Below are 57,671 nucleotides of genomic sequence, written 5' to 3'. Positions count from 1 at the left end.
TGGTACATGATCTCGTCGCCGTCGAGGACGCACAGGGCCGTGTCGAGGTGGTAGAAGCGCGGGTCCACCAGGTCGAGGCCGATGACGGGGCGGCCGAAGAACTCCTGCGCCTCGTCGTGCGAGAGCGGACTGGAGCGGTAGCCCCGGCCCGCCAGGATGTAGGTGGCGGTGACGGCGAAGTCGCCCTCGCCCTCGTTGATGTGGGACGGCTCGTGGATGTCCCGGAAGCCGTGGGTGCGGAACCACTCCAGGTGGATCTCCGCCTCGGCGGAGCGTTCCGGGTAGGCGAAGCGGGCCCCGAGAACGCGGCCGTCGATGACCAGGGCGCCGTTGGCCGCGTACACCATGTCGGGCAGTGCGGGGTCGGGGACGAGGGTCTCGACGGTGTGCCCGAGGGAGCGGTAGCGGTCCCGCAGGTCTTCCCACTGGGTTTGTGCGAGCGGCAGGTCCACCGGTTTCGCGGGGTCCATCCAAGGGTTGATGGAGTACGTGACCTTGAAGTGCGCGGGTGGGCACATCAGGTAGCGCCGGGGTGTGGCGTCTCTGCGCAAAGAAGGCTCCTCACGACTGACTCGCGGTGCGTGTGCTGTGCGTGTGCAGAGAATCGTCTCTCCTCAACGGGGACCGCGCAGTGAACTGATTGGGTGGTTTATCGGAATGACCGGAACCGGAAGACGATCCGTCTCGCATTGATACGTTTGGACCATGAGCAGGACCACCCGGCACGAGACGCCCGCGACCACAGCGCCCCCGACCAGGTCGCCCGACCCGACCCGCCGCAACGACCGGTCCCGGCGGGCCATCCTGGACGCCGCGCTCGCCCTCGTCGGGGAGGTCGGCTACGACAAGCTGACCGTGGAGGCCATCGCCGCCCGCGCGGGCGTCGGCAAGCAGACCATCTACCGCTGGTGGCCTTCGAAGGCCGCGGTCCTGCTGGACGCCTCGCTCGCGCTCTTCGGCGAGGCGGAGGACGACGTCGACCGGCCCGGCTTCCCGGACACCGGAGACCTCGCGGCGGACCTCAAGCTGGTGCTGCGGGCGACGGTCGACCAGTTCAACGACGAGAAGTACGCCGCCCCCACGCGCGCGCTGACCGCCGCCGGGGCCACCGACCCCGAGCTGGGCGCCCGCTTCACCGAGCGGCTGCTTGAGCCGCAGCTGGCCCTGTACGAGGCGCGGTTGCGGGCGGCCCGGGAGGTCGGACAGCTCGCGCGGGACGTGGACCTGCGCCTGACGGTGGAGATGTTGGTCGGGCCGCTGACGTACCGCTGGCTGATGCGGACGGCGCCGCTGACGCACGCGTTCACGGACTCCCTGGTGGACGCCGTGTTGGGCGGAGCCGTACCGACCGGGGCCCCGGCCGCGACGTCCGCGTGACCGAGAACATATGGCCGAATTACGCGGTTTTGGGTAGGCCCGATCCGGGGGTGCGGTCACCCGGCGCCCCGGAGGGTGGGACCATGGGGAGGTCCGCCGGGGGCAACGGTGAGGTGAGGGGATAGATGGGGTCCGAGTCCGGCCGCGTCAAACGCGGCGAGCAGAGCAGGATTTCCCAGTGGCTGCGCCGCCGCTCGAAACCGGCTCCGGAAGACCCGGGCAGGGAACGCGAGGCACTCCTCCTGGCCGTCGCCGCCGCCGGCCTCCCGATCGCCCCGGCCGCCCGCCCGGCCGGCTACCGGTGTTCGTGCGACCGCATCGGCTGTCCGACGCCCGCACGGCACCCCGTCTCCTTCGCCTGGCAGACCCAGGCGACCACCGACCGCGCGCAGATCGAACGATGGGTCCACGACCAGCCCCGGGCCAACTTCATCACCGCGACCGGCATGGTGCACGACGTCCTGGACGTCCCGCTGGAAGCCGGACGCGACGCCCTGACCCGCCTGCTGGCGGCCGGCGTGGACGTCGGCCCGGTGGCCGAGTCCGGCGGTACGGGGGACCAGGCCCGCATGCTGTTCTTCACGGCGACCCGGGGCACGCCGGAGGACGAGGACGAATGGTGGCCCTGTGAACTGGACTGCCACCCCGAGACGATGGACGAACACCCGGGCCTGCGCTGGCACTGCCGCGGCAGCTACGTCCTCGTGCCGCCGGCCGCCCTCCCGGGCGAGCAGGCCGTCGCCTGGCTGCGCGGCATCGACCACGCGCTCCCGGACCCCCTGACGCTGCTCGAAACCCTGACCGACGCCTGCGCCCGGTACGCGGGAACCTCGGAGCAGACCCCCGCCGCCGTCGCCTGGCCGCTGGGCCGCTGACGGATACGGCGACGGGCCGGACGACCGCTGTCGTCCGGCCCGTGCTCTTTTCCGGGCCGCGCTCTTTCCGCCCCGCGGGCGGCGGCCCTCAGCCCTGCGCGTCGGCGGCGGCGCTCGCCGGCCGCCGGTCCGCGGACTCGCCCTGGCCGCTCCGGCCCTTGGCGGCCGACGGCGCCAGGAACAGGGTCAGCACCGCGAGCAGGTACAGCACCCACACCACGAGCTGGACCACGGTCGGGTCGGGCTGGAAGTTGAGCGTCCCCTTCAGCAGGGTCCCGTACCAGCTGTCCGGCGGGATCGTGTCGCTGATGTCGAACGCCTTCGTCAGGATGCCGGGCAGGAAGCCGGCCTCCTGGAGGTCGTGGATCCCGTACGCCAGCACGCCCGCCGCGACTACGACCAGCATGCCGCCGGTCCAGGTGAAGAACTTGGCGAGGTTGATGCTCAGGGCCCCCCGGTAGAACAGCCAGCCCAGCAGCACCGAGGTGCCGATGCCCAGCAGCACACCGACCAGCGGACCCGCGCCGTCACCGGCCGCCTTCACCGAACGCCACACGAACAGGGACGTCTCCAGGCCCTCGCGACCCACGGCCAGGAACGCCGTCGTCACCAGCGCCCCGGTGCCCATCGCGAGCGCCGCGTCCAGCTTCCCGTGGAGCTCGGCCTTCAGGTGCCGCGCGGTGCGCTTCATCCAGAAGACCATCCAGGTGACCAGGCCCACCGCGATGACCGACAGGGACCCGCCGATCGCCTCCTGCGCCTCGAACGTCAGCTGCTCGGTGCCGAACTCCAGGGCCGCGCCGAAGCCGAGGCTGAGGGCGGCGGCCAGGCCGACGCCCAGCCACAGCGGCCCGAGCCTGTCCTTGTGACCGGTCTTCACCAGGTAGGCGATGAGGATGCAGACGACGAGGCTGGCCTCCAGCCCCTCGCGCAGACCGATCAGATAGTTGCTGAACACGTGGTTCCTCCTACGCGTCTACGGGTCTACGCGAACAGCGTCCGGCCCCACCAGTCGTCCTTGTCGCGGACGCCCGGCGGGACGGCGAAGACGGCCGAACCCACGTGCTGGATGTATTCGTTGAGCGCGTCGTTCTTCGACAGGTTGCGCTGGACCGGGATGAAGCCCTTGCGGACGTCCCGCTGGTAGGCGAGGAAGAACAGGCCCGCTTCGAGGCGGCCCAGCCCGTCCGTGCCGTCCGTGAAGGAGTAGCCGCGGCGCAGGATCGTCGCACCGCTGTTGCTGTCCGGGTGGGCGAGGCGCACGTGCGCCGACGGCTTCATCGCCTTGAGGAAGGGCTCGTCGCGCTCCTTGGCCTTGCCCACGGGCGCGCCCTCGCCCTTGTCGCGGCCGAAGACGTCCTCCTGCTCCTGTAGGGAGGTCCGGTCCCAGGTCTCGATGTGCATCCGGATGCGGCGGGCGACCAGGTACGAGCCTCCGGCCATCCACGCGCTGCCGTCGGACGCGGCCGCCCAGACGTGCTGGTCCAGGGCCGCCCGGTCGGTGCCCGAGATGTTCCGGGTGCCGTCCTTGAAGCCCATCATGTTGCGCGGGGTCTGCGCGTCCGGCGTGGTGGACGAGGTCTTGCCGAAGCCGAGCTGCGACCAGCGGACGGCCGTCTTGCCGAAGCCGATGCGGGCGAGCTGGCGGATGGCGTGCACCGCGACCTGCGGGTCGTCCGCGCACGCCTGGACGCAGAGGTCGCCACCGGAGCGGGCCGGGTCCAGGTTGTCGCCGGGGAACTGCTCCAGGTCCACCAGGGCCTCGGGGCGCTTGTCCTCCAGCCCGAAGCGGTCCTTGGCGAACAGGCCGGGGCCGAAACCGATCGTCAGGGTGAGCCGGGACGCCTTCAGCCCCAGCGCCTCGCCCGTGTCGTCCGGCGGGGCCTCCGGGAGGCCGCCGTAGCCGCCGTCGCCGACGGGGTGCCCGGCCGTCATCAGCCGGGCCGCCTCGGTCCAGTCCTTGAGGAGCCGGATCAGTTCCCCGCGGTCCTTGGTCTTCACGTCGAAGGCCGCGAAGTGCAGGCGGTCCTGGACGGCGCTCGCGATACCGGCCTGGTGCTCGCCGTGGAACGGCACGGCCGCCCCGGCCGACGCCGCGGGCACCACGTCCGAGCCGCCACCGAACGCCGCGACCGCGCCGCCGGCCGCCGCGGCGCCCAGCGCGAGCCCGGCCCCGCCCCAGCCGAGCACGGCACGCCGCGAGGGCGCCGTGGCCCCTTCCGGGGTGCCGTCGTGCTCTTCCACCATCACCGACTCCGAGTCAGCCATTCCGGTCCTCCCGCCTGCTCCGCTGTTCCCGACCGTTACTTCGCGACCGCCGCGGCCAGCTTGGAAAGCGGCTCGGCCAGTGCGTTCACGGCGTCCGAGAGCTCCTTGCGCTCCGCGTCGCCGACCTTGTCGTAAGAGGTGAAGTCGTAGCCGTTCTTGTCCGCGCGGTGCTTGTCGAGCAGCGTGTCCAACGCGGCGAACTGCGCGTCGAGCGTCTTGACGAGCTCCGCGTCGTTCTTCGCGGCGACCGGCTTGAGCAGCTCGTACGCCTTCTGCGCGCCCTCGACGTTGCCCTTGAAGTCGATCAGGTCGGTGTGGCTGTAGCGCTCTTCCTCACCCGTCACCTTGCGGGTGGCGACCTCGTCGAGGAGCTCCTTGGCGCCGTTGGCCATCGAGGTGGGGGTGATCTCCGCCGTGCCGATCCGCTTCTGCCAGTCGGTCACGTCGTTCATCAGGGTGTCGGCGAGCTTCTTGTCGTTGTCGTCGATCTTGTTCTCGGCCCAGAGCGACTTCTCCAGGCGGTGCCAGCCGGTCCAGTCCTTCGCCGGGTCCTGGCCCGCCTCCAGCCCGTCCTCGCGCACGTCGATCTTCGGGTCGATGTCGCCGAAGGACTCGGCGACCGGCTCGGTCCGCTCCCAGCCGATGCGGGAGACGGCGTACGCCTTCTTCGCGGCCTCGACGTCACCGGCCTTCACCGCGTCCACGAAGGCTTTGGTGGTGGGCAGAGAGTCGTCGGCCTGCGCCTGTACGTACTTGCGGTACTCGGCGACCGCAGTGTCCAACTCGGGGCTGCGCTTCGAAGCGGTGCCGCCGCCCGTGGCCTTGACCTTCTGGCGGATGCCGTCGCCCTTCATGCCGGGCTTGCAGTTGACCTCGTAGTCGCCCGCCTTGATCTCGGCGGTGATGGTGGCCTTGGTCCCGGGGCCGATGTTCTCGCGCTCGGCGACGATGCGGTCGTCCGGGAAGAGGACGTAGACCTCGGTGACCTTGGAGCCCTTGTTGTCGACCTCGATGGTGACCTTGCCCGCCGGGAACTCCTTCTTGGAGACGTCACAGGCGCTGTCCGAGGCCGCCACCTGGATCGCGCCCTCGGCGCCCACCGCGCTCTTCTCGGCGCAACCGGTGACGGCGGTGAGCGCGGCCACTGCGGCGGCCGCGGTGACGACGGTGAGGCGGGCGGGGCGCATGCGGGCTCCTGGCGGGTCTGGCGTTCGGCAGAAGGCCGCCCCGTCGGGTGGGGGCGGCCGAGTGAGGCGGACCTAACTTAACCGAGGCTTACCTGACCTCGGACCCCGCGTCCAGTGATTCGGCGCACACCGTTGCACGCTGGACACGAGGCCGTCACGGGCTTCCCACGGTCGCCCCAAGAAAAGTTAAAGCGGAGGCAAAGGAGAGTGCCCGTGCTTGAATGCCGGGGTGAATGATCTCGACGTGCTCTCCGTCTTCTGCGCGGGCGACGGCCGTCACGGCAACCTGCTCGGCGTCGTGCGCGACGGCCGCACCTGCCCCGACGACGCCTCCCGGCAGGCGCTGGCCGCGGAGCTCGGATACAGCGAGACGGTCTTCGTCGACGACCCCGAGCGCGGGATCGTCGACATCCGCACCCCCGGCACCCGGATGCGGTTCGCGGGCCACCCCTTGGTCGGGGTCGCCTGGCTGCTCGACATCGAGGAACTCCAGCCGCCGGCCGGCCCCGTGTGGGCCCGCGACGACGGCGAGTTCACCTGGATCACCGCCCGCCCCGAGTGGGTCGAGGGCAAGCGCACCGAGCAGTACGCGAGCGCCGCGGAGGTGGAGGCGCTGCCCGCGCCACCGCCCGGCGATGGCTGGCTCTACGCCTGGGCCTGGGAGGACGAGGCCGCCGGACGCATCCGGGCCCGCGGCTTCCCGCGCCGCCCGGACGGGGTTATCACCGAGGACGAGGCCACCGGCTCGGCGGCGATCCTGCTGACCGCCGAGCTGAACCGGGCCCTGAACATCACCCAGGGCGCGGGCTCCCAGATCCTCACCGCACCCGGCCCGGACGGCACGGTCGAAATCGGCGGCCGCGTCCGCTTCGCCCACCGCGAGCCCTGACCCCCGCCCCGGCAGCGGCACCCCGCCGGGGCTCGGGCCCGGGCCGGCCGCCTCGGACGCGGTGCGAGCGGTCACCTCCGGCCCGGCCCGGGGGCCCGCTCCGTACGGCGCCCCGGCGGGGCGCGGCCCGGGCAGCCCCCTCGGACCCGGTTCGGGCGGTGGCACCCCGATCCCCGTCCGGCGGTGAGAGGGCGGAGCCCGGCAGGGCGGTTTTCCTCGGCCCGGCCGCTGCGTTGACACGGCGAACCGGCCCGGGCGTTGACGTGGCGAACCCGCTCAGTTCGGCGCCCGGCGGTGCGACAAGGGCAGTCGCCTCGGCGGCGTCACGGGCGGTGGCACTGCGGGCCCTCCCGGGCAGCCCCTTCAGACCCGGTCCCGGCGGTGGTACGGCGAGCCCGACCCGGGCATCCCCTCGGGCGCGGTGCGGGCTCCGTCCCGGGGGCCAGAGGGCGTCCCGTGCGGGGGTCCGGGTGCTCCTCCGCTTGCCGGGCAGCGGACGGCGGTGCCTCCCCGCGGCTGCCGCGGGGAGGCACCGCCGGGCCCCGTCAACCGCCCGGCCAGGGCCTACGCGCTGAGGGGGAACTGCTCGCCCAGCTCCCGGAACACGGCACCGTTCAGCTCGAACGCGCGCTTGCACTCGTCGATGATCCGCTGCTTCTCCAGGTCGTCCGCGGCGATCGCATCGAGCAGCTCCCGGTAGGCCCGCTTGAAGGCGGCCGGGTTGGCGATGTCCGTGAACACGTAGAACCGCACCCCGTCGCCCTTGCGCGCGAAGCCCCACGTCCGCTCCGCCTTGTCCCGGATGATCTGCCCGCCCGACAGGTCGCCCAGGTAGCGGGTGTAGTGGTGGGCCACGTACCCGCCGGGCCAGGTGGCGGCGCAGTCCGCGACCCGGGCCGCGTACGCGCCCGTCGCCGGCAGGGCCGAGAGGCCCTCCCGCCACCGCGGCCCGCGCAGGTGCGCCAGGTCGCGTTCGATCTGCGCGACGCGCATCAGCTCCGGTCGGATGAACGGCCCGGCCACCGGGTCCCCCTTGAGGGCCTCGGCCGCGTCCTCCAGGGCCCGGTACACGAACCACAATTGTTCGGTGTAGCGGGCGTAGGCGGCCACGCCGAGCCGGCCGCCCAGCAGGTCGCTCATGAACGTCGAGGTCTCGGCCTCGGTGTGCTGCTGGTGCGAGGCGACACGGATGGCCGTGGAAAAGGCGTCCAAGGCGGACCTCCGAGGGTCATCGGCAGAGCGGCGGGCGCGCGACGGCGCCGCCGCCCCGACCGGTCTCCCAAAAGTCTTCCCGACGCCGTGTCGGCAAAAACCTCCGCCCGCGGCCGCCCTACGGGAGGGTGAGGATCTCCGCGCCGGTGTCGGTCACCACCAGGGTGTGCTCGAACTGCGCGGTGCGCTTGCGGTCCTTGGTGACGACCGTCCAGCCGTCGGCCCACATGTCGTACTCGTGCGTCCCCAGCGTCAGCATCGGCTCGATGGTGAAGGTCATGCCGGGCTCGATGACCGTGGTGGCGTGCGGGCTGTCGTAGTGCGGGATGATCAGGCCCGAGTGGAACGACGTGCTGATGCCGTGACCGGTGAAGTCCCGGACCACGCCGTAGCCGAAGCGCTTCGCGTACGACTCGATGACCCGGCCGATCACGTTGATCTGCCGGCCCGGCTTGACCGCCTTGATGGCCCGGTTCAGGGACTCGCGGGTGCGCTCTACCAGCAGCCGCGACTCCTCGTCCACCTCGCCGCACAGGTACGTGGCGTTGTTGTCGCCGTGCACCCCGCCGATGTACGCGGTCACGTCGAGGTTCACGATGTCCCCGTCGCGCAGGACGGTCGAGTCCGGGATGCCGTGGCAGATGACCTCGTTGACGGAGGCGCACAGGGACTTGGGGAAGCCGCGGTAGCCGAGCGTCGAGGGGTAGGCGCCGTGGTCGCACATGTACTCATGCGCGACGCGGTCCAGCTCGTCGGTGGTCACCCCCGGCGCGATGTGCTTGGCGGCCTCTTCCATCGCCCGGGCGGCGATCCGGCCCGCGACGCGCATCGCCTCGATGGTCTCGGGCGTCTGCACCTCCGGTCCGGTGTAGGGAGTGGGCGCGGGCTTGCCCACGTACTCGGGCCGGCGGATGTTGCCGGGAACGGAACGGGCGGGGGAGAGCTCGCCGGGTACGAGCAGCGACTGGCCAGACATGCAAGCGAGTGTAGCCGGCGGTGATGGGGCAGCATGGCGGCAGAGAGCGGCGAGAGCCGCGACGAGAGGAGCCGGCCGACGATGGCACTGTTCAAGAAGCGCCAAACGGGCAAACCGGGCGAGTGGTACTACTGCCTGGTCCACCACAAGGTCGAGGAAGGACCGGAGTGCCCGGCCAAGGACCGGTTCGGTCCGTACTCCAGCCCCGAGGAGGCGGCCCACGCCATGCAGACCGCCGAGGAGCGGAACCTGGAGTGGCAGAACGACCCCAAGTGGAACGACAAGAGCGGCGAGGCCGACGAGGCCGACGGGACCGACGGGACCGACGGACCGGACGGGACAGCACAGACGCCGTAGCCGCCGTCGCGTCGCGGTGCTACCAGCGGCTGGGTGGCGGTGCGGTCAGCTGATCGGCCAGCCGCGCCAGCCGGTCCCGCAGCCGACGGGGCCCGTCGCGCGGCGCGGGCAGGCTGTTCTCCCCGGCCGCCGCGCTCACCAGGTGCTGCACGGTGTCCAGGTCCAGCTCGGCGGTGGCGTCCGGCACCGACAGCGCCTCGTGGGCCAGCGTGCCCAGGTCGCGGTCCCCGCCGTCCAGCGACAGCACGGTCGCCCCCGCCCGGCGGGCGTCGTGGACCCGCTCCAGCAGCCCCTCGCCCGGCTGCTCCGGGGCCACGACCAAGAGTGTGTGTCCGCGCCGGGCCGCCTCCAACCGGCTCAGCCCCACCGACAGGTGCGGAGGCTCGCCCGGCCGCACCCGGTGGCGTACGAGGGTCGGCGCCAACTCGGGCAGCCCCGACCAGGCGGCCTCGTCCACCAGGTGCGCCGCCAGGTGCCAGGGCTCGTACCGCTCGGTGCCCACCAGCAGCAGGTTCCCGCCGGCGGGCACCACGGAACGGCGCAGCGAACCGGCGAACCGGCGCGCGGCCCCGGGCCACTGCGTACCGGCGAGCACCTCGCGCAACAACGCGACCCTCACGGCGTCCATGGCGGCAATCCTGCCGCACACCGGGGACGCGCGGCGGGCACTTCGCCGCGATACGTCCCGACGGGTATGGGCGCGGGTACTCGGCAGTACCTTTGCCCCCATGACTTCCTCAGACAGCACGCAGAAGCCGCCGGCCAAGGACCCGTGGGACCTCCCGGACGTCTCGGGCCTCGTCGTCGGCGTCCTGGGCGGCACCGGCGACCAGGGCCGGGGCCTGGCCTACCGCTTCGCCCGCGCCGGCCAGAAGGTGATCATCGGCTCCCGCGCCGCCGATCGCGCGCGGACCGCCGCCGGGGAACTGGGCCTGGGCGTGGAGGGCGCGGACAACGCCGAGTGCGCGCGGCGCAGCGACATCGTGATCGTCGCGGTGCCGTGGGAGGGCCACGCGAAGACCCTCGAAGCGCTGCGCGAGGACCTCGCGGGCAAACTCGTGGTGGACTGCGTCAACCCGCTCGGCTTCGACAAGCAGGGCGCCTACGCCCTCCAGGTCCCGGAAGGCAGCGCCGCCCAGCAGGCCGCGGCCCTGCTCCCGGACTCCCGGGTCACGGCGGCCTTCCACCACCTGTCGGCGGTGCTGCTCCAGGACGAGGCGGTCGAGGAGATCGACACCGACGTGATGGTCCTGGGCGAATCCCGCGCCGACACCGACCTCGTCCAGGCACTCACGGCCCGCGTCCCCGGCATGCGCGGCGTCTTCGCGGGCCGCCTGCGCAACGCCCACCAGGTCGAAGCCCTGGTCGCCAACCTCATCTCCACCAACCGCCGCTACAAGGCCCACGCGGGCCTGCGCGTCACCGACGTCTGACCGGTGCCCCGTCGCGACGGCCTCCGCCCCGTCGCGACGGTGGCCGTCCGGCCGGCGGGTGGGGATGGGGGACACTGGAGGGGCTCGACCCCTTCTGTGCCGCCGAGGAGCTCTGCCGCATGCCCCGCCTTGCCGTGTTCGCCGTTGTCGTCTGCGTCCTGTCCGTGGCCGCGGCCGTGGTCGCCTTCGTGGAGGGCAGCTTCCTGGGGATCATCTGGGTCCTGCTGGCCGGGCTGACCTCCAACATGGCCTGGTACTACCTGCGGAAGGCGAAGGCGGAGAAGCGGGCCTGACCGGCCCCCGGACACCCGCCCATCAGCCGCGTCAACAACGCTGCGGGTCAATGGAGCCAGCGCTTCCGGCGGGGCTGCTTGATCTTGATGTGGCCGGCGCGCGGGTGTCCGACGACCGTGAGCCTCGGCGCGCCCGGGTCCGCCGGCGCCGTGGCCCCGTTGGTGATGTGGGCGGTGTTGGTGCTCGATCCGTCGATCCGCACCGCCCAGCCCTGCGGGACGATCAGCTGGATGATGCCCGATCCGCAGCGTGCCTCGACGGTCACGTCACCGTGGACGCAGGTCGCCTCGGTGAAGTCGATGACGATGCCCAGCATCTTGCATTCGGCGACGATCTTCCGCGGCACCGTCCACAGGCCGCTCTGCCTGATGCTGCTCAGGCTGGTCTTGAGGACGAGCGTGTCGGCGTCGGTGCCGGGGCGCGGTACCGAAGGCCCCTCCTGCGGCAAGTCGGCCACCAGCACGGCGAGTTCGCCGTACGTCCTCGCGGCGAAGGCCCGGTCGAGCCGCTCCTCCAGCTCGGAAAGGCCGATCCGGCCCTCTCCCGCGGCGATCCGCAGCCGCTCGGCCACCGCCTCGCGGTCGGCATCTCCCGCCCGGAACTCCACCGCGTCCCGCGTCGTCAGCTCCGACCCCTGTTCCCCATTGATCATGATCCGACTGTAATGGCACCGCCGTGAACGCCGCCGGGCGAGGGACTAACGCGACGGGATCTGGCAGTAGCCGTCCGTCTCCTCCCAGAAGCGGTACAGGTCGTGGCCGCAGTACGTCTCCAGGTCGGACACGCCCAGAACGCGGAGGATGTCGCTGACCCGGTCGAAGAAGAACATGTTCACCTCGGGGATCCACAGCAGCGCGAACACACCGATCAGGGCGAACGGCGCCAGCGGCGCCACCTCGCGGCGCACCCGCCGGGACAGCCACGGCTCGATCACGCCGTAGCCGTCCAGGCCCGGCACCGGCAGGAAGTTCAAGATGGCCGCGGAGACCTGGAGCAGCGCGAGGAACGCGAGCGCGAAGCGGAAGGCGAGGGGGACGCCGTCGAGCGCGTGCAACCAGAACGGCGCCGTGCACACCGCCGCGAACAGCACGTTCGTCAGCGGCCCCGCCGCCGAGACCAGGCTGTGCCTCCAGCGGCCGCGGATCCGGTCGCGCTCGATGTAGACCGCGCCACCGGGCAGACCCAGACCGCCCAGGATCACGAAGACCACCGGCAGCACGATGCTCATCAGCGCGTGCGTGTACTTCAGCGGGTTCAGCGTCAGGTACCCCTTGGCGCCCACCGTGATGTCCCCGCCGTGCAGGGCGGTACGGGCGTGCGCGTACTCGTGCAGGCACAGCGAGACCACCCACGCGGAGGTGACGAAGAGGAACACGGCGAGCCCGGGGCTCGTCGCGAAGCCGGTCCACACGGCCCAGCCGGTGACCGCCATGACCGCGACGATGCCCAGAAACACGGAACTGATCTGCCGCTCGGCGCGGCTCCCCTGGTGACCCATGCGGCGAAACCTATCCCGGCCCGGAAATCGGTCGGGCCCGGGGGCCCGGGCAGCGACAATGGGCCGGTGCGTTACGCGATTCTCGGCACCGCCCAGGCCGTCCGCGACGACGGGAGCCCCGTCGCCGTCGGCGGAGCGCGCCTGCGCGCCCTGCTGACGGCGCTCGCGCTGCGGCCCGGCCGCACGGTGTCGACGGACCTGCTCGTCGACCAGGTGTGGGACGGTGACCCGCCCGCCGACGCGGTCGCCGCCCTCCAGGCCCTCGTGGCGCGGCTGCGGCGGGCGCTCGGGTACGAGGCAGTGCGGTCCGCCGAGGGCGGCTACCTGCTGGCCGCCGACCGGGACGACATCGACCTGTACCGCTTCGAGCGGCTGTCGGGCGCCGCGTCGGCGGAGCCGGACCCGGCCCGCGCCGCCGCCCTGTACGACGAGGCCCTCGCCCTGTGGCGCGGACCGGCGCTGGCGTGCCTGCCCGACCCGGCGGCCGAGGCCGCGCGCTGGGAAGCCGTACGGCTGGACGCGCGCCGGGGCCGGCTGGCCGCCGCCCTCGCGCTGGGGCAGGCGGAGCGCATCCTGCCCGAGCTGGGCGCACTGTGCGCCGAGCAGCCGCTGGACGAGCCGTCGCAGGCGCTGCGGATCCGCGCGCTGCGCGACGCGGGCCGGCCGGCGGAGGCGCTGGCCGCCTACGACGAAGTCCGACGGGACCTCGCCGATCGGCTCGGCACCGACCCGGGCCCCGCCCTACGGGCCCTGCACGCCGAGCTCCTGACCCCGGCGGCGGCCCCGCCCGCCCCCGCTCTCGCCCCCGCTCTCGCCCCCACCCCCGTTCCCGCCTCGACGACAGCTCCCGCCGCGACGCCTCTTCCCGGCCACGCTGTCGAGGCCGCCCCCGCCGTCGCGTCCGGGCCGCCGCCCGTCCGGGGCAACCTACGGTCGCGGCTCACCACCTTCGTCGGCCGCGAGGACGACATCCGGGCCATCGGCGACGACCTCGCCCGCGCCCGCCTCGTCACGCTCCTCGGCCCCGGCGGGGCGGGCAAGACCCGGCTGTCGCAGGAGGCCGCCGAGGCGCAGGGCGCCGACGCCCCGCCCGACGGGGTGTGGCTCGTCGAGCTGGCACCCGTGGACGACCCCGACGACGTACCCGAGGCGGTCCTCGCCGCGCTCGGCGCCCGCGAGACCAAGCTGCGCGGCGCCGCCGCCGAGGAACTGCGCGCGCTGACCGACCGGAACGGCGACGACCCCCTCGAACGGCTCGTCGACCACTGCGCGCGGCGGCGGCTCCTGCTGCTCCTGGACAACTGTGAGCACGTCGTCAAAGCCGCCGCCGGCCTCGCCGAGGAACTGCTCGCCCGTTGCCCCGGCGTACGCATCCTGGCCACGAGCCGCGAACCCCTCGGGGTGCCGGGGGAGAGGCTGCGCCCGGTGGAACCGCTGCCCGACCCGGTCGCACTGCACCTCCTCGCCGACCGGGGCGCAGCCGCCCGCCCGGGGTTCCGCGTCGAGGACGACCCGGAGGCCGCCGCCGAGATCTGCCGCCGCCTCGACGGGCTGCCGCTCGCCATCGAACTCGCCGCCGCCCGGCTGCGGTTGCTGACCGCCAGACAGATCGCCGAACGACTCGACGACCGGTTCCGGCTGCTCACGAGCGGCTCGCGTACCGTGCTGCCGCGCCAGCAGACCCTACGCGCCGTCGTCGACTGGTCCTGGGACCTCCTCGACGCCCCCGAACGGGCCGTGTTGCGACGGTTGTCCGTCTTCGCGGGCGGCTGCGACCTGGCCGCCGCCGAAGCCGTCTGCTCGGAGGCCGGCCGCCCCGGGACCGGACGAGGCGAGATGGGACGAGGCGAGACGGGACGAGGCGAGGCCGGCCGGGGCGAGAGCGGCCGCTCCGAGGGCGGACGGGGCCGGGAAACCGCGGCGCGGGACGGCGTGGACGTGCTCGTGACGCTCGGCTCGCTCGTCGACAAGTCCCTCGTCGTCGCCGCCCCGGGCCCCGACGGAGACATGCGCTACCGGCTGCTGGAGACCGTCGCCGAGTACGCGGCCGAGCGCCTCGCCGAACGCCCCGGCGACCGCGAGGCCACCGAGCGTCGCCACCTCACCCACTACCGCGAACTCGCCCGCACCACCGAGCCGCTGCTGCGCGGCCACGGCCAGCGCGCGGCCGGCGAGCGGCTGGCGCTGGAGTACGAGAACATCCGTACCGCCCTGCGCCGGGCCATCGCGGTCAAGGACACGGGCGAAGTGCTGTGCCTGGTGCACTCGCTCGGCTGGTACTGGCACATGCACGACCTGCGGGCCGAGAGCCGCCACTGGTCCGGTCTCGCCGCCGCCCTCGGACCCGATCCCTTCGCCCCGCCCGCGCTCCCCGCCGAGCCCGTGCGGGAACGGATCGTCGACTCCCCGCCGCCGTACAGTGGCGAACTGCTCACCGAAGCCTGGCGCGGTGTGCGGATGATGTGCCTGACCTCCCGCGACCAGAACAGCGCCGACTGGAGCACCCCCGAGGTGCGGGCCCAGATCGAGAGCATCGTCCGGGTCTACCGGCCGGGCCTTCCGCAGACCTGCCAGGTGCCGGGCGCCCTCTGGATCTACGCCGTCATGATCAACGGGGACCCGGACCTGCTCCGGCGCATCCTCGACGCGACCGTCGAGACCTCCCGGGAGCTCGGCTACCGCTGGGCGTACGCCACCGCCCTCCAACTGCGGGCCAACGTCCTCGCCAACCGGGCCGACTGGAGCGGCGACGCGGCCCGCGACGCGGAGGAGAGCCTGGCCGTCTTCCGAGAGCTCGGCGACGCCTGGGGCTGCGCCGAAGCCCTGTCGGCGCGCGCCGAATCCCTGGAGAAGCGCGGTGAGTACGCGCGGGCCGCGGAGGACTTCCGGGCCGCCATCGCCTACGCCGAACGCCTGGGCGCCCAGGCGCAGGTGGCCGTCCTACGGGTGCGACGGGCCGGGTCGCTGGTCGAGAACGGTCAGATCGAGGAGGCCGAAAGGATCCTCGACGATGTTCTCGGCCTCGTCCGGCAACTGAACAACGAGGCCATGCCGGCCGCCCGGATGTTCCTCGCCGGTATCTACGGCCGCACCGGCCGCATCCCCGAGGCCCGGGCCCAGCTCCAGTCGCTGCGCGAGGAGTTCGCCACCGGCGCGTACGCGATCTTCGACTGCTTCCTGCTCGCGACCCTGGCCTGGCTCGACAATCAGGAGGGCCGCCACCGCGAGGCACTCGACCTGGTGCGCCGGGCCATGCGCGCCGCCGACGACCCGCTCGCCATGATGGTCGCTCCGCAGATGCCGGCAGTGGTCCTGATCACGGCGGCCGTCTCCCACAGCGGTCTCGGTGGCCCCGAGCGCGCCTATGACGCGGCCCGGCTGGTCGGGGCCTACCGGTCCCTGTTGCCCCCCGGCCACGTCCCGGTGTCCACGGAACGCGCCGACGCCATCCACGCCGAGGAACGGGCCCGCGCGGTCCTCGGCGACGCCGCCTACGAGGCGGCGTACGCCGAAGGCGGCGGCCTCTCCCTGGAGGAGGCCACCGCCCTCTGCTGATCCGGTCCCCCGTGCGGGGCCCGTCCGGGACGCGATCCGGAACGGACCGGCCCCCGGATCAGGTCTTCTGGCGGAACTTGCGCACCGCGAGCGGCATGGTGACGAGCGTGATGGCCACGGACCAGGCCAGCGTCACCCACACCGGGTGGGCGACCGCGCCGCCGTTGATCAGACCGCGTGCCGCGTCGGCCAGGTTGGACAGCGGGTTGTAGTCGGTGAAGGTCTGCAGCCACCCCGGCATGGTCGACGGCGGGGCGAAGATCGAGCTGCCGAACTGGAGCGGCATCAGGACCAGCATGGCCATGCCCTGGACGGCCTGCGCGGTCTTCATCGTCAGACCGAGCAGGATGAAGATCCACATCAGGGAGGCGCCGAACACCGCGGACAGCCCGATCGACAGGAACAGGTCCAGCACCGAGGTCTTGATCGACAGACCAAGCATGAAGCCGACGCCGAGCAGGATCGCGATGGCGACCATCATGCGGCCGAGTTCGACCACGATCTTGGCTATCAGTACGGAGGACCGGGCGATGGGCATGGACCGGAAGCGGTCCATCACGCCCTTCTTGAAGTCGTCGTTCACCCCCGTGCCGACTCCCATGGCGATGTTCATGCCCATCATCGCCATCAGGCCCGGGACCACGTAGTTGACGTACGCCTCCTGCTGGCCCTTGCCGGAGATCGCGCCACCGAAGACGAACACGAACAGCAGCGTGAAGATGATCGGCATGAACACGACGTCGAACATCGACTCGGGGTCCTGCTTGATCTGCAGGGTGTTGCGGCGCACCAGGGCGCCGATGTGCCGCAGATTGGCCCGCAGGCCGATCCGACCCTCGCCGGCGGGCCCCGCGGTCGGCGTGGCCGAAGTGGCCACGGGGGGAGTGGGCTTGGACGTGGTGACGGTACTCATGCCGCGACCTCCTCGGTCTGCTGGGCGGAGACCTCGGAAGAGGGCTTCTGGCCGGTGATGGAAAGGAACACCTCGTCGAGGCTGGGCAGGTAGGTGCCGAGGTCGGCTATGGCGTAGCCCCGGGCGGCCAGCAGGCCGACCACCGCGGTCAGTTGCTCGTCGCTGAGGATCGGCACCAGCAGCACGCCCTCGTCGGGCACGGCCTGGGAGCCGGCCACCCCGTCCAATCCGGCCTCGTCCAACGCCCGGGCCATGCCCGGCAGGTCCGAGGAGGACACGGGCCGGATCCGCAGGGTGCGGCCGCCGACCCGGGCTTTCAACTCGTCGACCTTGCCCTTGGCGATGACCTTGCCCCGGTCGATGACCGTCAGCTCGTCGGCGAGCTGCTCTGCCTCCTCCATGTACTGGGTGGTCAGCAGGACGGTCGCGCCTTCCGCGACCATCCGCTGCACCTCGTCCCACACCTCGTTACGGGTCCGGGGGTCGAGGCCGGTCGTGGGCTCGTCCAAGTACAGGACGGCCGGGCGGCCGATCATCGACGCCGCGAGGTCGAGCCGGCGTCGCATGCCGCCGGAGTAGTTCATCGCGGCCTTCTTGGCGGCTTCGGTGAGCGAGAACCGCTCCAGCAACTCGTCGGCGCGGGACCGGGCCTCCTTGCGGGGCAGGTCCAGCAGCCGGCCGATCATGTAGAGGTTCTCCCAACCGGAGAGCTTCTCGTCGACCGAGGCGTACTGGCCGGTCAGACCTATGGTGCGGCGCAGTTGCCGGGGCTGGCGGACCACGTCGAAACCGGCGACCGTCGCGGTCCCGGCGTCCGGGGCGATCAGGGTGGACAGGATGCGGACCAGGGTGGTCTTGCCTGCGCCGTTGGGCCCGAGGACCCCGAGCACGGTTCCCTCGCGCACATCGAGGTCCACACCGTCGAGGGCCTTGGTCTCGCCGTAGTGCTTGACCAGCCCCCGCACCTCTACGGCGTGCGAGCCGTTCAGGGGATTCTTGTCGTTTCGCGTCATGTCCACCATGGGACCACCCCCCACTGACAAACCGCCGACAGCCGACCGACAGCCGACCGACAGCCGACCGACAGCCGACCGACAGCGAACCGGCGGGCGGGGCGACGGCGAACCGGCGGGCGAACCCGACAGCCCGCCGGCACGGGGCCGACGGGCTGTCAGGAAGGGGGGTTGAGCGGGGGAAGGAGACTCAGTGGAAGGCGTGCTCCGGCTGCGGGAACGATCCGCCGATCACGTCCTCGGCGAACGCCTTCGCCGCATCGCCCATGGTCTGACGGAGGTTCGCGTACTGCTTCACGAACTTCGGCATCTTCCCCCCGGTCAGACCCATCATGTCGGTCCACACCAACACCTGGGCGTCGCACTCCGAGCCCGCGCCGATGCCCACCGTCGGGATGTGCAGCGACCGCGTGACCTCGGCGGCCAGCTCGGCCGGGACCAGCTCCAACACCACCGCGAACGCGCCCGCGTCCTGCGCCGCCTTCGCGTCGCGCAGCAGCTGGTGCGCGGCCTCGTCGCCGCGGCCCTGCACCCGGTAGCCCATGGCGTTCACGGACTGCGGGGTCAGACCCAGGTGGGACATGACGGGGATGCCGGACTGCACGATCAGCTCGGTCTGGGCCAGCGAGCGCTCGCCGCCCTCCAGCTTGACCGCCCCGACACCCGCCTCCTTGACCAGCCGGGTCGCGCTCCGCAGCGCCTGCACGGCGCCTTCCTGGTAGGAACCGAACGGCAGGTCGCCGATGACCAGGGCGCGGCGGGTGCCCCGTACGACGGCCGCCGAGAGCAGGGTCATCTCGTCCATCGTCACGGGGACGGTGGTCTCGTAACCGAGGTGACAGTTGCCCATGGAGTCGCCGACGAGGACGACCGGGATGCCGGCCTCGTCGAACACCGACGCGGTCATCGCGTCGTACGCCGTGAGCATGGGCCACTTCTCCCCGCGCTCCTTGGCCAGGGCCAGGTCGCGGATGGTGACGCGGCGGGTGCCCGTGCCCCCGTACAGGGTGGGGCTGGAAGCTTCGCGGGCAGGCGAAACGGCATGCGTCATTGCTGCTGCTCCTTGTGTCATCTCGAGGCGTCCTGACGACGTCCCCGGACTCACCCACCATGGTGGCACTGTTCGGGCCGGAGGCGGAAGTGGTGGGATGACCGGTCCGTCACACTCCGGGTCCGGCTGCGGGCCGGACTCCGGTCGCGCCTGATCGAATGTGCGCGTTTCGTGACAACCGGAACCCGGGGCGGACAGCTGTTCGTCCTCCCGGTCGTACGGCCGGAACGTACGGCACGGATGGCCGCGTCGATCGCCTAGGGTCAAGGGGCGGGGACGCAGCGCAAGCACGGCAGCGAGGGCAGTCACATGGCACAGGCGTACATGACGGAGACGGGGAACGGCGGCGGCTCGGAGCCGGAGCCCTCCCGATCCGGTCTGCGGCGCCGTATCGCCGAATGGCGCAGGGACCGCGGGATCTGGCGGCGCGGGATCGTGACGGCGGCGCTGGCCGCGCTGGTCTCGCTGGTGATGATCTTCCATGCGGAGCTGTCGAACGACGTCGGCAACCTCGGCAGCCTCACCGAGACCTTCCTGCCCTGGCTGGGTCTGGCCGTCCCGTTGTTGCTGGTGGCGGCCGTGATCCGGAAATCGGCGACCGCGCTGCTCTCGATAGCGCTCACCGCCGCCGTCTGGGTGAACCTCTTCGGCGGCCTGGTCACCGACAAGTCCGGGACCGGCGGCAACCTGACGATCGCCACCCACAACGTGGACGCCGCCAACCCGGACCCCCGCGGCACCGCCGAATCGGTCGCTGCGGCCGGGGCCGACGTACTGGCCCTGACCGAGCTCAAGGCGGGCGCCGTCCCGGCCTACGAGAAGGCGCTGGAGCCCACGTACAAGTACCACGCCGTCGAGGGAACGGTCGGCGTGTGGAGCAAGTACCCGCTCACCTCCAGCCGGCCCGTCGACATCAAGATGGGCTGGACGCGGGCGATGCGCGTCACCGTGAAGACCCCCGCCGGGGACGTGGCCGCCTTCGTCGCCCACCTGCCGTCCGTTCGGGTCAAGCTGAACGCCGGGTTCACCGCGAACCAGCGGGACAACAGCGCCGACGCACTGGGCGCCGCGCTCGCCGCCGAACCGCTCAAGCGGGTCGTGCTGCTCGGCGACCTCAACGGCACCGTCAACGACCGGTCCCTGTCGGAGATCACCTCGCAGATGCGTTCCACCCAGGGCGCGGCCGGCGACGGCTTCGGGTTCACCTGGCCGGCCCGGTTCCCGATGGCCCGCATCGACCAGATCCTGGTCCGGGGCGTCACGCCAAAGGCATCCTGGACCCTCCCGCGCACCGACAGCGACCACCTGCCCGTCGCGGCCCGGGTCGCGCTCACGCCGTAACCCCTCCCGCACGTACGCCGGGGCCCCGGCCGCCGAGAAGAGCGGCCGGGGCCCCGGCGTACGGAGCGCCCGTCCTACGCGTGCTCGCGCCAGCCGTTCGTGATGGGCAGCCGGCGGTCCTTGCCGAAGCCCTTCGCGGAGATCTTGGTGCCCGGCGGGTACTGGCGGCGCTTGTACTCGGCCGTGTCCACCATCCGGAGGGTCTTGGCGACCAGCTCGCGGTCGTATCCGGCCGCGACGATCTCCTCGATCCCCCGGTCGCGGTCCACGTACAGCTCCAGGATCGCGTCGAGCACCGGGTAGTCCGGCAGCGAGTCCGTGTCCACCTGCCCCGGGCGCAGCTCGGCGCTCGGCGGCTTCACGATCGAGTTCTCCGGGATCGGCGGGGTCTCGCCGCGCTCGGCGGCGGCCCGGTTGCGGTATTCCGCCAGGCGGAAGACCACCGTCTTGTAGACGTCCTTGATCGGGCCGTAGGCGCCGACGGAGTCCCCGTAGAGGGTCGAGTAGCCGACGGCCAGTTCCGACTTGTTGCCGGGGGCCAGCACGATGTGGCCCTCCTGGTTGGAGACCGCCATCAGCGTGGTGCCGCGCAGCCGGGACTGGAGGTTCTCCTCTGCCAGGCCGGTCAGGCCCAGCGAGTCCATGTACGCGTCGAACATCGGCTCGATCGGCACCGTGCGCAGGTTCAGGCCGGTGCGCCGCGCGAGCTCGGCCGCGTCGCCCTTGGAGTGGTCCGAGGAGTACTTCGAGGGCATCGAGATGCCGTACACGTTCTGCGCGCCGATGGCGTCGCAGGCGATCGCGGCGACGAGCGCGGAGTCGATGCCGCCGGACAGCCCGATCAGCACCGAACGGAACCCGTTCTTCTTGACGTACGCGCGCAGGCCCACGACCAGCGCGTCGTAGATCTCCTCGTCGTCGTCGAGGCGCTCGGCGTAACCGCCCGGCGCGACCGGGTCGTACGGCTCCACCGGCTCCTCGGAGAGGATCACCCGGTCGATCCGCAGACCGTCCTCGACCACGCCCTCCGGGGCATCGGCGCCGGCGGCGGGCAGGTCGAGGTCGACGAGGACGCACCCCTCCGAGAACTGCGGGGCGCGCGTGATGACCTCGCCGTCGGCGCCGACGACGATCGAGTCCCCGTCGAAGACCAGCTCGTCCTGGCCGCCGATCATCGCCAGGTACGCCAGCGTGCAGCCGGCCTCCTGGGCGCGCTTCCGGACCAGCTCCAGGCGCGTGTCGTCCTTGTCGCGCTCGTAGGGCGAGGCGTTGATGGACACCAGCAGGCCGGCCCCCGCGGAGCGGGTCGCGGGGACGCGACCGCCCTCCTGCCACAGGTCCTCGCAGATGGCCAGCGCCACGTCGACGCCGCGCACCCGGATGACCGGCTGGGTGTCGCCCGGCACGAAGTACCGGAACTCGTCGAAGACGCCGTAGTTGGGCAGGTGGTGCTTGGCGAAGCGCAGCACGACCTCCCCGCGGTGCAGCACCGCGGCCGCGTTCTCCGGGGAGCCGGGCGGCAGGCCGAGCCGCTGGGCAGTCCGCTCGGAGCGGTCGAGGTACCCGACGACGACCGGCAGCTCGCCGAGGTCCTCGGCCGCGAGGCGCCGCGCGAGGTCGCGCAGGGCCTCGCGGGAGGCGTCGACGAAGGAGCCGCGCAGGGCGAGGTCCTCGACGGGGTACCCGGTCAGCATCATCTCCGGGAACGCCACCAAATGGGCGCCCTGCTCGGCGGAGTGCCGGGTCCAGTGGACGACCGAGTCGGCGTTCGCGGCGATGTTGCCGACGTGCGAGTCGATCTGATTCAGAGCGAGGCGTAGTTGAGGCACGGGCCCAGTGTAATCGTCTTACTGACGCGATGTCCTGGGGGCCCGGTGCCGGGTCCCGCGTTTCGCCTCCCGTACGGGCGCTCGGCGCGGGACCGGGCCGTCGGCGGGACCGTCAGCCGATGCTGCCGAGGAAGCGGGCGGGCGGCCCGGGGATCACGGGGGAGACCTCGGCGGTGATCCTCTTCGTGCCCTCGGGGACCTCGTACGCGGCGAAGCCGGTGGCCGTGGCGCCGGGCTGGATGGTGCCCGTCACCATCTTCGGCGTGGCGCCGTCGAAGACGAGCTTGCCGCGCCCGCCGTGCTCGTCGCGGACGGTGGGGAGCGCGTAGATGACCTCGATGGGCTTGTCGGAGCTGTTGGTGATCGTGATGTCCATCCCCACCGCGTTGCCGACCTCGATGTACTTGCTCTTCGTGACGTACTCCTTCGGCTCGGAGAGGCTGACGCGGACGCCGTTCGGGTAGTCCACGGTGCTGCCGAAGGGGACCGGGACGCCGAAGCCCCGGGTGGGGTCCGGGTCCGGGTCGGTGGTGTCGTCGGGGTCGGCGTTCGCGCCCGGGTCGTCCGGCAGGGTCCAGTCGTGGTCCAGCCTGCGGTCCACCTGGTCCGACGCCCTGTGGATGACGGCGACCGTCAGGTAGTAGCCGCCGACCGAGGCGAAGAGGCCGAGGACACAGAGGACCGTGGCGATCACGGACATCGTCTTGCGGGGGGCGCCGCGGGAGGCGCCGACGATGGCGGCGATGCCCAGGCCGAGGCCGACGAGGCCGACGAGGGCGCCGACCCAGAACGCGAACGGGATCGCGCCGAAGCAGAGGGCGGTGAGCCCGAGGACGAGGGCGGCGACGGCCAGGTGGTTGGACGGCCGCGCGGGGGCGACGGGGTAGCCCGGGTAGCCGGGCTGTCCGGGCTGTCCGGGGTATCCGGCGTATCCGGAGTGGCCGGGGGGCGCGAAGGGGTTGGCCTGGGGGGCGGGGCCCGGGTAGGCCGGTGCCTGAGGGTCGGGGCCGGGACCGCCCTGGTGCGCGGCGTACGGCGAGGCGTACGGCGCGGGGTACGGCGCGGCGCCGGGCGGCGCCGCCCGGGGTGCGGCGGGCGGCGGGGTGAGCGGCGCGAAGTGGGAGGGTGCGGGCGCCTCCTGCGGCGGGGCGTCTTGGGGCGCGGCCTGAGGGGTTTTGGTGAGGGAGAGCGGCTCGGCGGAGGGCGCCGCGTCCTCGGGGTCCTCGGGCACGGGCCGCGGGGTCTTGGCCAGGGAGAGGGGCGGGGCGGGCGGCGCAGCGTCCTCGGGTATGGGATGCGGGGCCGGGGCTGCCGTGTCCTCCGGTATGGGGGTAGGGGTCCCCGAGGGCTCCGTCGGCGGGTCGCTCGGGCTGCTCGGCGGGTTCGGGGGCGTAGTCATACCTGACGGTGTCCTTCGGAACGGCGGTGGCGGTGCCCCGCGTCGGCGGACGACGCGGTGATCACCACCCTGCCACGCCCCTCGACCCCCTCCAACCGCTTTGGGCTCCAACCGCTTCGGTACCCGCCGATCCGGGACGGCGTCACGTTCCGGCATGAGCCGCACCATGTCCGGGCGCCGGGCCGGCCCCGGCGGCCCCGCGCACCGGCGCCGCCCGGGCCGGCGGGGACGGACCCGGCCGCAGGGCCGGGCACGCCGCGCCGGCGGGCCGGCTCGGGGCACGCTTCGAGGAGGTCGAGCCGGCCGGGCACCCCGGCATGCCGGACCGCCCGCGCCGGGTGGCACGGGCGGTCCTTGCAGCGGCGTCGGCCGGTCCCGCCGGTCAGCGCCGGGCGTAGACCTTCTCGACGAAGCCGGCGATCTGCTCCTCCGAGAGGTGCTGCGCCAGGTCCGCCTCGCTGATCATGCCGACCAGCCTCTTGTCCTGGATCACCGGGAGCCGCTTGATCTGATGGCTTTCCATCTCGTCCAGTACGTCGGAGATGTCCGCCTCGGCGTCGATCCAGCGCGGTGTGCCCTGACAGAGGTCACCGCAGGTGACCACCGACGGGTCGTGCCCCTTGGCCACGCACGACACCACGATGTCGCGGTCCGTGATGATGCCGCAGAGGCGTTCGTTCTCGTCGCTGACGGGCAGGGCGCCCACGTTCAGTCGGGCCATGAGCTGAGCGGCCCGGTCCAGGGTTTCACCGGCCGGGATCCACTGGGCCCCGGGGTGCATGATGTCTGCGGCGGTCGTCATCTCGTGTACCTCCTGAGCGCGCCGTTCGGGCGGGCGCGGACGCACCCGTCCCGGCGTCCCCATCGTCGTTCGGCCGGACGGACTAGGCGACCCCACCCGAACGGCGTAGGCCCGTACGGGTGAAAGGCCGGACGTAAGGCCAGGTGAGAGGCCAGGTGGAAGGCGCGGGGGCCGACCGTGAGGCATCGGTCGAGGCGCCTCCCACCACCGTACGGGCGTCACCCCTCACGCGCGCGGCGCGGCCCCGCGCTGCTTCAGCATGTCGGCCATCAGCGTCAGCTCAGACCGTTGCGCCGCCACCATTCCCTCGGCCAGCTTCCGCTCCGCCGGGGTCGCGCACCGGCTCGCGCAGCCCTGGGCCATCGCGACGCCGCCCTTGTGGTGGTCGGTCATCAGTTGGAGGTAGAGCACCTCCGCGTCCCGGCCCTGGGCGGCGCGCAGCCGGTCCAGCTCCTCCTTGGTGGCCATGCCGGGCATCAGCGCGCCGGGCTTCGTGGTGGCGCCGCCCATGTCGTGACCCGACATGTCCTGCCCGCCCATGTCGTGCCCGTCCATGCCCGGCATGTCGTGCCCGTGGTCGCTGCCCATCCAGGACATCGGCGGTTCGTCCGCCACCACCTTCGGCAACCCCCACAGGTCCAGCCAGCCGAGCAGCATGCCCCGCTGGTTGGCCTGCGTGTTGGCGATGTCGTAGGCGAGGCCGCGGACCGCCTCGTCCTGGGTGCGGTCCCGGACGATGAAGGACATCTCCACGGCCTGCTGGTGGTGCACCGCCATGCCCCGGGCGAAGCCGGCGTCCGCCGAGTAGAGCCCCGGCGTCCGGGAGGAGGAGCCCGAACCGTCGTCCCCGCCGCCGCCGTTCGCGGTGGCGACCGTGGCCCCGATCGCGAACAGCGCGGCGACGACGACCGCCGTGCCCGCGGCCCAGTACGTAGGGGACACGCCGCGCCACCCCTGGGACGGGGTCACTTCCCGGCCAGCCCGTTGGTGCAGGCCGCGCCCGGCTCCGGGGTCTGCGGACCCTGCACGTACTTGGTGAAGAACTCCGCCACCCGCGGGTCGGCCGCGTTGCTCACGGTGAGCTGCTTGCCCCACGCGCTGAGCATGATCGTCCCGGCTTGCGTCTTGTCCGGGCTCATCAGCGTGTACGGGGTCTTGCGGACCTTTTCGGCCAGCGTGTCCACGTCCGCCTTGGCGGCCTTCTCGTTGTACGTCACCCAGACCGCGCCGTGCTCCAGCGAGTGCACCGCGTTCACCTCGGGCAGCGGGTTCGGGTAGACGTCGCCGTCGCAGTTCATCCAGCGGGGGTTGTGGTCACCGCCGACCGGCGGGTTCATCGGGTAGGTGACCGGGGTCTCGACGTGGTTGCGGCCCAGCGTCTTGGCGTCCCAGCTCCGCTCGCCGCTCACCGGCGCCTTGCGGGCCGAGGCGGCGTCCTTCTCCTTCTGCTTCTGGTTGATCAGCATCCACGAGCCGAAGCCGATGAGGGCGGCGAAGACGGCGGTCGAGGCGGTGATCGCGATGATCTTGTTGCGCCGGTCGCGTGCTTTCTCCGCGCGGCGCATCTCGGCTATGCGGGCCTGCCGCGCGTTGTGGTCGGTGGTGGTCTTGCCGGACTTGCTGGCCATGTGCCCTGTTTCCTTCTGCTGAGGGGGGTGGAAGGCGGTTCCGCTACGGGGGCGCGGTCGGGCGCGCCCGAGGGCGTCAGGTCCGCAGTACCTGGAGGGCGTGCAGGTCGGGGGCGCGCGCGAGCGTCCCCGCCGCGCGGACCGGGCCGGCGCACGCGGGGCGCGCGGTCACCACCGCCCCGGCCCCCACCGCGGCGAGGGCCGACGGGGGGACGGGCGGTACGGCGGGCGGCGCGTCGGAGCGTGGGGCACAGCCGGGCAGCTCGTACGGGGCCCCGCAGTCGGCGTGCGCCGGGCCGTGCACCGGGCGGTACGCAGCTCCGTACGCCGTCGCGTAAGCCGTCCCGTACGCCGGATCGTGCGCTGGATGGTGCGCGGGGTACCGCGCCGGGTGGTGCGCCTGGGCGACGGCCGTCCGGGGCCCGTGGGCCACCGGGCTCCCCGCGCAGGGGAAGACGGCACCCCACAGCAGCACCCCGAGGGCGAGCACGGCGGCCACGGCCACCGGCGCCGCCGACCGGGCGGCACGCCGGGGCGGGGGACCGGTGTGGCCCCCGAGCTCCCTGTGCTTCCAGCCCCCCATGGCCGCAGATGGTAATGCTCATGACCGGCCCGAGGTCAGTGCGGGGGTGCCACGACCTTTCAGGGGTGCGTAATGTGGCGGAAACCACGGGTGGCGATACTGGGCCGGCCCGACTGTGCTCCCCCCTCCGGGGGGCGGTGGTGCACACGCCGTCTGAACTGCGAGGATGAAGGCATGGACAAGCAGCAGGAATTCGTCCTCCGGACGCTCGAGGAGCGCGACATCCGCTTCGTGCGCCTGTGGTTCACCGATGTACTGGGCTTCCTGAAGTCCGTCGCGGTCGCGCCCGCGGAACTGGAGCAGGCCTTCGACGAGGGCATCGGCTTCGACGGCTCCGCCATCGAGGGCTTCGCGCGGGTCTACGAGTCCGACATGATCGCCAAGCCGGATCCGGGCACGTTCCAGATACTGCCGTGGCGCGCCGAGGCGCCCGGGACCGCCCGGATGTTCTGCGACATCCTGATGCCTGACGGCTCCCCGTCGTACGCGGACCCCCGCTACGTCCTCAAGCGCATCCTCAACAAGACCTCCGACCTGGGCTTCACCTTCTACACCCACCCGGAGATCGAGTTCTTCCTGCTCAAGGACAAGCCGCTGGACGGCACCCGGCCCGTTCCCGCGGACAATTCCGGCTACTTCGACCACACCCCGCAGAACGTCGGCATGGACTTCCGCCGCCAGGCGATCACCATGCTCGAATCCATGGGCATCTCGGTCGAGTTCAGCCACCACGAGGGCGCCCCCGGCCAGCAGGAGATCGACCTGCGCTACGCCGACGCGCTCTCCACCGCCGACAACATCATGACCTTCCGCCTCGTCATGAAGCAGGTGGCCCTGGAGCAGGGCGTCCAGGCCACCTTCATGCCGAAGCCGTTCTCCGAGTACCCGGGCTCGGGCATGCACACCCACCTCTCCCTCTTCGAGGGCGACCGCAACGCGTTCTACGAGTCGGGCGCCGAGTACCAGCTCTCGAAGGTCGGCCGCTCCTTCATCGCCGGCCTGCTCAGGCACGCCGCGGAGACCGCCGCCGTCACCAACCAGTGGGTCAACTCCTACAAGCGCATCTGGGGCGGCTCGTCCCGCACCGCCGGCTCGGGCGGCGAGGCCCCCTCGTACATCTGCTGGGGCCACAACAACCGCTCGGCCCTGATCCGCGTCCCGATGTACAAGCCGGGCAAGACCGGCTCCTCCCGCATCGAGGTCCGCTCGATCGACTCCGGCGCCAACCCCTACCTGACGTACGCCGTCCTCCTCGCGGCGGGCCTCAAGGGCATCGAGGAGGGCTACGAGCTCCCGGCCGGCGCCGACGACGACGTCTGGGCCCTCTCCGACGCCGAACGTCGCGCGATGGGCATCGAGCCCCTCCCGCAGAACCTGGGCGAGGCCATCTCCCTGATGGAACGCAGCGAACTGGTCGCCGAAACCCTCGGCGAGCACGTCTTCGACTTCTTCCTGCGCAACAAGAAGCAGGAGTGGGAGGAGTACCGCTCCGAGGTCACCGCCTTCGAGCTCCGCAAGATGATGCCGGTGCTGTAACCGCAGGTCAGCGCCCGTGCCTCAGCTGCCGGGCAGCTTCTCCTGTAGCCAGTCGAAGACGACGTCGCAGTGCTGCTGCGGGGCCATCGGGGAGCAGTGCAGCTGTGCCCCGGTGGCCGCGGTGAGTTTCACGTAGTCCTTGGGAGCCGTCAGTTTGTCGAACATCAGGCGCGGCTGGCCGGGATAGAACTGTTCGTCGTCGTAGTCGAGGACCAGCGTGGGCGTCTTGATGCGGCCGACGACGTTCGTGATGTCCATCGACTGGATGAGTTTCGCGGGGGTCCAGAAGTCGGTGAACATCTTGCCCTTTCGGGCGTCGAGCATCGCCGGCGCGGAGAAGGGCTCGACGCGCTTCTTGATCGTCGCGGCCGCGCCCGGGGGCAGCGCGGGGACGACCTCCTTGTTCCAGATGGTGTTGGTCTCCTCCTTGTCCGGCGTCACGATCTTCCGGAGCTCCGGAGGGAAGCCCAGCCACGGCGACAAGCAGCCGGGCATCGCCACCAGAGCGGCGATCCTGCCCTCGAAGGCCGCGGCCCGGGGCGCCAGGTCCCCGCCCATGCTCAATCCGGTCAGGGCGATCTTGTCCGGGTCCACGTCCGGGCGGGCGACCAGCCAGTCGACGAGCGGCGTCACAACGGTCTCCCAGCGCGGCGTGAAGACCACCCGGTCGACGAAGAGCAGCTGCCCCTGGCCCGGCCCGTCGTACACCAGGGCGTTCCAGCCGCGCGCCAGGGCGGCCGAGACGCCGTAGGTCCACATGTCGACGTCCTGCCCGTCGCTGCCGTTCGTGAGGATCACGGTGGGGCGCCGCCCGCCTGAGGTGTCCGGCCGGAAGAACCACACCGGCAGCGGCGTCTTCGGGTACGGGACGTTCGCCGTCACCGGCGGCGGGTCCCACAGTCCGCAGAACTTGTCCCAGGCGCCGCGCCCGGCCTTGTACAGCTGTTCCTCGCTGCCCGGGTCGTCGGAGCCGAGGACGAAGAACAGGGCCTGGGCGTAGTACTGCGCGGCCCGCAGGGCGCGCGAGCGCGTGGTTCCCCGGTCGGGCTTGCCGCCCCGGGGCGGCGCCATGAGCTGATCGCCGAGCGTCCTGAAGGTCGCGGTGTACGTCCGGGCGGAGAGGCCGGCCTTGTTGATCGTGTTCACGGCGGTGAGTACCTCGCCCACCTCGGCGGCGCCGAAACCGGCCCCGCCGAGTGCCAGGAGCCCGCTGAAGTTGAAGGCGGGGTCCTTGAAGAGGGTCATCACCCCGGGTGCGGGTCCGCCCGCGGGGGAGGCCGACTCCGAGGGACCGGGCGCGGGCGCGTTCGCGGGCGGGGCGCCCGACGGCGAGCATCCGGCGGCCAGCACGGCACCGGCCCCGCCGACGAGCCCGGCGAGCGTGGTGCGACGGGTGGGGCCGGCGGCGCGAGTCGGTTCGTACGTCATGGCAGCCGAACGTAGGAGCCGCACCCGCGACCTCCTTGTGCGCGACACCCGTGGTTCCCCCGAATGGCGCTTCACACTCCGGCCGGACGCCTCGACCGCCCCGGACGCGGGGCCGCTGAGGGCTGTCCCTCAGACGGCCGCGCGCAGACGCTTGCCCCGCCGGCCCAGCACCACCTTCACCGGCACCAGTACCGCCCACCACAGCTCGGCGCCCGCGGGGGAGACGAAGGCGAGCGGCACGGCGGCGGCGAAGACCAGCACCATCGAGGCCAGATCGAGCACATCGTTGCGCGCCACCTGATCGGGGATGGCCATGCTGCTCAGCCACGGACGCTTCCAGAGCACGACCGTCAGGGAGAGCTGTGCGGCCCCGATGGCCGCGGCGGCGCCGGAGTAGACGGCCACCGACTGCGGCTGGTCCCCGTACTCGGCCAGCAGGGTGGTGGGGAAGGGCATCAGGGCGATGAGCCCCAGGTTCAGCAGCCCGAGCTTGACGACTGTTCCGTCCACCTCCCGCACGTACTGGAAGACCTGATGGTGGCCGCGCCAGAACGCCGCGATGACCACGAAGCTGAGGGCGTACGCCCACAGGTTGGGCACCACCTCCCCCAGCGCGTGCTCGAAGCCGGCCGGGTCCAGCCCGGTGGGCAGTGTGATGTCCAGTGCCAGCAGTGTCATGGCGATGGCGAAGACGCCGTCCGACAGCGCGAGGACCCGGGCCGCGCTCCCCTCCTCGTCCCGCGCCCGCCGGTAACCGTTCACCGCGCCACCATAGGGCTGGGCATCCCGGAACGCCTTAATATCGACGTGCGTCGCGCCGACTTCGACGGCCCGCGCTCCGGCGACCCGCCTGGCCCACGGGCCGTGGCAGGCGGGTCCGCGGCGTGCCGGGTCAGGCGCGCGGGTTCAGGCGCGCGGGTTCACGCGCGCGGCGTCAGGGGGAAGAGCGCCGGGTGCCAGGTGGGGTGGGGGGCGCCGGTGGGCGGGGTCGTGGTGGTGTGCAGCGCGGCGTCGAGCCCGAGGACCGCCGTCGTCGTGGCGCCCGTGTGGTCGAGGGTGGCGGACGGGGCGCCGGTGTAGAGCATGGCGGACTCCGTCCAGGCCGGCGGGCCGCCGATCGAGGTGGTGCTGACGGTGCCGGTGTCGGCGCGGCCCGCCACGAGGCGGCCCGCGACGCCGACCGCCCCGTAGCCGGCCCGGCCGCCCGACTCGGTGATGGGCGAGACCTCCGGCTTGCCGGGACCGGCCGTGACCAGGGCGCTGCGGACCAGGCCCGAGTCGGGGCGGCGGAAGTAGAGCCGGACGCCGATGCCCTCGGGGGCCGCCGTGATGGGGACGGTGGTGGCGGGGAGGTTCGTCTGGAAGGGACCCTGGAGCGGGGCGTCCGGGGCGGCCTGGGTCCAGGCGAGCACGGAGGTGCTGGTGGTCGCGTAGACGTGGCGGCGGCCTGCGGCGTCCACCGCCGAGACCGGGTCGCTCTGCAGGTCCGCGCCGCCCAGGTGCTGCCATTCGCCGAAGGCGCCCGAGGGCTGTTGGGCGGCGGCGCGCAGGGTGCGGTGGGAGTCGCGCAGGTAGACCGTCAGCCGGCCGTCCGCCCCGACTACCGCCGTCGGGGCGCTGATCGCCGAGGTGCCGGTCTCGTCCGCCGCCTCGGGGGTGCCAAGCGACTGCCAGGTGCCGAACGGGCCGCCCGGCGTCGACTGGGTGAGGGTGACGACCTCGCGGCGGTAGTCCTTGCCCCGCTCGCCGAAGGCGGTGCGGGTCGCGACGACCGTGACCCGGCCGTCGGGGAGGCGGGTGGCGAAGACGCCGGGGTCGATGCCCTCGCCGGGCAGGAGCGCCGGGCCGGTCCAGGAGCCGGCGGCTTCGCGGGTCCAGACCGCCAGCCGGCCGTCCAGTACCGCGAAGGCGTAGAGCCGGCCGAGGGTGCCCTCGGTCATCCAGGAGGTGTTGTCGGCGCGGGCGTAGCGCAGGGACTGGGCCCAGTTGCGGCCGGTGGGGCTGCCGGCGACCTTCCGGTCGCCGCAGCCGGCGACGCTGCCGCAGTAGTTCTCGTGGTCGAGCCAGGCGTAGGTCTTGAGGTAGCCGATCTTCGTCTCGGCCGTCTGCGGGTCCAGCGCGTGCGGGAGGCTTCCGGTGTGGTAGCCGAGGTAGTTCTGGACCGAGAAGTGGGGGCGGTCGCTGATCTGGCGGGCGTAGGCGGCGTACCCGGCCTGGACGAAGCGGGCGCCGTACATGTGGTCCTGGTGGTCGGTGTACTTGCCGGTCAGCAACTCCCGGCCGGGGGTCGGGTCCTGCATCCGTATCGTCGTCGGACGGTACTTCGTCAGGACCCCGGCTATGACCTGGACCACCTGGTCCTTGGTGTACGTGAACGGCTGCGTGACGGGGCTGCCCGAGGCGAGCTGGGCCTCCAGGGCGGGTATCTCGCCGTTCCACAGGCCGCGCAGGCTCTCGGGGGTCTCCGCGGTGGTGGTGCGGGCCTCGCGAAGCTGGAGCCAGACCAGGTTGATCTGGGGGTGGGCGACGAGGACGTCCACCTCGGCGTGGCCGCCCCCGACGGTGGGTATGACCGTACGCTGCCACGGGCTCGTGCGGTCTCCGGTCACCATCTGCGCGTACGCGCAGCGGATGCCGTTCTGCCGGGCCTCCGCGTAGTGCGCGCGGTCGGCGGGCTGCTCGGGGTCCTTGGCGGCGCCGCCCGCGGCCTCGTTGCGGCCGTCGGCCTCCCCGGAGGTGAGGTAGACGGTGGTGAGCGGGATACCCGCCGTCAGTGAGCGGCTGAGGTCCGGGTTCATGAAGAAGAGGTCGTCGTCCGGGTGCGCCACGACCTGGACCACCGACCCGGCCGTGGTGCTGGCGGGTATGACGGGCGCGGCGGGGTGCTTCTCCTGGCTGGCCTCGGCCGAGGTCTGCTCTCCCGAGGCGATGGCGAGCACGCCGGTGGTGCCGACCGTCAGGACGGGCAGCAGGGCGGCGGCCAGCAGAAGGCGGCGGCGGGTCATTGGCATGGTCACGCCTTGGGGTCGTTCCGAGCGGGAAGAACCGCTAAGCGGTCACTCAAATAGAGGTCAATCCGGGCGACTTGGTTCATCGATGTCGCCGATGACTCGTGCTTTCCGAAAAGCGACCGGATGTGATTGTGCCTTGCGCGGGTTCGATCGCGGCAATGGCCCACCATGCGAACGTCTTTGTCCCGCCCTGCGAGCCAAATTCCGCCAGGATATGCGGCGTTGAGTCCCCTTTGAGAGCTTTGTGCGGTTTGGGGGAATTTCCACGTATCCGGGCTCGCCGCCCCCGATCCCCTGCTGCCCCCTCCCGGCCCCGCCCCGGGCACGTTCGCGCCGGTCAACGCGTTGACGGACGCCCCCATGAGCGGCAGCGGCGACCGGCCCACCCCCGCCGGCGCGGCCCTGCCGGCGCTCACCCCGCCTGCGCTGTGACGTTGTTCACGTCGGCCGCCCGCCATGAGCCGACGCGGCCCGCGCCCCCGCTCCGACCGCCACCCGTCCGCCCGCGGCGGGGGCCACCCCGCGCCCCGGTGAGCCGCGCGCCCGCTCCGGCTAGGCTCGGCCCCAGGCACGGCCGGGCCACCCCCGGCAGCGACGCACGCGGGAGGCGGCGGGATGACAGTCCCGGGACGCAGGAGCAGCACCTTCATCCGGCTGCTGCGGAGCGGGTTCACCGACCCCTCCTCCGCCGCCCGCCTGCTGGAGAGCGCGGTGCTGGCCTCCGTACGGACCGACCCCGTGCTCCTCGACGCGCTCGGCGCCACCGCCGACCCCGACCTCGCCCTCCTCGGCCTCGTCCGGCTCGCCGAGGCGCAGCGACCCGACGAGCTGCCCGTGCTCCTCGACACTCTGCTCAGCGCCAAACCGCTGCGCGACCGACTGCTCGGCGTGCTCGGCGCCTCGGAAGCCCTCGCCGACCACCTCGCCCGCCACCCCCGCGACTGGCACGCCCTCGTCACCTACGAAGCCGCCGACCTCCACCCCGGCCTCGCCGACTTCGAACGCGGCCTCGCCGACGCGCACGACCCCGTCACCCTGCGCATCGCCTACCGCCGCTGCCTGCTCTCCATCGCGGCCCGCGACGTCTGCGGCACCATCGACCTCGCCGAGACCGCGGCCGAACTCGCCGACCTCGCCACCGCCACCCTCCGCGCGGCGCTGCGCATCGCGAGCGCCGCCGCCCCCGAGGACGCGGCCCGCTGCCGCCTCGCCGTCATCGCCATGGGCAAGTGCGGCGGCAACGAACTCAACTACGTCTCCGACGTGGACGTCATCTTCGTCGGCGACGCGACCAAGGGGACCGACGAGGGCCAGGCCGTCCAGGCCGCCACCCGCCTCGCCTCCCACCTCATGCGGATCTGCTCCGAGACCACCGTCGAGGGAACCATCTGGCCCGTCGACGCCAACCTGCGCCCCGAGGGCCGCAACGGCCCGCTGGTGCGCACCCTCGCCTCCCACCTCGCCTACTACCAGCGCTGGGCGAAGACCTGGGAGTTCCAGGCCCTGCTCAAGGCGCGCGCAGTCGCCGGCGACCCCGAACTCGGCGCCCAGTACATCGAGGCCATAACGCCGCTCGTGTGGCAGGCCGCCGAACGCGAGAACTTCGTCGCCGACGTCCAGAAGATGCGCCGCCGCGTCATCGACAACATCCCCGCCGCCCAGGTCGACCGCGAACTCAAGCTCGGCCCCGGCGGGCTGCGCGACGTCGAGTTCGCCGTCCAACTGCTCCAGCTCGTACACGGCCGCAGCGACGCCACCCTCCACTCCGGCACCACCCTCGACGCCCTGCACGCCCTCGCCGCCGGCGGCTACGTCGGCCGCGCCGACGCCGCCCAGCTGCACGACGCGTACCGCTTCCTGCGCGTCATGGAACACCGCATCCAGCTCTACCGGCTGCGCCGCACCCACCTCGTCCCCGAGGACGAGAACGACCTGCGCCGCCTCGGCCGGTCCATGGGCCTGCGCACCGAACCCGTCGCCGAACTCAACAAGGCCTGGCGCCGGCACGCCTCCGTCGTCCGCCGCCTGCACGAGAAGCTGTTCTACCGGCCGCTGCTCGACGCCGTCGCCCAGCTCACCCCCGGCGAGACCCGGCTCTCCCCGCGCGCCGCCGGCCAGCGCCTCGAAGCCCTCGGCTACGCCGACCCGGCCGACGCCCTGCGCCACCTCGAAGCCCTCGCCTCCGGTGTCAGCCGCAAGGCCGCCATCCAGCGCACCCTGCTGCCCGTGATGCTCGGCTGGTTCGCCGACTCCGCCGACCCCGACGCCGGGCTCCTCAACTTCCGCAAGGTCTCCGACGCCCTCGGCCGTACCCCCTGGTACCTGCGACTGCTGCGCGACGAGGGCGCCGCCGCCGAGAACCTCGCCCGCGTCCTGTCCGCCGGGCGCCTGGCCCCCGACCTGCTGATGCGCGCGCCCGAGGCGGTCGCCCTGCTCGGAGACCCCGAGGGCCTCCAACCCCGTACGAGCGAGGCGCTCGAACAGGAGGTCCTGGCCGCCGTAGGACGCGCCGAGGACCCCGAGACCGCCGTCGCGGCGGCCCGCGGGGTCCGCCGCCGGGAGTTGTTCCGTACCGCCGCCGCCGACATCATCGCCTCCTACGGCACGGAGGACAGCCCCGCCGAAACGGACCCCGGCGCCCTCGTCGACCGGGTGGGGCGGGCCGTCTCCGACCTCACCGCCGCCACCATCGGCGGAGCCCTGCGCGCCGCCGTACGGGCCCACTGGGGCGACACGCTGCCCACCCGATTCGCGGTCATCGGCGTCGGCCGCTTCGGCGGGCGCGAGCTCGGCTACGGCTCCGACGCCGACGTCCTGTTCGTCCACGAAGCCCGCGAGGGCGTCGACGAGCAGGAGGCCGCGAAGGCCGCCCAAGCCGTGATCGCCGAGATGCGCAGGCTGCTCCAGCTGCCCACCGCCGACCCGCCGCTGCTCATCGACGCCGACCTGCGGCCCGAGGGGCGCTCGGGCCCGCTGGTGCGCACCCTCCCCTCCTACGCCGCGTACTACCGCCGTTGGTCCCTGACCTGGGAGAGCCAGGCGCTGCTGCGCGCCGAACCGGTCGCCGGCGACCCCGAACTCGGGGCCCGCTTCATCGAGTTGATCGACCCGCTGCGCTACCCGGCGGAGGGCCTCGGCGAGACGGCGGTCCGCGAGATCCGCCGGCTCAAGGCCCGCATGGAGACGGAACGGATGCCGCGCGGCGCCGACCCCACCCTGCACACCAAACTCGGCCGCGGCGGGCTCAGCGACGTCGAGTGGACCGTCCAGCTGACACAGATGCGCCACGCCTGGAACGAGCCGGGGCTGCGCACCACCCGGACCCGCGAGGCGCTGGCCGCGGCGCACGCGGCGGGTCTCATCCCGACGGAGGAGGCGCAGATCCTGGACGAGGCGTGGGTGCTGGCCACCCGCGTCCGCAACGCCGTCATGCTGGTCCGCGGCCGTGCGGGGGACACCTTCCCCTCCGAGCCGCGCGAACTCGCGGCCGTGGGCCGCTACCTCGGCTACGCGGAGGGCACGGTCGGCGACATGCTCGACGACTACCGCCGCACCACGCGCCGGGCGCGGGCGGTCGTGGACGATCTGTTCTACGGCGCGTAGCGCGCGATCCCGGGCCCGGCCGGTGGGAGTCAGGGCTCCAGCAGGCCGCGCGCGTACGTGAGGAACGCCGTCAGGGCCAGGTCGAAGGCGCTCCAGCGCAGGTCCGGCCGCCACCGGCGGGTCGGGGGCGTCAAGTTCTTATGGACGGCACCGTCGAGGGAGGCACCGCCTGGCTGGAACACGCCGACTGCCACGGCCAGGGCACGGACGCCTTCTGGCGGGACCCGGAGGCGTATGCCCGCGCCGTACGCATCCTCGACAGTCCGGGGTGGGCACCGCGACCCACGCCATCGGCGACGCCGCAGTCCGGCACGCCCTCGACACCGTGGCCACCCCTGGGGCCGCAGGCCCGGATGCGGCACCGGATCGAACACATCGAGACCGTCCCCGACGACCGGCTGCCGCGGTTCGCGCGGCTCGGTGTGATCGCCTCGATGCAGCCCCCGCACACCGCGTACACCCGCGCCGACCACACCGACGAGTGGTCCAGGCGCCTCGGTGACGACCGGGCCCGCCGGGCCTGGCGCTGCCGGGACCTGCGTGACGCGGGCGCCGTGCTCACGCTCGGCTCGGACCGGCCCATCGCCCACCACGACGCCCGCCAGGTCCCGGCCAGCGCCCGCAGCCCGCTCGGCCACGGCAGGACGCGCCCTGACCGGACTGATGGCCCTGGGAGGGCATGACCTCGAACGCCGCGCCGGCGGCCGGGGAACAGCGGGTGGGAGGCAGGATCGCCGCCGGGTACCGGGCGGGCCTGACGGCCTTCGCAGTCGACCCCCGTACGGTGCCCGCCGGACGAGCTCGGAGAGGCCCCGATCCCCTCACGATGTCGGGCGGCCGGATCACGTACCGGTAAGGGGCGGCCTGGCTGTAATGACCCGCAGGGCCGTACGCCCAGGGCCTTGCCTAGCGGCGGAAGCGGCTCACGAGCGCGGCCGTCACCGGGTGCGCGCCCGTGGCCCGGGGGCGGCGCGGCAGGCGGTGGGGGAGGGAGCCGTACCAGAGGCCGGAGACGGTGTAGCCGAACGCCAGGCAGAGCATGCCGCCCGCCGCGTCCAGCCAGAAGTGGTTCGCGGTGGACACGATGACCACCAGGGTCGCCGCCGGGTACAGCAGGCCCAGGATCCGGGCCCACGGCGCCGACGCGACCGCGAAGATCGTCAGCCCGCACCAGAGCGACCACCCTATGTGCATGGACGGCATCGCGGCGTACTGGTTCGACATGTGCTTGAGGTTCCCCGAGGCCATCGAACCCCAGGTGTGGTGGACGAGCACCGTGTCGACGAAGCGCTGCCCGTTCATCAGCCGGGGCGGCGCCAACGGGTAGAAGAAGTAGCCGAGCAGCGCCACGCCCGTCGTCGCGAACAGGACGAAACGGGTCGCCGCGTAACGCCCGGGATGGAAGCGGTAGATCCAGACCAACACACCGATCGTCACGACGAAGTGGAGCGTGGCGTAGTAGTAGTTCATGCCCACGATCAGCCACGTCACCGAATTGACCGCGTGGTTGACGCTGTGCTCCACGGCGATGCCGAGCGAGTGCTCGGTGCGCCAGATCCAGTCGGCGTTCGCCAGCGCGGCCGTCTTCTGCTCCGGCACGGCGTTGCGGATCAGCGAGTAGGTCCAATAGCTGATCGCGATGAGCAGGACCTCGAACCAGATCCGCGGGCGACGCGGCATCCGCAGGCGGGCGAGGAGCGTGCCCCGGGAGCCCGGGCGCGTCTCCTGCTCGGTCACGAGGGGTGACGAGACGTCCGTCCGGGTTTCCAGTGTCTTCACGCTCGCTTCACCCATGGGGAAAGAGTCTGCCAGATGGCTTCCTGGCCACGATCATCCCTCGGGACGGTCTTGGGCGCAGCCGCTCAGCCCTGGGGAGTACGCCGGACCCTTACGTGGCCCGCCGCTGCCCGGGCCCGGAAGCCGTCGATCCGCGCACCACCAACTCCGGCAGGAACACGAACTCGCTGTGCGGAGCCGGCGTACCGCCGATCTCCTCCAGCAGCGTGCGCACCGCCGCCTGCCCCATGGCCTGCACCGGCTGCCGGATGGTGGTCAGCGGCGGATCGGTGAACGCTATGAGAGGGGAGTCGTCGAAGCCGACCACCGACACGTCCTGCGGCACCCGCAGGCCCTGCTGCCGCGCCGCGCGGATCGCGCCGAGCGCCATCATGTCGCTCGCGCAGACGATCGCCGTGCAGCCGCGCGAGATCAACGCGGACGCGGCGGCCTGTCCGCCCTCCAGCGAGTACAGGGAGTGCTGGACCAGTTCCTCCGTCTCGGCCTCACCCAGACCGAGCCGCTCCTTCATGCCCAGTCGGAACCCCTCGATCTTGCGCAGGACGGGCACGAACCGCTTCGGTCCGACCGCCAGGCCGATCCGGGTGTGCCCGAGGGCGCTCAAGTGCGTCACCGCGAGCTGCATCGCGGCCCGGTCGTCCGGGGACACGAACGGGGCCCGCACCTTGTCGGAGAAACCGTTGATCAGTACGAAGGGGACGCCCTGGCCGCGCAGTTGGTCGTAGCGGCCCATGTCGGCGGTGGTGTCCGCGTGCAACCCCGAGACGAAGATGATCCCGGCGACGCCGCGGTCGACCAGCATCTCCGTCAGCTCGTCCTCGGTGGACCCGCCGGGCGTCTGCGTCGCCAGCACCGGGGTGTACCCCTGCCGCGTCAGTGCCTGCCCGATGACCTGGGCGAGCGCCGGGAAGATGGGGTTGTCCAACTCGGGGGTTATCAGACCGACCAGGCCCGCGCTGCGCTGACGCAGCCGTACGGGCCGCTCGTAGCCGAGCACGTCGAGCGCGGCCAGCACGGACTCGCGGGTGCCCGCGGCCACACCGGGCTTGCCGTTGAGCACGCGGCTGACTGTGGCTTCGCTGACCCCCGCCTGGGCTGCGATGTCGGCTAGCCGTGCGGTCACGGCACTGGACTGTACCGGTCGCACGTCACAATGCCCACCACGTGCACGATTCCGGCGGCAACAGCACCGTGCGCCCGTCCGTCTCCACCGGCGCGCTCGACAGGACGGGCCGCCCGGGCGACGGCAGTTCGAGCGGGGTCGGCCGGCTGTTGAGGGTGCAGGCGAAGCCGGGCCGGGTGAACAGCAGCACCCCCTCGGGCGCCGGCAGCCAGGTCAGCCCGCCGGCGTCCGGCGAGCCCAGCCCCGGCAGCGCGCGGCGCAGCTCCAGGGCGGCCCGGTACAGCTCCAGCGTCGAATGCGGGTCACCCGTCTGCGCGGCCACGCTCAGCCCCGCCCAGTCGGTCGGCTGCGGCAGCCAGGTACCGCCGCGGCCGAAACCGTACGGGGGCTCCTGGCCGGACCAGGGCAGCGGGATGCGGCAGCCGTCGCGCAGCCCCTCCTGCCCGGCGGAGCGGAGGAACGCCGGGTCCTGGCGCACGGCGTCCGGGAGGTCCACCACCTCCGGCAGGCCGAGTTCCTCGCCCTGGTACACGTACGCCGACCCGGGCAGGGCCAGCATCAGCAGCGCGGCGGCCCGCGCCCGGGCCAGGCTTCCGTAGCGGGTGCGGTGCCGTACGACGTCGTGGTTGGAGAGCACCCACGTCGTCGGCGCCCCCACGGAGGCGGTGGCGGCCAAGGACTCGTCGATGACGGTCCGCATCGCCACCGCGTCCCACGGGCAGTTCAGGAAGCGGAAGTTGAACGCCTGGTGCAGTTCGTCGGGCCGTACGTACAGGGCCAGCCGCTCCGAGGTCGGCGCCCACGCCTCCGCGACCCCGATCCGCGCGCCCTCGTAGGAGTCGAGCAGCCGCCGCCAGGAGCGGTGGATCTCGTGCACCCCGTCCTGGTCGAAGAACGGCAGCGGCTGGGTGCCGATCAGCGTCGCCTGCGCGCCGTGCCCGATGTCGGGCAGGCCGGCGGCCTTGACCATGCCGTGTGCCACGTCGACCCGGAAGCCGTCCACGCCGAGGTCGAGCCAGAACCGCAGGACCGAGGCGAACTCCTCGGCGACCTCGGGGTGGTCCCAGTTGAGGTCGGGCTGCTCGGGGGCGAACAGGTGCAGGTACCACTGCCCGTCCGCGACCCGGGTCCAGGCCGGGCCGCCGAAGACGGACTCCCAGTCGTTGGGCGGCAGCGCCCCGCCGGCCCCGCGCCCGGGCCGGAAGTGGTAGCGGGCTCGCGCGGCGGGATCGGCGAGGGCCTCGCGGAACCAGGGGTGCCGGTCCGAGGTGTGGTTCGGCACCACGTCCACGATGACCCGCAGCCCGAGGTCGTGCGCGGCCCGTACGAGGTCGTCGGCGTCGGAGAGGTCGCCGAACAGGGGGTCGACGGCACGGTAGTCGGCGACGTCGTAGCCGCCGTCCGCCTGGGGGGAGACGTAGAAGGGCGTCAGCCAGACGGCGTCGACCCCGAGCCAGGCCAGGTGTGGCAGCCGCTCGCGCACTCCGCGCAGGTCGCCCACGCCGTCGCCGTCGCTGTCGGCGAAGGACCGTACGTACACCTGATAGATGACGGCATCGCGCCACCAGCCGCCGTTCGCGGTCCCTTCGCTGGAAGCGCTTGCAAGCCGGGACGCGGTCAGCTCATGGGTCATATCGGGGTCAACGCGAGCACACGGCCCCTGGTTGCGGGCCTGCGGACTCGAAGGTGGGTCGAACTAACAGCAAGCCGCGGCAACCGTACGGACACACGGATGTAACGATCACCAGCACTTGCAGAAAATTGCCGCAAGGTCTTTCGGTCGGCTTTCAGTCTTGTTACGTTCCTGGCAACTCGGGACCGCGAGGCGCGGCCGGGATCATCGAAGGAGTTCATATGCGGCGTGGCATAGCGGCCACCGCGCTGGTCGCGACCCTGGCACTCGCGGCGACGGCGTGCGGCGGTGACACGAAGGACAGCGGCGGCGACAGCCAGTCCGGCGGCGAACTCTCCGGGACCGTCACGTGGTGGGACACCTCCAACGACGCGGAGAAGGCCAGCTTCCAGAAGATCGCCGAGGCGTTCACCGCGAAGCACCCGAAGGTGACCGTCAAGTACGTCAACGTGCCCTACGGTGACGCCCAGAACAAGGTCAAGAACGCCTTCAGCAGCGGCTCCGAGGCCCCCGACGTGATCCGCGCCGACGTCGGCTGGGTCGCCGACTTCGCCTCGCTCGGCTACCTCGACGAGGTCCCCGCCGACACGGTGAAGAAGGTCGACGCCGAGTTCCTGCCGCAGGCCGCCGCCAGCGGCAAGTACGAGGGCAAGACGTACGCCGTCCCCCAGGTCATCGACACCCTCGGCCTCTTCTACAACAAGAAGATGCTCGCCGACGCAGGCGTCCAGCCCCCCAAGACGCTGGAGGAGGTCAAGACCGCCGCCGCCGCCATCAAGGCGAAGACCGGCAAGGCCGGCCTGTACCTGCGCGGCGACGACTCCTACTGGTTCCTCCCGCTGATCTACGGCGAGGGCGGCGACCTGGTCGACGCGAAGACCAAGACGGTCACCGTCGACAACCCGGCGGGCGTCAAGGCCTTCAAGACGGCCCGTGACCTGGTCACCTCCGGCGCGGCGATCACCAACGCCACCGACGGCTGGACCAACATGCAGACCGCCTTCAAGTCGGGCGAAGCCGCCATGATGATCAACGGTCCGTGGGCCGTCGCCGACACCTACGCGGGCGACCAGTTCAAGGACAAGGCCAACCTCGGCGTCGCGCCCGTCCCGGCCGGCTCCGTCAAGGCCGGCTCCCCGCAGGGCGGCCACGACCTCGCCGTCTACGCCGGCTCCAAGAACCGCGCCGCCTCGCACGCCTTCGTCGAGTACATGACCTCGCAGGAGGTGCAGGTCCAGTCCGCCAAGGAGCTGAGCCTGCTGCCGACCCGCACGGCCGCGTACGAGCAGCCGGACGTGAAGTCCAGCGAGATGGTCCAGTTCTTCAAGCCCGCCGTGGACAAGGCCGTCGAGCGCGCCTGGATCCCGGAGAACGGCTCGCTCTTCGAGCCCCTCAAGGTCGAGTACACCAAGGCCATCACCGGCGCGGCGACCCCCGAGGACGCGGCGAAGGCGGCCGGCGTCGAGTTCCGCAAGATCCTCAAGGGCTGGAATTGACGTACCCCCCGGCCGCCTGGCGGCCGGGGATTCCCGCTGCGGCCGAATGACCGCCGTGGTGGCTTCCTGTTTCAGCACGCTGTCCACGCGGCCGTCCCTGGTGAGGGAGAAGGCGCTTCGAGTGAGACGGATCGACTGTCGGGAGTCCTTCTTCGACTTGTACCGGGGAGGAGCGGTCCTTCGGCCCTTCGATCTCCCGCGCATCGAGTCGAAGAAGTGATTGAACGCACTGTCGAGATCCCGCAGAGACTGTTGAAGCACCACCGCCGACACATCGGCGAGCCAGAATCGTTCCGGGGTGCGTTTGGCCTGGGTGATGTGCTGTTTGGACAGATCCGTCGACTTCACGTACGGAAGTCCCGCCTCGAACGCCACTGTGCGGGCACGCAAGCACTCGTTCCACACCACTCTGGCGCACCCGAAGGCTTGTGCCGGCGCGAGGCGTTGCGGGGCATTCGGGTACACCCGGAAGTTGTAGCGGAGCTTCACGAGCACGACTCTATGTCCGAGGTTCGCCATATCGTTCGCCATTGCCAGAATGGACTGAAATTGCCTCATCTCAGTCGAATTGCGACAAGACAGGGGCGCAATGTGTTCACAACGGAACTGACGCAAAGGCAGGCCCACTGATATGGCTGTTCACACCAGCCAGTCGGTGGCGAAGGCCGCGGACGGCGGGGGCGCGGACGCCCTCCCCGTCCGCGGCCGGAGCCGCAGGACTGACAACCGAGGGGGAGCGAGGCGCGCCCTCGCCACCCATTGGTACGCCTGGGCCATGGTCGCCCCGGTGGTGCTCGTGCTCGGCGTGATCGTCGGCTGGCCGCTCGTCCGGGGCGTCTACCTCTCGCTGACGGACGCCAACGAACGCAACGTCGCCCGCACCATCGGCGCCAACCACATCGAGGCGACGTACTCATTCGTCGGTCTCGACAACTACGCGGACGTCCTCGCCGACCCGGTGTTCCTGCAACGGCTGGTGTGGACCGTCAGTTGGACCGTCCTGTGCGTGTCGATCACCTTCGCGCTCGGACTGGCCCTCGCCACGATGCTCAACCGCCAGTTCCGCGGTCGGGCCGCCTACCGCATGGCGCTGATCCTGCCCTGGGCCGTCCCCGGCTTCGTCTCCGTCTTCGCCTGGCGGTTCCTCTTCAACCGCGACAGCGGCATCCTCAACAAGCTCCTCGACGGCGGCGGGATCTCCGCGATCCCGTGGCTTGACGACCCGACCTGGGCCAAGGTCTCGGTCATCGCCGTCAACGTCTGGCTCGGCGTCCCCTTCATGATGGTCGCCCTGCTCGGCGGACTGCAGTCCATCCCCGGCGAGCTGTACGAGGCCGCCGAGATGGACGGGGCCACCCCCTGGCAGCGGTTCCGACACATCACGCTGCCCGGGCTGCGCGCGGTGAGCATGACCGTGATCCTGCTCTCCACCATCTGGACCTTCAACATGTTCCCGGTGATCTTCCTGCTGACGCGGGGCGGTCCCGGCGACTCCACCGAGATCCTCGTGACCCAGGCGTTCCGCGAGGCGTTCGTCGCCAGTCCGCGCGACTTCGCCGGCTCCGCCACCTGGGGCGTGCTGATCCTCGCCCTGCTCATGATCTTCGCGCTGGTCTACCGGCGCTCGCTGCGCAAGCAGGGAGAGGTGTGGTGACGACCGTGACGACCCCGCTCACGACGTCGGACAAGGCCCCGGGCGAAGCGCCCCGCACTTCGGGCAAGGCCCCGCGGACGACTTCCGGCAAGACCCCGCTCGGCCGCGGACAGCGCTCCCCGCTCGCCTCCGCCGGCCTGCACATCACCCTGATCGTCGCCTCCGTGATCGCCGTCTTCCCGGTGCTGTGGGTCCTGCTGACCTCCCTCAAGCCCGCGAAGTTCGCCATCTCCACGGACTTCGTTAAGCAACCCACCTTCGAGAACTACCGCTACCTGGTGGAGTCGACCTCCTTCTTCACCTGGTTCGGCAACTCCGTCCTCGTCGCCGGCATCACCACGGTCCTCGGCGTGTTCATCGCCGCCACCACCGGATACGCGGTCAGCCGGTTCAAGTTCCCCGGCATGAAGCCGCTGATGTGGACCCTGCTCATCACGCAGATGTTCCCGATGGCCATCCTCATCGTCCCGCTCTACAACCTCATGGGACAGCTCGGGCTGCTCAACCAGCCCATCGGCCTGGTCATCACCTACCTGACCATCGCCGTCCCGTTCTGCGCCTGGATGATGAAGGGGTTCTTCGACACCATCCCGATCGAGATCGACGAGTCCGGCCGCGTCGACGGACTCAACCCCTTCGGCACCTTCTGGCGCCTCATCCTGCCCCTCGCCAAGCCCGGTCTCGCGGTCACCGGCTTCTACGCCTTCATCACCGCCTGGGGCGAAGTCGCGTACGCCTCCGCCTTCATGGTCGGCGACGAGCACCTCACCCTCGCCGGGGGCCTGCAGACCTTCGTCACCCAGTACACCTCCAACTGGGGTGCGATGAGCGCGGCTTCCGTCCTCATCGCCATCCCCGCGGCGTTCTTCTTCCTCTTCGCCCAGCGTCACCTCGTCGCCGGTATGACAGCGGGCGCGACCAAGGGCTGACCACCCTGCGCGCTTCCCGTTCCGGCCCGACCTCTCCAAGGACACCATGACCCAGCACCTCGCCGACGCACTCCCCACCACCAGCGCCACGCGGCCCGGCTGGTGGAGAGAAGCGGTGATCTACCAGGTCTATCCGCGCAGCTTCGCCGACTCCAACGGGGACGGCATGGGGGACCTCGAAGGCATCCGCAGCCGACTGCCCTACCTCAAGGAACTGGGGGTCGACGCCGTCTGGCTCAGCCCCTTCTACGCCTCCCCGCAAGCCGACGCCGGCTACGACGTCGCCGACTACCGGGCGATCGACCCCATGTTCGGCACCCTGCACGACGCCGACGCCGTGATCCGCGAAGCCCACGCCCTGGGCCTGCGCATCATCGTCGACCTCGTCCCCAACCACTGCTCCGACCAGCACGAATGGTTCAAGCAGGCACTGCGCGAGGGGCCGGACAGCCCGCTGCGCGAACGCTTCCACTTCCGCGCGGGCAGGGGCGAGGACGGCTCCCTGCCCCCGAACGACTGGGAGTCGATCTTCGGCGGGCCGGCCTGGACCCGGGTGCCGGACGGGCAGTGGTACCTGCACCTGTTCGCCCCCGAACAGCCCGACTTCAACTGGGAACACCCCGCCGTACAGGACGAGTTCCGCTCCATCCTGCGCTTCTGGCTCGACCTCGGCACCGACGGCTTCCGCATCGACGTCGCGCACGGCCTCGTCAAGGCCCCCGGCCTGCCCGACCTCGGCCGCGACGAACAGCTCAAACTGCTCGGCAACCAGGTGCTGCCGTTCTTCGACCAGGACGGCGTCCACGAGATCTACCGCTCCTGGCGCAAGGTCCTCGACGAGTACGCCGGCGACCGCATCGGCGTCGCCGAGGCATGGACCCCGAGCGCCGACCGCACCGCGCTCTACCTGCGTCCCGACGAGCTGCACCAGGCGTTCAACTTCCACTACCTGAACACCGGTTGGGACGCGGACGCGCTGCGCGCCGCCATCGACGAATCGCTCGACGCGATGCGGCCGGTGGGGGCGCCGACGACGTGGGTGCTCTCCAACCACGACGTCGTACGGCACCGCACCCGCTACGGAAGCCTGGCCCGGGCGCGGGCCGCCGCGCTGCTGATGCTGGCCCTGCCCGGGTCGGCGTATGTGTACCAGGGCGAGGAACTCGGCCTGCCGGAGGTGGTGGACCTCCCGGACGCCGTGCGCCAGGACCCGTCCTTCTTCAAGGAGAACGGCCAGGACGGGCTCCGCGACGGTTGCCGCGTACCGATCCCGTGGTCCGGGACCGAGGCCCCGTACGGCTTCGGGGACGGCGGTAGCTGGCTGCCGCAGCCGGCCGAGTGGGCGGGGCTGAGCGTCGAGGCGCAGACCGGGGACCCCTCGTCCACGCTGGAGCTGTACCGGGCCGCGCTGCGCATCCGCCGCGAACGGGCCGAGCTCGGCGCGGGCGACGCCGTGGAGTGGCTCGACGCGCCGGCCGGCGTCCTGGCCTTCCGACGGGGCGACTTCGTCTGCACGGTCAACACGACGGGCGAGGCCGTACGGATGCCGGCGCCGGGCCGGGGCCGGGTGCTGCTGGCCAGCGCGGAACCGGTCGAGCCGGGCGTCCTCGCCGCCGACAGCGCGGTGTGGTGGCTGGGGTGACTTCCCCGCTGCGGTTGACGGACATCGCCGCGCAGGCGCAGGTCAGCGAGGCGACCGTCAGCCGTGTGGTCAACGGCAAGGCGGGCGTGGCGGCCGGCACCCGACACAAGGTGCTGGCCGCCATGGACCTGCTGGGCTACGAGCGGCCGGTACGGCTCAAGCGGCGCAGCAACGGCCTGGTGGGGCTGCTGATCCCGGAGCTCACCAACCCCATCTTCCCCGCGTTCGCGCAGGTCATCGAGCAGGCGCTGGCGGGGCACGGGTACACGCCCGTGCTGTGCACGCAGACGCCGGGCGGGGCCACCGAGGACGAGCTGGTGGAGCAGTTGGAGGAGCGGGGGGTCACGGGGATCGTCTTCCTGTCCGGACTGCACGCGGACACGTCCGCCGATCCGGCGCGCTACCAGCGGCTCGCGGCGCGGGGAGTGCCGTTCGTGCTGATCAACGGGTTCAACGAGGCCGTGAACGCCCCCTTCATCTCCCCGGACGACCGGGCGGCGGCGGACATGGCCGTACGCCACCTGGAGGACCTGGGACACCGGCGGATCGGGCTGGCCATCGGGCCGACGCGGTACGTGCCGTCGGCGCGCAAGGAGCAGGGGTTCGTGGCGGCGGTGCCGGGGGCGGAGGCCGAGGGGCTGATCCAGCGCACCCTGTTCACGGTCGAGGGCGGCCACGCCGCGGGCGGCGCCCTGCTGGACCGGGGGTGCACCGGGATCGTGTGCGGGAGCGACCCCATGGCGCTCGGGGTGATCCGGGCGGTGCGCGAGCGGGGGATGCGGGTGCCGCAGGACGTGTCGGTGGTCGGCTTCGACGACTCGCCGCTGATCGCCTTCACGGACCCGCCGCTGACGACGGTCCGCCAACCGGTCCGCGCGATGGCGACGGCGGCGGTCGGAGCCCTCCTGGAGGCGGTGGCCGGCACCCCGGTCCAGCGGACGGAGTACGTGTTCCGGCCGGAGCTGGTGGTGCGGGGCTCGACGGGACAGGGGCCGGGGGAGTAGGGGGAGGGGCGCGGGCAGCGGAGTGTGAGGTGCCGGCGCGGGCCGCTTTCACCCCCGAGCGGCACCGCAACTCGGCGGTGGCTGCCCACCCGTTCCGCCGGCCTGTCGCAGCCGGGCCGAGCCCGTCTCGGCCGGCTGGGGGCGGGGTTCCGGTGGGGCGGTGTCGGGAGCTGCCGGGGGCCGCTCCCGGTCCGGCGGCGAGGCCGTCGGACCGGGAGCGCCGTCCGCGGGTCAGGCCGGGGTGCCGAGGAGGGCCGAGGCCCTTTGGAGGGGGCTGAGCGCGGGGGCCGCCGGGCGGAGGGGGGTGGCCGTGCGGCAGGTGAAGCCGAGTGCCGTCATGGCCCGGGTGACCTCCGCCGAGCTGAAGTCGCGGCGGTCCTGGCGGGTGACGACCTCGCCGACCTGCTTCACGGGGTACTGGCGTCGGCCGATGATGACCGAGTCACCGGCGACCGGTTCGGGCTTGACGCCCTTCATCGCCTCCAGCACACCGCTCTTGGTGAGCTCGAAGGGGAAACGGGCGATGACGCAGCGCATGGGACCTCACAGGGGAGTGGGAGGGGACGGTCGGGACGGCTGTGAGTGGTACTACGCAGCCGCGCCGAACGACCGGCGACGGCCGCCGCCGCGGCGGGCCGCGCCACCGCGGGAGGTGCGGGGGGCGGGGGGCGCGGTGATGGTGACGGGGATGCCGGAGGGGGCCTGGGCGCCGGTGATGCGGTTGAGTTCGGCCTCGCCCGAGCGGACCTGGGTGGTGCGCGGGGTGATGCCGGCGGCGGCCATCAGGCGCACCATGTCGCGGCGTTGGTTGGGTGTGACCAGGGTGACGACGCTGCCGGACTCTCCGGCGCGGGCGGTGCGGCCGCCGCGGTGGAGGTAGTCCTTGGGGTCGGTCGGCGGGTCGACGTTGACGACGAGGTCGAGGTTGTCGACGTGGATGCCGCGTGCCGCGACGTTCGTGGCGACGAGGACGGTGACGTGCCCGGTCTTGAACTGCGCGAGGGTGCGGGTGCGTTGCGGCTGGGACTTGCCGCCGTGCAGCGCCGCCGCGCGCACGCCGCTGTTCAGGAGGTCCTGGGTGAGGCGGTCCACCGCGTGCTTGGTGTCCAGGAACATGATCACGCGTCCGTCGCGGGCGGCGATCTCGGTCGTGGTGGCCTGCTTGTCGGTGCCGTGGACGTGGAGCACGTGGTGTTCCATCGTCGTGACCGCGCCGGCCGAGGGGTCCACGGAGTGCACGACGGGGTCGGTCAGGTAGCGGCGGACCAGGAGGTCGACGTTGCGGTCCAGGGTCGCGGAGAACAGCATCCGCTGTCCCTCCGGGCGCACTTGGTCCAGGAGGGCGGTGACCTGGGGCATGAAGCCCATGTCGGCCATCTGGTCGGCCTCGTCGAGGACGGTGATGGCCACCTGGTTCAGCCGGCAGTCGCCGCGGTCGATGAGGTCCTTCAGGCGTCCGGGGGTGGCGACGACGACTTCGGCGCCGCCGCGCAGCGCGCTCGCCTGCCTGCCGATGGACATGCCGCCGACGACGGTGGCCAGCCGCAGCTTCAGCGAGCGGGCGTAGGGCGTGAGCGCGTCGGTGACCTGCTGCGCCAGTTCGCGGGTGGGTACCAGGACCAGCGCGAGCGGCTGACGGGGCTCGGCGCGCTGTCCCGCCGTGCGGGCCAGCATGGCCAGCCCGAAGGCCAGCGTCTTGCCCGAGCCCGTGCGGCCACGGCCCAACACGTCTCGTCCTGCGAGGGTGTTGGGGAGCGTCGCGCCCTGGATCGGGAACGGTACGCAGACCCCCTCGGCGCCGAGGGCGGCCAGCAGCTGCTCCGGCATGTCGAGGTCGGCGAAGGCTTCGACGGCCGGCAGCGCCGGGGTGTGCGTCACGGGCAGGGCGAATTCGCCCTGGAGCGCGGCCGGACGGCGGCCGTAGCCACCCGAGCCACCCGGACGACCCCCGCCACCCGAACGTGCCGGAGCCGGGGACCCGAAACGGCTGCCGCGCCCGGCGAAGCCGCCGGCGGCACGGGTACGGGGAGAGCGGTCGTTCGTGCGTGTGCGGTTCATGCTGAACCTTCCTCGATACGGGACGGCACGCGTCGAGGAAATTCAGCGGCGGAATATTCGCGCGAATTCACAGGAACGAGCCGGTGGAATGCGAACGGCGGTGGCGGCGTTGAATGCCGACCGAAATGCCGTGGTGTGTGCGCCGCCATGGACGGCGGGAGTGCTACCGCCATTCGGGCGGGAAATCCGGGGGGAGCGATGCGCCCGGTGCGTGCTCGCGCGGGCCGTGGGAGGCGGGCGGAGACGGGGGGGTAACGCAACGAGCTGGGGCCCGCACCCCAAGGTGCGGGCCCCAGCTGCGTGGTGATGCGTCAGCGTCAGGCGGTGACGATGTTCTCGGCCGTCGGGCCCTTCTGGCCCTGGGCGATGTCGAAGCTCACCTTCTGGCCTTCCTGGAGCTCGCGGAAGCCCTGGGAGGCGATGTTCGAGTAGTGGGCGAACACGTCAGGACCGCCGCCCTCCTGCTCGATGAAACCGAAACCCTTTTCGGCGTTGAACCACTTCACGGTGCCATTAGCCATGTTGAATCTCCTTCGGGGCACAGCCCAGAGTCCGCACTGTGCGGATCTCAAGTCGCCGCGATGATCGCCCGCCCGGAAATTTCCGGCACACAGAAGCCTTCCGCCGGATTTTCGTCCGGCGGGTGGTACTGAAAGTTTGGGAACCACAACTGCAACTGAAATCACAGTAGCACGGTGTCGCCGAGCGTGCGTCGGAAAAAGGCTCGGGTTCCCCCGGAGGGGGGAAATGCTCATCGGGTCCGCTTCGCAATTCTGTGCTTGCCGCGACAGGTATGTTGGAAATGCGGGCCCGGATTTTCTCTCGAAATTCCGGGCCGTTGGCGGCCGGGCGCGGGCCCCGCCCCGTCCTCGGCCCGTCGGCGGGCCGGACGGGGCGCCGATGGGGCGCGGAGGGGGCGGGGGCGCGCTCTCCGGGGCGACACGCGCAGGAAACATTTCTGCAATGTCTTGCGCAAGGTCTTGCAGGTGGTCCGTCCGGCACCTACGGTCGCTGCAATCCCCGCCTGTTCAACGCCCGTCCCCCGCCTGTTCTGCGCCTCTCCGCCAGGAGGAACCCCCACATGCCCGCGATTTCGCGCATCCCCGGAGCCCTGCTCGCCGGCGCCGTTCTGGCCGCCGCCTGCGTCACCGCACAGGCGACTCCCGCCGTGGCCGCCGCGCCCGGAGGCAAAGACGTCACCGCCGTCCTGTTCGAGTGGCGGTTCGACTCCGTCGCCAAAGCCTGCGCGGAGAGCCTGGGCCCCGCCGGGTACGGGTACGTCCAGGTGTCGCCGCCGCAGGAGCACATCCAGGGGGCGCAGTGGTGGACCTCGTACCAACCCGTCAGCTACAAGATCGCCGGGCGGCTCGGTGACCGGGCCTCCTTCAAGGCCATGGTGGACGCCTGCCACGCCGCCGGGGTGAAGGTCGTCGCGGACTCCGTCGTCAACCACATGGCCTCCGGTGACGGGACCGGGACGGGCGGCACTTCGTACACGAAGTACAACTACCCCGGCCTGTACTCCGGCTCCGACATGGACGACTGCCGGGCCACCGTCTCCGACTACCGGAACCGGGCCGACGTGCAGAACTGCGAGCTCGTGCAGTTGGCGGACCTGGACACGGGCGAGGAGTACGTGCGCGGCCGGATCGCCGGCTACCTCAACGACCTCCTCTCCCTCGGGGTCGACGGGTTCCGGATCGACGCCGCCAAGCACATGCCCGCCGCCGACTTGGCCGACATCAAGTCCCGGCTGACGAACCCGAACGCCTACTGGAAGCAGGAGACGATCTACGGCGCCGGCGAGGCGGTCTCGCCCACCGAGTACCTCGGCAACGGCGACGTCCAGGAGTTCCGCTACGGCCGCGACCTCAAGCGCGTCTTCCAGAGCGAGAACCTCGCGTACCTCAAGAACTTCGGCGAGGCATGGGGCTACCTCCCCTCGGGGCAGGCGGCCGTCTTCGTCGACAACCACGACACCGAGCGCGGCGGCGACACCCTCACCTACAAGAACGGCTCCGACTACACCCTCGCCAACGTGTTCATGCTGGCCTGGCCCTACGGGTCCCCCGACGTCCACTCCGGCTACGAGTGGACCGACAAGGACGCCGGTCCGCCGAACGGGGGCGCCGTCAACGCCTGTCACACCGACGGCTGGACGTGCCAGCACGCGAGGCGGGAGATCTCCTCCATGGTCGCCTTCCGCAACGCGGCGCGCGGCCAGGCCGTCACCGACTGGTGGGACAACGGGGGTGACCAGATCGCCTTCGGGCGCGGCGCGAAGGCGTACGTCGCCATCAACCACGAGGCCTCGTCCCTCACCCGGACCTTCCAGACCTCCCTCCCGGCCGGCGCCTACTGCGACGTGCAGAGCGGGCGGACGGTCACCGTCGAGTCGTCGGGCCGGTTCACCGCCACCCTCGCGGCCGGTACCGCCCTGGCCCTGCACGTCGGTGCCCGCACCTGCCCGGGGGCCTCGACCCCGGGCGACCCGGTCCCCCCGGCCGGAGCGGCCGGTGCCTCGTTCGCCGTCACCGCCACCACCGTGCCCGGCCAGGACATCTACGTCACCGGCGACCAGGCGGCCCTCGGCGATTGGAACACCGGCAGCGCCCTCAAGCTCGATCCGGCGGCCTACCCCGTCTGGAAGCTCGACGTCACGCTCCCGGCCGGGACCGCCTTCGCGTACAAGTACGTCCGAAAGGACGCGGCCGGGAACGTCACCTGGGAGAGCGGTGCCAACCGCACCGCCACCGTGCCCGCCGACGGCAAGATCACACTGACCGACGCCTGGCACGGCTGACCTTCCGCCGTCCCCTCCAAGGAGATCCGCAGTGATACGCCCCGTCGTCGCAGGAGTGCTCGCGGCCGCCCTGGCCGTGACGTTCCTCCCCGCCCTTCCGGCGGTGGCCGCCGCCAAGGCGCCACCGCCACCGCCCTCGGACGCGAAACTCGCGGCCGAGCCCGCCCGCCACGACCTGACCCGGGAGCAGTTCTACTTCGTCCTGCCCGACCGGTTCGCGAACGGCGACCCGCGCAACGACCGGGGCGGGCTGACCGGAAGCCGGCTGGAGACCGGCCTGGACCCGACGGACAAGGGCTTCTACCAGGGCGGTGACCTCAAGGGGCTGACGGACCGGCTCGACTACATCAAGGGGCTCGGCACCACCGCCATCTGGATGGCGCCGATCTTCAAGAACCAGCCGGTGCAGGGGACGGGGAACGACGCTTCGGCCGGCTACCACGGCTACTGGATCACCGACTTCACCCAGGTCGACCCGCACTTCGGGACCAACGCGGACCTTTCGCGGCTGATCGACACGGCGCACAAGAAGGGGATGAAGGTCTTCTTCGACGTCATCACCAACCACACGGCCGACGTCGTGGACTACCGGGAGGGATCGCACGACTACCTGTCGAAGGGCGCCTTCCCCTACCTGACCAAGGACGGGGTGCCCTTCGACGATCAGGACTACGCCGACGGGAAGAGGAAGTTCCCCGCGACCGGCCCCGCCTCCTTCCCCCGCACGCCCTTCGTCCCCGAGGCGAAGAAGAACCTCAAGTCCCCGGCCTGGCTCAACGATCCGGCGATGTACCACAACCGCGGCGACTCGACCTTCGCGGGCGAATCCGCCGAACAGGGGGACTTCTCCGGCCTGGACGACCTGTGGACCGAGCGTCCGGAGGTCGTCACCGGGATGGAGAAGATCTACGAGAAGTGGGTCGCGGACTTCGCCGTCGACGGGTTCCGCATCGACACCGTCAAACACGTCGACACCCCGTTCTGGACCCAGTGGGCGACCGCGCTCGACGCGTACGCGGCCCGGCACGGCCGGAAGAACTTCTTCATGTTCGGCGAGGTGTACTCCGCCGACACCGCCGTCACCGCCCCCTACGTGACCCGCGGCCGGCTCGACGCCACCCTCGACTTCCCGTTCCAGGACGCGATCCGCGCCTACGCCTCGCAGGGCGCGGCGGCGGGACGGCTGGCCTCCGTCTTCGCGGACGACTACCGGTACACCACCGACAAGGCCAACGCCTACGAGCAGGTGACCTTCCTCGGCAACCACGACATGGGCCGCTTCGGTTCCTTCCTGAGACAGGACCGGCCGGGGGCCGGGGAACAAGAACTGCTGGACCGCTACCGGCTCGCCAACGAGCTGATGTTCCTCTCCCGGGGCAACCCGGTGGTCTACTCCGGCGACGAGCAGGGCTTCACCGGCTCCGGCGGTGACAAGGACGCCCGCCAGCCGCTGTTCGCCACCCGCATCGCCGACTACCTGGACGACGACCAGCTCGGCACCGCCCGCACCCACGCGAGCGATGCTTACGATCCGGAGCACCCCCTCTACAAGCAGATCAGTGCTCTCGCGAAGCTGACCAAGGACCACCCCGCCCTGCGCGACGGTGTCCAGAGCGAACGTTTCTCCGACGGCTCCGTCTACGCCTTCGCCCGTACGGACCCCCGCAGCCGCACCGAGTACCTGGTGGCCGCCAACAACGGCGACCAACCCCGTACCGTCACGCTCGACGCGCCCGCCGGTGCCGCGTACCGCACCTTGTACGGCGGCTCCGCCACCCCGCGCGCCGACTCCGCCGGGAAGCTCACGGTCACCGTCCCCGCCCTCGGCTCCGTGGTCCTCCAGGCCACCGCCCCGCTCGCCGCCCCCGCGACCCCGCCCGCCCTCACCCTCAACGCCCCCGCCCCCGGCGCCACCGGCACCGCCGAAATCAGCGCCGACGTCACCGGCGGCGGCCTGAACCGGGTCGTCTTCGCCGCCCAGAGCGGCACCGACCCGTGGCAGGTCCTCGGCTCCGCCGACCACGCCCCGTACAAGGTCACCCACAACGTCACCGCCCCGCCCGGCACCCCCCTGCGTTACAAGGCCGTCGTCATCGACGCCGCCGGGCACACCGCGAGCGCCCTCGCCGCCTCCACCGCCGGCCAGGCCCCGCCCGTCGGGGTCCCGACCGCCACACAGCGCGAGTACGCCGTCGTCCACTACCACCGGCCCGACGGCGACTACACCGACTGGCGGCTGTACGCGTGGGGTGACCTCGCGGACGGCGAGGCGACTCCCTGGCCCGCCGGGCACGACTTCACCGGCCGTGACGCGTACGGCGCCTTCGCCTACGTCCGGCTCAAGCCCGGCGCGTCCTCACTCGGCTACCTCGTCATCGACAAGGACGGCAACAAGGACGTCAGCGCCGACCGCACCCTCGACGTGACCAAGTCCGGCGAGGTCTGGCTTGAGCAGGGCCGAGACGCCGCCCGCACCGACCGCCCCGCCTACCCGCCCCAGGACACCACCAAGGCCGTCCTCCACTACCAGCGGCCCGACGGCGCCTACGACGGCTGGGGCCTGCACGTGTGGACCGGCGCCGCCACCCCCACCGACTGGGGCAAGCCGCTCCTGCCCGTCCGCACCGACTCCTTCGGGGCCGTCTACGAGGTCCCCCTCGCCGCCGGCGCCACCAGCCTGGGCTACATCCTGCACAAGGGTGACGAGAAGGACCTCCCCACCGACCAGTCCCTCGACCTGAAGGCCACCGGCCACGAGGTGTGGATGCTGGGCGGCCGCGAGAAGTACCTCCTGCCACAGCCCGCCGGCTCGGCCGCCGCCCTGGACCTCAGCAAGGCCGAGGCCGTCTGGATCGACCGCGCCACCGTCGCCTGGAACGCCCCCGAGGCGGCCGCCTCCGTCCAGCTCCTCGCCTCGGGCGAAGGCGCCGTCACCACCGACCACGGCGTCCTCCACGAGGGCGGCGCCCAGTGGCTGCGACTGGGCCGCTCCCGACTCACCGCCGCCCAGAAGCAGAAGTTCCCGCACCTGGCCACGTACGCCGCCTACACCGTCGACCCCCGCGACCGCGACCGGGTCCGCGGCGCCCTGCGCGGGCAGCTCGTCGCAAGCGCCCGCGCCGCGAACGGCGCCGTCCTGGCCGCGACCGGCGTACAGCTCGCCGGAGTCCTGGACGACCTGTACACCACCACCACCGCCCTCGGCCCCGTCTTCAAGGACGGCCGCCCCACCCTGTCCGTGTGGGCGCCCACCGCCCGACAGGTCTCCCTCGAACTCGACGGCCGGACCGTCGCCATGCGCCGCGACGACACCACCGGCGTCTGGTCGGTGCGCGGCGAGCGGAGCTGGACCGGCAAGCGCTACCGGTACGCCGTCACCGTCTGGGCCCCGACCGTCCGCCAAGTGGTCCGCAACCTGGTCACCGACCCGTACTCCACCGCCCTGACCACCGACTCCGCCTACAGCCTGGCCGTGGACCTCGCCGACGCCAAGCTGGCGCCGCCCGGCTGGCGCGAGCTGCGCAAGCCCGCGCCCGTGCCCTTCACCTCCGCGCAGATCCAGGAACTGCACATCCGGGACTTCTCCGTCGCGGACCGCACCTCCGCCCACCCCGGCCAGTACCTCGCCTTCACCGACACCGCCTCGGCCGGTGTGCGGCACCTGCGCGAGCTGGCCGCCTCGGGCACCTCGTACGTGCACCTCCTGCCGGCCTTCGACATCGCCACCATCCCCGAGAAGCCGTCCGACCGCACCGAACCGGCCTGCGACCTCAAGGTCTACGCCCCCGACTCGGAACAGCAGCAGGCGTGCGTGGCGGCGGCGGCCGCGAAGGACGCCTACAACTGGGGCTACGACCCGCTGCACTACACCGTGCCCGAGGGCTCGTACGCCAGTGACCCCGAAGGCACCGCCCGCACCGTGGAGTTCCGCCGCATGGTGCAGTCCCTGAACGGCGCCGGGCTGCGCACCGTCATGGACGTGGTCTACAACCACACGGCGGCGGCGGGCCAGTCGGACCGCTCCGTGCTGGACCGCATCGTGCCCGGCTACTACCAGCGGCTCCTCGCCGACGGCAGCGTCGCCACCTCCAGCTGCTGCGCCGACACGGCCCCCGAGAACGCCATGATGGGCCGGCTCGTCGTGGACTCCGTCGTCACCTGGGCCAAGCAGTACAAGGTCGACGGCTTCCGCTTCGACCTGATGGGCCACCACCCCAAGGCCAACATCCTCGCCGTGCGCGCCGCCCTCGACGCGCTGACCGTGGAGAAGGACGGCGTGGACGGGAAACGGATCATCCTCTACGGGGAGGGCTGGAACTTCGGCGAGGTCGCCGACGACGCCCGCTTCGTCCAGGCCACGCAGAAGAACATGGCCGGCACCGGCATCGCCACCTTCTCCGACCGCTCCCGCGACGCGATCCGCGGCGGCGGCCCCTTCGACGAGGACCCGCGCGCCCAGGGCTTCGCCTCCGGCCTGTTCACCGACCCCAACACGGCTCCCGCGAACGGAAGCCCCGAGCAGCAGCGGGCCCGGCTGCTGCACGACCAGGACCTGATCAAGGTCGGGCTGACCGGCAACCTCGCCTCGTACGCCTTCACCGACACCACCGGCCGCCGGATCAAGGGCTCCGAACTCGACTACAACGGCGCCCCCGCCGGGTACGCGGCAGCCCCCGGTGACGCCGTGGCCTATGCGGACGCCCACGACAACGAAACCCTGGCCGACGCCCTGACGTACAAGCTGCCCGCCGGGACGGCCGCCGCCGACCGGGCCCGGATGCAGGTCCTGGCCCTGGCCGTCACCACCCTCTCGCAGGGCCCGTCGCTGTCCCAGGCCGGGACCGACCTGCTCCGCTCGAAGTCCCTGGACCGCAACTCCTTCGACAGTGGCGACTGGTTCAACGCGATCCACTGGGACTGCCACGACGGCAACGGCTTCGGCCGGGGCCTGCCGCCCGCCGCGGACAACCGCGCCAAGTGGCCCTACGCGAAGCCCCTGCTGACCACCGCGGCCCCCGGCTGCGCGGAGATCGACGGCGCCTCGGCCGGCTACCGCGACCTGCTGCGCATCCGGACCACGGAAGCCGCCTTCGCCCTCACCACGGCCGAAGCGGTCCAGTCGGGCGTGGCGTTCCCACTGTCGGGGGCGGCCGAGACACCCGGAGTGATCACGATGACCGTCGGTGACCTGGTGGTGGTCTTCAACGCCACCCCCACCGCGCAGACCCAGCGCGTCCCGGCCCTCGCGGGCACCGGCTACACCCTGCACCCGGTGCAGGCGGCCGGCGCCGACCGTACGGTCAGGCAGGCGACGTACGACGCCGCGACGGGCGGGTTCGAGGCCCCGGCCCGCACGGTCGCGGTCTTCAAGCGGGCGCGTTCCTGAGGGCGGCCCATGAGCGCCGGTGGGGCGTCCGCCGCCGCGCTGCGGGGGCGGCCGGTGCGACCGGGCGGGGGGCTGGTGCCGGGGCTGG

45 protein-coding genes and 1 pseudogene (1 of these 46 running past the window's edge) are annotated in these 57,671 nt (G+C 72.0%); 18 read left to right on the top strand and 28 right to left on the bottom strand.

What is annotated here, in order from left to right; translation table 11 throughout:
- Positions 1-605, bottom strand: partial view of a dimethylargininase gene (gene ddaH / locus ABZ934_RS09020; RefSeq protein ID WP_361311336.1) — the 5' portion only. Its footprint begins 259 nt before the window's first position; the window shows 605 of its 864 coding nt (coding positions 1-605); it begins with the start codon at positions 603-605; its stop codon lies beyond the left edge, outside the window.
- A 100-nt stretch (positions 606-705) separates the two neighbouring features.
- On the opposite strand from ddaH, the gene ABZ934_RS09015 reads away from it, so the two are divergent.
- The gene (locus tag ABZ934_RS09015) at positions 706-1,377 is read left to right on the top strand and encodes a TetR/AcrR family transcriptional regulator (protein ID WP_361310457.1); all 672 of its coding nucleotides are present in this window, start codon (positions 706-708) and stop codon (positions 1,375-1,377) included.
- Positions 1,378-1,502: 125 nt separating this feature from the next.
- Complete coding sequence (locus tag ABZ934_RS09010) at positions 1,503-2,252, top strand: bifunctional DNA primase/polymerase (RefSeq protein ID WP_361310454.1); 750 nt, start codon at positions 1,503-1,505, stop codon at positions 2,250-2,252.
- 88 nt (positions 2,253-2,340) lie between these two features.
- Here the strand turns inward: ABZ934_RS09010 and efeU are convergent, their stop codons facing one another.
- From efeU to efeO, 3 genes are read right to left on the bottom strand one after another with little or no spacing between them, the layout of a single operon-like run.
- A complete protein-coding gene (gene efeU, locus ABZ934_RS09005) occupies positions 2,341-3,210 on the bottom strand; it encodes an iron uptake transporter permease EfeU (RefSeq protein WP_361310452.1) in 870 nt (289 codons plus the stop codon).
- A 26-nt stretch (positions 3,211-3,236) separates the two neighbouring features.
- Positions 3,237-4,520 carry an iron uptake transporter deferrochelatase/peroxidase subunit gene (efeB, locus tag ABZ934_RS09000; RefSeq protein WP_361310450.1) on the bottom strand — a complete coding sequence of 428 codons (1,284 nt, stop codon included), beginning with the start codon at positions 4,518-4,520 and terminating at the stop codon, positions 3,237-3,239.
- A 35-nt stretch (positions 4,521-4,555) separates the two neighbouring features.
- Entirely contained in the window at positions 4,556-5,707 is a 1,152-nt protein-coding gene (efeO, locus tag ABZ934_RS08995; RefSeq protein WP_361310447.1) for an iron uptake system protein EfeO, read from the bottom strand.
- 229 nt (positions 5,708-5,936) lie between these two features.
- Here efeO and ABZ934_RS08990 point away from each other — a divergent pair, with 229 nt between their 5' ends.
- On the top strand, positions 5,937-6,596 hold the full coding sequence (locus ABZ934_RS08990) for a PhzF family phenazine biosynthesis protein (RefSeq protein ID WP_361310445.1): 660 nt from the start codon (positions 5,937-5,939) through the stop codon (positions 6,594-6,596).
- Between the two features lie 564 nt (positions 6,597-7,160).
- Here the strand turns inward: ABZ934_RS08990 and ABZ934_RS08985 are convergent.
- Positions 7,161-7,808, bottom strand: coding sequence for a biliverdin-producing heme oxygenase (locus tag ABZ934_RS08985; RefSeq protein ID WP_361310443.1), 648 nt, complete (start codon positions 7,806-7,808; stop codon positions 7,161-7,163).
- A gap of 118 nt (positions 7,809-7,926) precedes the next feature.
- A complete protein-coding gene (map, locus tag ABZ934_RS08980) occupies positions 7,927-8,784 on the bottom strand; it encodes a type I methionyl aminopeptidase (RefSeq protein WP_361310440.1) in 858 nt (285 codons plus the stop codon).
- A gap of 81 nt (positions 8,785-8,865) precedes the next feature.
- Between map and ABZ934_RS08975 the strand changes: the two genes are divergently transcribed.
- Positions 8,866-9,141 (top strand): hypothetical protein, encoded by a 276-nt coding sequence (locus ABZ934_RS08975; protein ID WP_361310438.1) that lies wholly within the window; start codon positions 8,866-8,868, stop codon positions 9,139-9,141.
- A gap of 19 nt (positions 9,142-9,160) precedes the next feature.
- Here the strand turns inward: ABZ934_RS08975 and ABZ934_RS08970 are convergent, their stop codons facing one another.
- A complete protein-coding gene (locus ABZ934_RS08970) occupies positions 9,161-9,769 on the bottom strand; it encodes a hypothetical protein (RefSeq protein WP_361310435.1) in 609 nt (202 codons plus the stop codon).
- Positions 9,770-9,869: 100 nt separating this feature from the next.
- Here ABZ934_RS08970 and npdG point away from each other — a divergent pair, with 100 nt between their 5' ends.
- On the top strand, positions 9,870-10,574 hold the full coding sequence (gene npdG, locus ABZ934_RS08965) for an NADPH-dependent F420 reductase (protein ID WP_361310432.1): 705 nt from the start codon (positions 9,870-9,872) through the stop codon (positions 10,572-10,574).
- 119 nt (positions 10,575-10,693) lie between these two features.
- Entirely contained in the window at positions 10,694-10,867 is a 174-nt protein-coding gene (locus ABZ934_RS08960; protein ID WP_361310430.1) for a hypothetical protein, read from the top strand.
- Between the two features lie 47 nt (positions 10,868-10,914).
- On the opposite strand, the gene ABZ934_RS08955 is transcribed toward ABZ934_RS08960, so the two are convergent.
- A complete protein-coding gene (locus ABZ934_RS08955) occupies positions 10,915-11,520 on the bottom strand; it encodes a DUF1707 domain-containing protein (protein ID WP_361310427.1) in 606 nt (201 codons plus the stop codon).
- A gap of 45 nt (positions 11,521-11,565) precedes the next feature.
- Entirely contained in the window at positions 11,566-12,366 is an 801-nt protein-coding gene (locus ABZ934_RS08950) for a site-2 protease family protein (protein ID WP_361310424.1), read from the bottom strand.
- Between the two features lie 66 nt (positions 12,367-12,432).
- On the opposite strand from ABZ934_RS08950, the gene ABZ934_RS08945 reads away from it, so the two are divergent.
- Complete coding sequence (locus ABZ934_RS08945) at positions 12,433-15,921, top strand: BTAD domain-containing putative transcriptional regulator (RefSeq protein ID WP_361310421.1); 3,489 nt, start codon at positions 12,433-12,435, stop codon at positions 15,919-15,921.
- 58 nt (positions 15,922-15,979) lie between these two features.
- On the opposite strand, the gene ABZ934_RS08940 is transcribed toward ABZ934_RS08945, so the two are convergent.
- The 3 genes from ABZ934_RS08940 to panB all read right to left on the bottom strand — a co-directional run bounded on the left by ABZ934_RS08940 (position 15,980) and on the right by panB (position 18,898).
- The gene (locus tag ABZ934_RS08940; RefSeq protein ID WP_361310418.1) at positions 15,980-16,834 is read right to left on the bottom strand and encodes an ABC transporter permease; all 855 of its coding nucleotides are present in this window, start codon (positions 16,832-16,834) and stop codon (positions 15,980-15,982) included.
- Entirely contained in the window at positions 16,831-17,856 is a 1,026-nt protein-coding gene (locus ABZ934_RS08935) for an ATP-binding cassette domain-containing protein (protein ID WP_361310416.1), read from the bottom strand. The genes ABZ934_RS08940 and ABZ934_RS08935 overlap by 4 nt, the downstream gene beginning before the upstream one ends.
- Before the next feature lie 181 nt (positions 17,857-18,037).
- Positions 18,038-18,898 (bottom strand): 3-methyl-2-oxobutanoate hydroxymethyltransferase, encoded by an 861-nt coding sequence (gene panB, locus ABZ934_RS08930; protein ID WP_361310413.1) that lies wholly within the window; start codon positions 18,896-18,898, stop codon positions 18,038-18,040.
- A gap of 309 nt (positions 18,899-19,207) precedes the next feature.
- Between panB and ABZ934_RS08925 the strand changes: the two genes are divergently transcribed.
- Positions 19,208-20,239, top strand: a complete 1,032-nt coding sequence (locus ABZ934_RS08925; RefSeq protein ID WP_361310410.1) for an endonuclease/exonuclease/phosphatase family protein — start codon at positions 19,208-19,210, stop codon at positions 20,237-20,239.
- 74 nt (positions 20,240-20,313) lie between these two features.
- Here ABZ934_RS08925 and ABZ934_RS08920 read toward each other — a convergent pair whose 3' ends face one another.
- The 6 genes from ABZ934_RS08920 to ABZ934_RS08895 all read right to left on the bottom strand — a co-directional run bounded on the left by ABZ934_RS08920 (position 20,314) and on the right by ABZ934_RS08895 (position 26,480).
- Complete coding sequence (locus ABZ934_RS08920) at positions 20,314-22,068, bottom strand: NAD+ synthase (protein ID WP_361310406.1); 1,755 nt, start codon at positions 22,066-22,068, stop codon at positions 20,314-20,316.
- Positions 22,069-22,180: 112 nt separating this feature from the next.
- The gene (locus ABZ934_RS08915; RefSeq protein WP_361310403.1) at positions 22,181-23,467 is read right to left on the bottom strand and encodes a hypothetical protein; all 1,287 of its coding nucleotides are present in this window, start codon (positions 23,465-23,467) and stop codon (positions 22,181-22,183) included.
- 382 nt (positions 23,468-23,849) lie between these two features.
- Complete coding sequence (locus tag ABZ934_RS08910) at positions 23,850-24,269, bottom strand: CBS domain-containing protein (protein ID WP_361310401.1); 420 nt, start codon at positions 24,267-24,269, stop codon at positions 23,850-23,852.
- A 225-nt stretch (positions 24,270-24,494) separates the two neighbouring features.
- A complete protein-coding gene (locus tag ABZ934_RS08905) occupies positions 24,495-25,211 on the bottom strand; it encodes a DUF305 domain-containing protein (RefSeq protein ID WP_361310398.1) in 717 nt (238 codons plus the stop codon).
- A 23-nt stretch (positions 25,212-25,234) separates the two neighbouring features.
- On the bottom strand, positions 25,235-25,897 hold the full coding sequence (locus tag ABZ934_RS08900; RefSeq protein WP_361310395.1) for a DUF3105 domain-containing protein: 663 nt from the start codon (positions 25,895-25,897) through the stop codon (positions 25,235-25,237).
- Positions 25,898-25,973: 76 nt separating this feature from the next.
- Entirely contained in the window at positions 25,974-26,480 is a 507-nt protein-coding gene (locus ABZ934_RS08895) for a hypothetical protein (RefSeq protein WP_361310392.1), read from the bottom strand.
- Positions 26,481-26,654: 174 nt separating this feature from the next.
- Here ABZ934_RS08895 and glnA point away from each other — a divergent pair, with 174 nt between their 5' ends.
- Entirely contained in the window at positions 26,655-28,016 is a 1,362-nt protein-coding gene (glnA, locus tag ABZ934_RS08890; protein ID WP_190182251.1) for a type I glutamate--ammonia ligase, read from the top strand.
- A 21-nt stretch (positions 28,017-28,037) separates the two neighbouring features.
- On the opposite strand, the gene ABZ934_RS08885 is transcribed toward glnA, so the two are convergent.
- From ABZ934_RS08885 to ABZ934_RS08875, 3 genes are all read right to left on the bottom strand, one after another.
- Positions 28,038-29,444 (bottom strand): alpha/beta hydrolase, encoded by a 1,407-nt coding sequence (locus tag ABZ934_RS08885; protein ID WP_361310390.1) that lies wholly within the window; start codon positions 29,442-29,444, stop codon positions 28,038-28,040.
- Between the two features lie 129 nt (positions 29,445-29,573).
- Entirely contained in the window at positions 29,574-30,206 is a 633-nt protein-coding gene (locus tag ABZ934_RS08880; RefSeq protein WP_361310387.1) for a TMEM175 family protein, read from the bottom strand.
- A 158-nt stretch (positions 30,207-30,364) separates the two neighbouring features.
- Positions 30,365-32,455, bottom strand: a complete 2,091-nt coding sequence (locus ABZ934_RS08875; protein WP_361310384.1) for a PIG-L family deacetylase — start codon at positions 32,453-32,455, stop codon at positions 30,365-30,367.
- A 615-nt stretch (positions 32,456-33,070) separates the two neighbouring features.
- Here ABZ934_RS08875 and ABZ934_RS08870 point away from each other — a divergent pair.
- Entirely contained in the window at positions 33,071-36,058 is a 2,988-nt protein-coding gene (locus ABZ934_RS08870) for a bifunctional [glutamine synthetase] adenylyltransferase/[glutamine synthetase]-adenylyl-L-tyrosine phosphorylase (RefSeq protein WP_361310382.1), read from the top strand.
- A 140-nt stretch (positions 36,059-36,198) separates the two neighbouring features.
- Positions 36,199-36,741 (top strand): amidohydrolase family protein, encoded by a 543-nt coding sequence (locus ABZ934_RS08865; RefSeq protein WP_361310379.1) that lies wholly within the window; start codon positions 36,199-36,201, stop codon positions 36,739-36,741.
- Positions 36,742-36,964: 223 nt separating this feature from the next.
- Here ABZ934_RS08865 and ABZ934_RS08860 read toward each other — a convergent pair whose 3' ends face one another.
- The 3 genes from ABZ934_RS08860 to ABZ934_RS08850 form a co-directional block, all read right to left on the bottom strand.
- Positions 36,965-37,852: a phosphatase PAP2 family protein gene (locus ABZ934_RS08860; RefSeq protein ID WP_361310377.1), complete on the bottom strand. Its 888-nt coding sequence runs from the start codon at positions 37,850-37,852 to the stop codon at positions 36,965-36,967.
- 94 nt (positions 37,853-37,946) lie between these two features.
- On the bottom strand, positions 37,947-38,978 hold the full coding sequence (locus ABZ934_RS08855; RefSeq protein ID WP_361310375.1) for a LacI family DNA-binding transcriptional regulator: 1,032 nt from the start codon (positions 38,976-38,978) through the stop codon (positions 37,947-37,949).
- Positions 38,979-39,003: 25 nt separating this feature from the next.
- Entirely contained in the window at positions 39,004-40,611 is a 1,608-nt protein-coding gene (locus tag ABZ934_RS08850) for a glycoside hydrolase family 13 protein (RefSeq protein WP_361310372.1), read from the bottom strand.
- Between the two features lie 221 nt (positions 40,612-40,832).
- On the opposite strand from ABZ934_RS08850, the gene ABZ934_RS08845 reads away from it, so the two are divergent.
- Entirely contained in the window at positions 40,833-42,107 is a 1,275-nt protein-coding gene (locus ABZ934_RS08845) for an extracellular solute-binding protein (protein WP_361310370.1), read from the top strand.
- A 372-nt stretch (positions 42,108-42,479) separates the two neighbouring features.
- On the opposite strand, the pseudogene ABZ934_RS08840 reads toward ABZ934_RS08845, so the two are convergent.
- Positions 42,480-42,626: pseudogene (locus tag ABZ934_RS08840) on the bottom strand (helix-turn-helix domain-containing protein); the annotation flags it as partial.
- 112 nt (positions 42,627-42,738) lie between these two features.
- Here ABZ934_RS08840 and ABZ934_RS08835 point away from each other — a divergent pair.
- From ABZ934_RS08835 to ABZ934_RS08820, 4 genes are all read left to right on the top strand, one after another.
- Positions 42,739-43,761, top strand: coding sequence for a sugar ABC transporter permease (locus tag ABZ934_RS08835; RefSeq protein WP_361310368.1), 1,023 nt, complete (start codon positions 42,739-42,741; stop codon positions 43,759-43,761).
- A gap of 137 nt (positions 43,762-43,898) precedes the next feature.
- Complete coding sequence (locus ABZ934_RS08830; RefSeq protein ID WP_361311334.1) at positions 43,899-44,690, top strand: ABC transporter permease subunit; 792 nt, start codon at positions 43,899-43,901, stop codon at positions 44,688-44,690.
- 46 nt (positions 44,691-44,736) lie between these two features.
- Positions 44,737-46,332: a glycoside hydrolase family 13 protein gene (locus tag ABZ934_RS08825; protein WP_361310365.1), complete on the top strand. Its 1,596-nt coding sequence runs from the start codon at positions 44,737-44,739 to the stop codon at positions 46,330-46,332.
- Complete coding sequence (locus tag ABZ934_RS08820; RefSeq protein ID WP_361310363.1) at positions 46,320-47,336, top strand: LacI family DNA-binding transcriptional regulator; 1,017 nt, start codon at positions 46,320-46,322, stop codon at positions 47,334-47,336. The genes ABZ934_RS08825 and ABZ934_RS08820 overlap by 13 nt, the downstream gene beginning before the upstream one ends.
- A gap of 231 nt (positions 47,337-47,567) precedes the next feature.
- Here ABZ934_RS08820 and ABZ934_RS08815 read toward each other — a convergent pair whose 3' ends face one another.
- The 3 genes from ABZ934_RS08815 to ABZ934_RS08805 all read right to left on the bottom strand — a co-directional run bounded on the left by ABZ934_RS08815 (position 47,568) and on the right by ABZ934_RS08805 (position 49,915).
- The gene (locus tag ABZ934_RS08815) at positions 47,568-47,873 is read right to left on the bottom strand and encodes an SCO5918 family protein (protein ID WP_361310361.1); all 306 of its coding nucleotides are present in this window, start codon (positions 47,871-47,873) and stop codon (positions 47,568-47,570) included.
- A gap of 51 nt (positions 47,874-47,924) precedes the next feature.
- Positions 47,925-49,394, bottom strand: a complete 1,470-nt coding sequence (locus ABZ934_RS08810) for a DEAD/DEAH box helicase (RefSeq protein ID WP_361310358.1) — start codon at positions 49,392-49,394, stop codon at positions 47,925-47,927.
- Positions 49,395-49,711: 317 nt separating this feature from the next.
- Positions 49,712-49,915 (bottom strand): cold-shock protein, encoded by a 204-nt coding sequence (locus ABZ934_RS08805; RefSeq protein ID WP_053678014.1) that lies wholly within the window; start codon positions 49,913-49,915, stop codon positions 49,712-49,714.
- 560 nt (positions 49,916-50,475) lie between these two features.
- On the opposite strand from ABZ934_RS08805, the gene ABZ934_RS08800 reads away from it, so the two are divergent.
- Together ABZ934_RS08800 and pulA are read left to right on the top strand one after the other, a co-directional pair.
- The gene (locus tag ABZ934_RS08800; RefSeq protein ID WP_361310355.1) at positions 50,476-52,197 is read left to right on the top strand and encodes a carbohydrate-binding module family 20 domain-containing protein; all 1,722 of its coding nucleotides are present in this window, start codon (positions 50,476-50,478) and stop codon (positions 52,195-52,197) included.
- Between the two features lie 31 nt (positions 52,198-52,228).
- A complete protein-coding gene (pulA, locus tag ABZ934_RS08795) occupies positions 52,229-57,583 on the top strand; it encodes a pullulanase-type alpha-1,6-glucosidase (protein ID WP_361310353.1) in 5,355 nt (1,784 codons plus the stop codon).
- Positions 57,584-57,671: the final 88 nt, after the last annotated feature.

The sequence above is a fragment of the Streptomyces sp. NPDC046557 genome (genome assembly GCF_040645975.1).
Classification (GTDB): Bacteria; Actinomycetota; Actinomycetes; order Streptomycetales; family Streptomycetaceae; genus Streptomyces.
This window is presented reverse-complemented; position numbering and strand designations above follow the sequence as displayed.

Coding starts and splice junctions, on each gene's coding strand:
- ABZ934_RS09015 (WP_361310457.1), top strand. CDS start 706: ATGAGCAGGACCACCCGGCACGAGACGCCCGCGACCACAGCGCCCCCG.
- ABZ934_RS09010 (WP_361310454.1), top strand. CDS start 1,503: ATGGGGTCCGAGTCCGGCCGCGTCAAACGCGGCGAGCAGAGCAGGATT.
- efeB (WP_361310450.1), bottom strand. CDS start 4,520: ATGGCTGACTCGGAGTCGGTGATGGTGGAAGAGCACGACGGCACCCCG.
- efeO (WP_361310447.1), bottom strand. CDS start 5,707: ATGCGCCCCGCCCGCCTCACCGTCGTCACCGCGGCCGCCGCAGTGGCC.
- map (WP_361310440.1), bottom strand. CDS start 8,784: ATGTCTGGCCAGTCGCTGCTCGTACCCGGCGAGCTCTCCCCCGCCCGT.
- ABZ934_RS08975 (WP_361310438.1), top strand. CDS start 8,866: ATGGCACTGTTCAAGAAGCGCCAAACGGGCAAACCGGGCGAGTGGTAC.
- ABZ934_RS08970 (WP_361310435.1), bottom strand. CDS start 9,769: ATGGACGCCGTGAGGGTCGCGTTGTTGCGCGAGGTGCTCGCCGGTACG.
- npdG (WP_361310432.1), top strand. CDS start 9,870: ATGACTTCCTCAGACAGCACGCAGAAGCCGCCGGCCAAGGACCCGTGG.
- ABZ934_RS08960 (WP_361310430.1), top strand. CDS start 10,694: ATGCCCCGCCTTGCCGTGTTCGCCGTTGTCGTCTGCGTCCTGTCCGTG.
- ABZ934_RS08955 (WP_361310427.1), bottom strand. CDS start 11,520: ATGATCAATGGGGAACAGGGGTCGGAGCTGACGACGCGGGACGCGGTG.
- ABZ934_RS08950 (WP_361310424.1), bottom strand. CDS start 12,366: ATGGGTCACCAGGGGAGCCGCGCCGAGCGGCAGATCAGTTCCGTGTTT.
- ABZ934_RS08940 (WP_361310418.1), bottom strand. CDS start 16,834: ATGAGTACCGTCACCACGTCCAAGCCCACTCCCCCCGTGGCCACTTCG.
- ABZ934_RS08935 (WP_361310416.1), bottom strand. CDS start 17,856: ATGGTGGACATGACGCGAAACGACAAGAATCCCCTGAACGGCTCGCAC.
- panB (WP_361310413.1), bottom strand. CDS start 18,898: ATGACGCATGCCGTTTCGCCTGCCCGCGAAGCTTCCAGCCCCACCCTG.
- ABZ934_RS08925 (WP_361310410.1), top strand. CDS start 19,208: ATGGCACAGGCGTACATGACGGAGACGGGGAACGGCGGCGGCTCGGAG.
- ABZ934_RS08915 (WP_361310403.1), bottom strand. CDS start 23,467: ATGACTACGCCCCCGAACCCGCCGAGCAGCCCGAGCGACCCGCCGACG.
- ABZ934_RS08910 (WP_361310401.1), bottom strand. CDS start 24,269: ATGACGACCGCCGCAGACATCATGCACCCCGGGGCCCAGTGGATCCCG.
- ABZ934_RS08900 (WP_361310395.1), bottom strand. CDS start 25,897: ATGGCCAGCAAGTCCGGCAAGACCACCACCGACCACAACGCGCGGCAG.
- ABZ934_RS08895 (WP_361310392.1), bottom strand. CDS start 26,480: ATGGGGGGCTGGAAGCACAGGGAGCTCGGGGGCCACACCGGTCCCCCG.
- glnA (WP_190182251.1), top strand. CDS start 26,655: ATGGACAAGCAGCAGGAATTCGTCCTCCGGACGCTCGAGGAGCGCGAC.
- ABZ934_RS08885 (WP_361310390.1), bottom strand. CDS start 29,444: ATGACGTACGAACCGACTCGCGCCGCCGGCCCCACCCGTCGCACCACG.
- ABZ934_RS08875 (WP_361310384.1), bottom strand. CDS start 32,455: ATGCCAATGACCCGCCGCCGCCTTCTGCTGGCCGCCGCCCTGCTGCCC.
- ABZ934_RS08870 (WP_361310382.1), top strand. CDS start 33,071: ATGACAGTCCCGGGACGCAGGAGCAGCACCTTCATCCGGCTGCTGCGG.
- ABZ934_RS08865 (WP_361310379.1), top strand. CDS start 36,199: ATGGACGGCACCGTCGAGGGAGGCACCGCCTGGCTGGAACACGCCGAC.
- ABZ934_RS08860 (WP_361310377.1), bottom strand. CDS start 37,852: ATGGGTGAAGCGAGCGTGAAGACACTGGAAACCCGGACGGACGTCTCG.
- ABZ934_RS08850 (WP_361310372.1), bottom strand. CDS start 40,611: ATGACCCATGAGCTGACCGCGTCCCGGCTTGCAAGCGCTTCCAGCGAA.
- ABZ934_RS08845 (WP_361310370.1), top strand. CDS start 40,833: ATGCGGCGTGGCATAGCGGCCACCGCGCTGGTCGCGACCCTGGCACTC.
- ABZ934_RS08835 (WP_361310368.1), top strand. CDS start 42,739: ATGGCTGTTCACACCAGCCAGTCGGTGGCGAAGGCCGCGGACGGCGGG.
- ABZ934_RS08825 (WP_361310365.1), top strand. CDS start 44,737: ATGACCCAGCACCTCGCCGACGCACTCCCCACCACCAGCGCCACGCGG.
- ABZ934_RS08815 (WP_361310361.1), bottom strand. CDS start 47,873: ATGCGCTGCGTCATCGCCCGTTTCCCCTTCGAGCTCACCAAGAGCGGT.
- ABZ934_RS08810 (WP_361310358.1), bottom strand. CDS start 49,394: ATGAACCGCACACGCACGAACGACCGCTCTCCCCGTACCCGTGCCGCC.
- ABZ934_RS08805 (WP_053678014.1), bottom strand. CDS start 49,915: ATGGCTAATGGCACCGTGAAGTGGTTCAACGCCGAAAAGGGTTTCGGT.
- ABZ934_RS08800 (WP_361310355.1), top strand. CDS start 50,476: ATGCCCGCGATTTCGCGCATCCCCGGAGCCCTGCTCGCCGGCGCCGTT.